This window comes from Ruegeria sp. BF6 (assembly GCF_056538665.1).
Genome location: NZ_JBQFTN010000010.1, coordinates 57,672 through 114,579 on the forward strand (window position 1 = coordinate 57,672; position 56,908 = coordinate 114,579).

Consider the following 56,908-nt stretch of genomic DNA (forward strand, 5'->3'; position numbering starts at 1 on the left):
GCATCCACCATCACCAGCGCCGGATCGGCGGCAGGCAAGCTGGTGCTTCTGATCAGATCAGCGGCGCGTTCGGCCAACATCAATGTCGGCACATTGAGGTCCCCGGCCGTGGCCTGTGGCATGACTGAGGCGTCCACAACGCGCAAACCCTCTATACCGTGTACGCGCATCGTGCCCGGATCAATGACGGATTGCGCGTCCCCGCCCATCCGGCAGGTGCCGCAGGGATGATAGGCGCTTTCGACCCTGTCTTTGATGAACTGATCAATCTGGTCATTGCTTGCGCAACCCGGTCCCGGAGCCAACTCCCGCCCGGCGAAAGGGGCCAGGGCGGGTTGCCGGAAAATCTCGCGCGTCAAGTGGACGCAAGCACGCATTTCCTGCCAGTCGTCTTCGTGGCTCATATAGTTGAAACGGACGCGCGGGGCGCCTAGCGGGTCAGATGCATGTAGCCGCACCCTACCCCGGCTTTTCGATCGTTTCGTGCCCACATGCACCTGATACCCGTGGCCCTTGGCCAGCGATTTCCCGTCATACGAAATGGCCAGCGGCAGGAAATGAAACTGAATGTCCGGGTAAAGGATACCGGCGCGGCTGCGGATGTGAGCCCCGGCCTCGAAATGGTTGGTGGCCCCCAAACCATCGCGGCGCAGCAGCCAGCGAAATCCGATCCGGGCTTTTGCCCAAGGGCTCATATACGGGTAGAGCGATACCGGCTGCGTGCATTCCTGCTGCACGTACAACTCCAGATGATCCATCAGGTTGCCGCCGACGCCGGGTAAGTCATGGACAACAGCGATGCCAGCTTGTTGCAGCGTGCCTCCCGGCCCAATGCCCGAGCGCTGCAGGATCGCCGGCGACATGATCGAGCCTGCCGACAGGATCACCTCAGATCCCCGTGCCTGAACAAGCTTTCCCTTGTGGTCATATTCGACGCCGACCGCCTTGCGCCCTTCTGTCAGAATGCGCGTTGTGTGGGCATGGGTCACGACCCGAACGTTGCCCCGCGCCATGGCCGGACGCAGATAAGCGGTGGCGGCACTGCAACGCTCACCGCCGCCCACGTTCATTTCCATCGGACCGAAGCCTTCATGCTGGATGTCATTCATGTTGGCGCTGCGAGCATATCCGGCCTGAACGCCCGCCTCGATGAACGCCTGATAGAGAGGGTTGGTTTCCGACCCCCGGGTCACCTTGATTGGACCACATTGCCCCCGATATGCACTCAGGTCCGAAGCACTTTCCAGTCGCTTGAAATAAGGCAACACATTAGCCCAGTTCCATCCCGTGGCACCGTGATCCGCCCAAAGCTCATAATCCATCGGATTGCCGCGTACGTAGCACATGCCATTGATCGAGCTTGATCCCCCCAGCCCCTTGCCGCGCGGCAAGTTCATGACACGCCCGTCCAGATGCGGCTCGGGTTCGGTCACGAACCCCCAGTTAAAGCGTTTGGTGTTCATCGGGATCGACAGGGCCGATGGCATCCGCACGATCATGGCGTTATCGCTACCTCCGGCCTCGATCACCAGAATACGCTTGCCTGTATCCTCACCCAGCCGGTTCGCCAGCACACAGCCTGCGGACCCTGCGCCAACGATGATATAGTCGTAACGCTCCATCCGGTTCAGCGGATCATCGCCATGAATTTGACAACGGTTTCGGGCTGTTTCCACGTACCCGTGAACCCCTTGGGCAGCAGGAACGCTTGGCCGGGCCCGAACCTGTCAGAGCTGCCATCAGGGTAAATCAACTCGACCGTTCCTGAGATCATGTACATGAACTCGTCATAGGCATAGTCAACAATCTCATCCGTGTAAGGCTCACACCTCCAGGTCCCAACGCGCACCTCATCCGAGGCGCGATCGATCACTAGGTTTTCCCACTCCTGCGGAGAGGCCACCTCGGGCGAGCTCATGACCATCTGGCGAGGGTCAGCCATCAGGGCATGTGTCCCGGCATCGGTCAGGTTGATGGCGCGGATCATTTGGACCTCCGGAATTGTGTTTCGGAACGGCTAGCATTGATTGAACAGTGGTTCAACGAAATATTGAACAGCGGTACAATGATGTCTCTGGCCTTCGGCTCATGCCCCGTCTACTACTGCCTGAAGTCAGGAGATCTCAGCCCGTGTCCCGTTTGTCAGACATTGAAACACGCAAACTTCAGATAATTGAAGCCACCATGGACGTTCTGAATGATCAGGGGTTTTGTGCGCTGAAGATCAGGGATGTGGCGCGTCAGGCGGGTGTTTCTGCCGGGCTGGTCTGCCACTATTACGACACCAAACAGGGGCTGCTGCTGGCGGCGATCCGCCATGCGGTGACGTCCTATGGGGAGCAACTGGACCTGATCGCGGAACAGGACATCTCTCCGCGGAACAAGGTGCTGGCGCTGGTGCGCATGGCGCTGGCGCCCGAGCAATCGAACAAACGGCTGTCGTCGGTGTGGCTGACGCTCTATTGCCTAGCCGGGTCGGACGCGGAGTATCATCAGGAACTGCTGCGCTATCAGCAGCAAAACCTTGTCGTTGTTCGCGCGGCAATCGCGCCGCTTTATTCCGGTGAAGTGGCCGGGCACATTGCGCGCATGATCGTCGCTCTAATTGACGGAGTATGGCTGCAACACGCAACTCGCGTCGAGCCCGTCGACCTGAAAGCGGCCCAGAATCTGGTGGCCACCCTAACAGAGCAGGCGCTGTCAGCGCACCGCTCAGACGGACCTTAGACTGCCCGCGCGACGCGATCGAAGAACCGGGATCGGGAGTTACCCGCTAACCGAGGACAACCTCGTCGCGCCAACCGCGTGTGTGTCACTTTCGGCAAGGCTTTTCCAAGCGTCATATTGCGACAGAAACACCCGGCCGTTCAGAACTTCGGGAAAATGTGTGCGATTCAGCCTGTCCATGACCGGCCCCTTGACCTCGGACAGATGCAGACCAACCCCCATATCAGTCAGCCGGTGGTTTATCGCCTCAAGGCTTTCGAGGGCTGAGAAATCGACCTCGTTCACCGCCGAAAACATCAGCACCACGTTTCGAACCGTGCTGCCTTCGGTCACGCGGCTTTGGATCAATGTCTCCAGAAAACGCGCATTCACGAAATACAGGCTTTCGTCAACCCGCAGCGTCACCAGCGAAGGCACCGTCTCGACCTCATGGCGCAGAATGTTCCGGAAATGCTGGGTTCCGGGGACAAGGCCCACCTCGGCCACATGCGGGCGTGACGTCTTGTAGAGGTGCAACAGAACCGAGATCGCCACACCGGACGCCACCCCAACCTCGACCCCCAACCCCAGAGTCAGCAGAATGGTCACGGTCACAGCGATAAAATCGGCGCGGGAGTAGCCCCAAGTCTTCTTCAGAATGGACAGGTCCACAAGGCTGAGCACTGCGACGATAATAGTCGCAGCCAGCGTGGCCTTGGGCAGGTAGAAGACCAAAGGCGTCAGCGCGACCGCGGCAATGGCCAGACCAATGGCGGTAAAAGCACCCGCCGCTGGCGTTTCCGCCCCGGCGTCGAAATTGACGACCGAGCGGGCAAACCCGCCGGTTACCGGATATCCTCCGGTAAAGGCGGCACCCAGATTTGCGGCCCCAAGACCGATCAATTCCTGGTCCGGATTGATGCGCTGGCGTTTCTTGGCGGCCAGAGTTTGCGCGACCGAGACGCTTTCGACAAAACCAATGATCGAAATCAGGATTGCGGGAACTGCAAGCGCGCTGATCAGGTCCGGGGAAAACCCCGGCAGGGTCAGGGGTGGCAGGCTTTGGGGGACGCTCCCGACGATCTGCACGCCCTTGGCAGCCAGGTCGAGTTGCCAGACGGCAACGGTTGTGGCGACCACCGCTGCGACAGGTCCGGCTTTGGTCAGAATATCGGCTAGCACCGGCGGCACACCCAGCCGGTTCAGAAACGGTCTAAGGTTTTTTCTGACCCAAAACAGAAATCCGGTCGCCAAAGTTCCGATTGCCAAAGTCACCCAGTTGACCTCGGGTAGATGGTCAAAGATCGAACCCAGCATTTCCGGCAGCGTGTGCCCATGTGCGCTGACCCCCAGTATATGCTTGACCTGACTGATCGCGATCAGAATGCCCGATGCGGTAATGAATCCGGCAATCACCGGATGGCTGAGGAAATTGGCCAGAAACCCAAGGCGCAGTACGCCCATGAGTACAAGAAAGCCGCCAGACAAAAAGGCAAGCGTCAGCGCCGCAACCGCATAACCCGCCGTGCCCTGTTCGGCCACCTGCCCGATGGCTGTCGCCGTCAAAAGTGAAACCACCGCCACGGGCCCAACGGCCAGCGCCCGACTTGTGCCAAAAATCGAATACAGAACGATGGGCACGATCGATGCGTAAATCCCCGCCTCGGGAGGCAACCCCGCCAGCAAGGCATAGGCCAGCGATTGCGGGATCAGCATGATCGTCACGATCAATGCCGCAATAAGGTCGTTCGAAAAGGCACCGCGCGTATAGGTTCGGCCCCAGTCCAGAACAGGAACATAGTGGCGGAGGTGTTCGATCATCAAGTCTTTCCGGCATTCTGAGCGGGCAGTGCTGCCGACACCGCCCGCATGTTGCTGCGCTCAAAAACGCAGGCAGTTTCAATTCCTACTCTGGAGAGACCTTCAGCTTCTCGGGCCGCGCCAACCATTCCTTGCCGCGCAGCATGGCCTTCCAGTAAATCGGTGGCAGCAGGCTTTCCTTCAGGAACCATGCCATGCGGCTTGGCTGGGTGCCGTCGATCAGGAAACGCGGAAAACTTGGTTTTAGCGCGCCGCCATAGCCAAATTCGGCCAGAACGATCTTGCCGCGCTCGACCGTCAGCGGGCAGGAACCATACCCGTCATATTGCGCCACGGCCGAACGCCCCGCGATGTCGGCCACGATGTTGCCCGCCACAGTTGGCGCCTGTTTGCGGGCCGCGGCGGCGGTTTTTGCATTGGGCGCATTCATCACGTCACCAAGCGACCAGATATTGTCGTAGGTTTTGTGGCGCAGTGTCGATTGATCCACGTCGACCCAGCCCGCCGCGTCCGCCAGCGGCGAGACACGCACGAAATCGGGTGCAGTCTGGGGCGGGCACACATGGATCATGTCAAACTCGACCTCGACTGTATCCGGGTTACAATCCGGTTTGATCACTTCGAAAACCGCCCTTTTGGCAGGCCCGTCGATCGAAACCAGATTGTGGAAGAAGTTCAGCGTGGCACCGTATTTCTCGACGTAACGTTCCAGCGCCGGAACATAATCCTTGACCCCGAACAGCACGCCGCCCGCGTTCATGAACTGGATGTCGATATCCTTCAGTGCGCCGCTACGAAACCAGGCGTCCCCCGAGAGGTACATGGCCTTCTGCGGCGCCCCGGCGCATTTGATCGGCATCGGTGGCTGTGTAAACAGCGCCCGGCCCTCCTTCATCTCCTGCACCAGTTGCCAGGTGTAGGGCGCAAGGTCATAGCGGTAGTTCGACGTCACCCCATTGCGGCCCAGGGTCTCTTCCAGCCCCTCGACCTTGCCCCAATCCAGTTTCAGACCGGGGCACACGACAAGGCGGTCGTATTTCACCACCCGGCACCCATCCAGAACGACGGCGTTGTTCTGCGGCTCGAACGCCGCGACCGCAGCCTTGATCCAGTGTACACCCTTCGGGATCAGGCTACCCATGGTTTTCGCCGTTGTCTGGGCGTCAAAGATGCCGCCGCCCACCATGGTCCAGCCGGGCTGATAGTAGTGGATGTCAGCGGGGTCGATCACCGCAATGTCCAGATCGGGTTGACGCGACTTCAGGCTGGCAGCGACCGAAATGCCACCTGCACCCGCACCGACAATCACCACCTGGAAATGCGCATCGCCTGTATCCGTCGGCGTTTTGCCACCATTGGCAATACGGCGGGCCACGCCGTTCATGTCATAGCCGGCCGCCTTGGTGGCCAACAGGATCTCGGACATCGGCCGTTTCTTCGCCTCATGAAACGACCACAGCGTGGCCGAGCGCGTGCCGGTCCGGCAATAGGCCAGCACCGGGCGCTGGACGTCCTCCAACGCCTCACCAAACGCCGAAACGTCCTGATCTTTCACCATGCCGGACTGCACCGGGACATAGCGCGCCTCGATCCCCGCAGCCTCGGCTGCGGCGGCAATTTCCTTGAAAGAGGGCTGATCTGCGCCTTCGCCATCCGGCCGGTTGCAGATGATCGCGCGGTACCCTTGTGCCGCAATGGTCTGGACGTCATCAACCGTGATCTGCGGGCTGACCGTGAACTTGGGCGAAATGATACGAAGTTCCATGGCTCTCCTCCCTTTTGCGGCTTACAGGCCGTTGACCGGCACTTTTAGCATCGGGTTGCCGTCAGCGTCGGTCGGCACCTCTCCGGCACGCATGTTGACCTGCAGGGATGGGATGATGAGGTTGGGCATGGCAAGCATGGCGTCCCGTTCGGTGCGGAATCTGACGAATTCCTCCTTCGTCTTGCCGCCGCCAACGTGGATGTTGTGAGCCTTTTCCTCAGCCACGCTGGTTTCCCAGGCGATATCGCGCCCGTTCGGTCCGTAATCGTGGCACATGAACAGCCGGGTCTGGTCAGGCAGGGCCAGAACCTTCTGGATCGAGTCATACAGAACGCCTGCATCCCCGCCCGGAAAATCGGCTCGGGCCGAGCCACCATCGGGCATGAACAAGGTGTCGCCGACAAAGGCCGCGTCGCCCATCACATGTACCATACAGGCCGGGGTGTGACCGGGCGTATACATGGCAAAGGCCTGCATAGTGCCGATCATGTAAGTGTCGCCATCCTCGAACAGCGCATCGAATTGCGACCCGTCGCGCTGAAACTCGGTGCCTTCGTTGAAGACCTTTCCGAACGTATCCTGCACTACGGTGATCTTCGATCCGACCCCGATTTTACCGCCCAGTTTTTCCTGAATATACGGCGCGGCGGAAAGATGATCGGCGTGGACATGGGTTTCGATGATCCACTCCAGCTTCAGTCCTTTTTCCGTTATCACCCGGATCAGCTCATCCGCATGATCAAAGGTGATGCGGCCCGCCGCGTAATCGATATCCATAACGCTGTCGACGATGGCACAGGCGTTCGAACCCGGGTCCTTGACGATATAGCTGATGGTATTCGTGGCCTCGTCGAAGAACGCGAAAACGTCTGGTTTTACGGCCATGTTTACGGGATAGGTCGTCATGTGTTGTCTCCTCCGGGTCGTATTCAGGGTATGGCAACCGTTCCGGTCAGCCGCAGTCGCTGCAGGTTTTCAGGCCGATGATGCGATAGAGCGGGCAGTTCCCCACAAAGGCCGTTAGCATGAAAACCGCTGCGACGATCAACGCCAGCCAGATCAGCGCGCCGGTACCAAGCATGGTTGTTCCAAAGGCTGCATAGGCCAGGGCTGCGGCAATCACGATGCGCAGGGCGCGGTCAATTTTTCCCATATTTGTGGTCATGTCTCACTCCATCGAGAATCGATGGACATTCAATCGCACAGACGGAAGCGGAGCTTTGGTGACTTGATCACCAAAGCCGTGAGATTTCGCAATTCAGAAGGGTTCAGGTGGCACTGGCCGCTTTCACCATATGCTCCAAGCCTTCTCGTTCGGTCAGGCGGACCTCGCCACGGGCCTGCTCGACCCAGCCGCGGCGCTGGAATTCGGACAAGGTGCGCGAGACAACCTCGCGCGCGGTTCCAAGTTCAGTTCCCAGAATGGCGTGGGTTGCGTGCACCACGTTGTCTTCATCCGCAAGCTCCAGCAATCGCGCGGCCAGACGTACATCCATGCGCTGAAAAACGATGTCGTCGATCAATGTGAACAGATCGGTGATCCGCCGGGAATAGGCGGTGAAAACAAACTCGCGGAAAACCGTTGATTTTGCGACCAATCCGTCAAAGGTATTTCGCGGGATGGCCACGGCAGTGATGTCCGTTTCAGCAATCCCGTCGGCCGAATAATCCTCGAACGCCAGCATGCAGGCGGTGGTCAAAACACAGCTTTCACCGGCATGAACCCGGTACAAAAAGACCTCTCGGCCGGTATCCGATTTCTGCTGCACCCGTACGGTGCCGTCCAGCAACAGCAAAAGGTTGTCCGCCGTCTGGCCGGGCGCAAAGACCTGAGTGCCCGCCGGCAGGGAAACGACCTGACTGCCTGCGACAAGCTCTGCCCGAATGTCTTCAGGCAAGCGGCTCAGGCCTTTGAATTTGTCGATCCACGCGTGATCCATGTCTTCCTGCTCATCTATGGTGGCTTGGGACGTTCCACAATAAAACGCATTCGTTAAGGTGAAAGCGTATCCGCTGCCCAATGTAAACCATTCAGGCAAATCCCCGATGGATGGAAAATGTGATTGTATTGTGCCGATAGCACAGATTCAGGGTGGCCGGTAAAACCGCAATTTGGCGCAGCCCTGATTTCGTTCGCGACCATGAATTCTCGTGTTTTTTTCGGGTTCGGGATGCCCTTGGACACTCTTTGAGCGAAACCGAGTGCTGTAATCGAGCGTCCCCGAGCAGAAAACCAAGGATTTCGTCAAACCAGACCAAACCTGATCGCCAAAAGCACCGCCTAAACGCCAGCCGGATTTAGCGGATTTTGTGCCCCTGGCCCACATCTGTGCCCGAATTCACCCGATGTTCGGATTCAAATCGTTTGAGTCCGCCTCTGTCATACTAGTTGGGGCTGAAGTTGCACGCGAGGTCCGAAAGGGTCAGTTTGGATTTGGGTATTGTTCATTCATACAGTTCACGAAGCTAGCCACCTGAAATCAGTAAATATCAGCCAGTTTCCATGCTTCACGGAAGTTTGCGACAAGATTCATGCAAGTCACTCAAGTCTTTCGAGAAACTTGGCAACGACCTCCTCCCACAGGCTCGGCACGTATAGTGCCCAATGTCCGTCTCCGTAGCCCGGAAGCTTGACCAAATGGAGCTGGCTATCGGCACCAAGCGCCTCCATTTCCGCCAGGTTCGCACTGAAGTGTTCAACGCTGTAATGCGAGTCTTGCTCACCATAGACCGATAGGACCGGACCGCCGAATGATCTAATCCGCCTGAACAAGGTTGGGTTGATCGACGGATCACCATGTATTTCGTTCACCCAGCCCCCAACAAAGTTGATCACACCCGCAAAATCCTGCGGGGCTTGTCCGGCTTGCATGATCGCTACCACACCCCCGCGCGACATGCCCGCCAGCAAGGTTTTGCTTGCGTCTACGTCCGGCCTTTGGCGCAGCGCCAACAATGCAGCGTTTGCGTCGGCCAGTGCCCGTTCGGCCCCCGGTAGGGACAGGGCAGAATCTCGGGAATACCCCAGCGATCTGTCCTCGGCGAAGCCTTCATCGTACAATCCATCGGAACCGCCCCGGCCGCGTCTTTGCGGGTACGCAACCAACCAGCCATCCGCATTCAGAACATCCGCAAACCAGTCGTATGACCAGACCCGCCCGAAGTCATTCGGGTTTGTGCCCCGACCGGTTGACCCGTGATGGACAATCGCAAGTGGGAACGGCCCCTCTCCTTCCGGGCGATAAACCACAACAGCGAGCCGGATGTTGCTGCCGTCTTCAACCAACCCTGTCTGCAGGAATTCAAGCTCACCAATCGAAAACCAGTCACCCGCCGGAGAGGCCAACAGTGCTGGCAGGTTTTGGCGCTCGAGGATTGCGAAACCCTTGTCGTCCGCGAATACACCGCGCAAACGCCCCGAAGCCGAAAGCCAATACCGTGCGGGAAAACCGTCATCGGCAAAGATCAGTGTATCACCTTCGATCCTTGCTTTGCGCCGGAACCACCGACCGCGGTTATTCAGGTCATTTCCCACCGCATAAATGACGTCCGCACGGCCGTCATGTCCAAGGTTCTCAACGATAAATATGTGGTTCTTTCGATTGTCAAACTTCCCGACCCACGTCCCCGAGAACGGCAAATCCACCCGCTCGAAAGAAACCGCATCGTCGGGCAGTGGAACATCGCCCACGAACATGGATTCCTGCGCGCCAGACATTTCGGTGAGCAAGATTGAAACGAAGATAAATCGCCCAAAAAAATACAGCATGTCTAAATCCTACGCCGCGCAGTATGGCCGATCCAGAGCTGGTTTCAAAACGCGGCTTCACCAGCAAGCACCGCAGTGGATTGGCTGTCGTTAATATGGTTTAACTTGATCGGATCAAGTTGTTTCAGTACGCAGCAAAGCCCGTGTTCCACCTGAAACAGGTCTGCGCAATGATCACAGCGGCGGGGTGCTGGACTAATTCAGTGTTGCGGCCAGGTCGTCGGCTACGCCGTTCGCGTCGGTCCACTTTGCCCCGCGCACGGCCGAGGAGGCGGTGCTGGAAGGGTTGCGGGCCGGATTTGCAATCTAGCTGGAAACGATGTGTCCACCAGATCACCGACGCTGTGCTGGACCTGATGCATTAGGGATATGAAAAAGGACATAGATCTGCGATCCTCCTGCTGACCCAGTCAGACATGGCCCGTATCCGATCGTAAACCCGATCTGCGGGATTGATGATATTCGACATTTCTACCGGGATGGATTGATGCGCTTTGCAAGAATACTCCTTCTGGTCATTGGGGCCTTGGCCGCAAATGTTGTTGCGACCCGACCGGCTGACGCGTGTTCGGTGTGCATAACGATGCCCGAAGCATCCCTTGCTGATCACTTGCTTTCTGCTGATGCCATCGTGTTGGCCGAACCAGGAGCGGACAACCCGTTTATGTTTGTTCCAAAAGAATTGCTTAAAGGAACGGCACAGGACCTCGCAATATTGCCCGAGATTCCCTTTCTGATTGACAGCGCAACACGGGCCGCCTTTCGGGCCGACCCGCAAAAAGCTGTTCTTTTGACATATGGCGCCACGGACAAAGATGATGCGGGGCGCAGCCTGTCCCGAAAATGGCGCCGAATCTTCATGATTACACCGGAGAGAACACGGTTTCTGAAAGCGCTGGTCTCCGCAGAAAAGGGCTGGCAGCCGGACAATGTCGGCACTGCCGAACGTATCGATTTTTTTGCCACGTATGTCTCTCACGAAGACAGGGTATTGCGGGATACCGCGTTGATTGAAATCGATCGCGCTCCGTATGAGCTTGTTCGATCGTTGCGAATAAAAGTTCCCAAAGATCAACTGCTGCAAGAGTTGCGCGATATCAATCGAGTCGGTTTTGTCCCAGTTTCCATTCGCCTTTTGGGCTTGCAAACAGACGACGCCCTGGCTGTCGCGATTGTTCGGTCACGTTACCCCCGTGCCTTGCGCACAGGCAGCAGCTATTTGTACGAATGGACACTGGCGGGGATAGAAGTGGATGGGTCGAAGGCGGTAGACGCCGCCGACGATGCGCTTGGTACCGGGAACCGGAATCTGGAATATCGGCGCGCTCTTGTTCGTGCTTTGGCGGATGGCGGCACCGCGTCACCAATGCTCCAAGAGCAGATCATCCAGATTTTCTCGCGAGTATTGAAAGACCAAAGCGAGTTGGCGCTGGATATCGTGATTGCTTCGCGTGATTGGGGTGAGACGCGATTGGACGATCAATTCAAAGCGTTATTGGAACAGGAAGACACCGATCCGATAACGCGGTTCGTTATCCAAACCAAGCTCGCGCCACGAGAGTGAATTCGCACCTCAAACTTCACCGACGGCTTGTCGGGACTGAAACTGGCATCAGCAATCGGACAAGTGTAACGGGTTGCCATACACCCAGAACCTTCTGCCCAAGCGGTTTAAGTTTGGCGCCGTGTCTGCCAACCAACCAGACTTAAGCAACCAAACAAGATCGCGGCGACGCAGACTATAGACGGGCCCGCAGGTGTATCGAACACATAAGCAGCCCTCAGCCCCGCAACAGCGGAAAACGCACCGATCACGGCGGCAATCAAAGCCATGGTTTCCGGGGACTTTGCAAGGCTGCGCGCCGCAGCAGCCGGTATGATCAACATCGCCGCGATCAGCAATACTCCCACCACCTTGATCGCCACGGCCACAGTTACAGCCAGAGAAAGCGTCAGGATCAACTGCTCGCGCTTGGGGTCAAAGCCGCTGGCATAGGCCAGTTCTTCGTTCAATGTCGCGGTCAGCAGTTGAGACCACCGCCACGCAATCAGCGCTACGACAAGCGCAGCACCTCCCCAGATCACCACAAGGTCAGAGCGAGAAACCGCAAGAATATCGCCGAAGAGATATGCCATCAGGTCAATGCGAACGCCCGACAGGAACGAAACCGCCACAAGGCCAAAAGCCAGTGCGGAATGGGCTAAGACCCCCAATAGCGTGTCCATCGCATAGCCACGACCGGCCAACAGGGTGACGGTTAGCGCCATGACCATTGCAACAGCCAGTGCCCCGGTGAAGACCGACAATTGAAAGGTCAGCGAAAGGGCGACACCAAGGATTGCTGCGTGGGCTGTTGCGTCTCCGAAATACGCCATCCGGCGCCAGACGACGAAACACCCAAGGGGGGCCGCGGCAAGGGCAACGCCAACACCCGCAAGTGTCGCGCGAGTCATAAAATCATCAAGCATTATTCCGCAGCTTCCTGAGAGTGGTCACAGTTGTCGTGATCGTGGTCATGATCATGCCGATAAAGGGCCAGCGCACCGCCGGTACCGGTTCCGAACAGCGCGCGGTATTCCGGGGCCGAGGCGACAACGGCGGGCGATCCTTCGCAGCACACGTGTCCGTTCAGACATATCACCCGATCCGAGGCACTCATGACCACATGCAATTCGTGGCTGATCATTAGAATGGCACAGCTGGTTTCGCGCCGTACATCTTCGATCTGGCGATAAAACGCAGCTGAACCCGGCTGGTCGAGCCCTTGGGTCGCTTCGTCCAAAAGCAGGATATCCGGCCGATTGATCAGAGCACGGGCCAGCAAAACCCTCTGAAACTGCCCGCCAGATAATTGTGACATCTGGCGCTGCAAAAGATCAGGCACACCAGCCGACTCAAGCGCCTCGGCGCAGCTTTTGCGTGAAACACGGTGGGTCAGACCCATGAAACGTTCAACAGAAATCGGCAGGGTCGGATCAATATGCAGTTTTTGCGGAACATATCCGATCTTCAGACCGGGCTTGCGGGAAACGTTCCCCACGGATGGCTTGGTTGCACCAATGATAGCCCGCAAAAGGCTGGTCTTGCCAGAGCCATTTGGTCCGACAATGGTTACGATCTCTCCCGGTTCAATTGCCAAGTCCACGTGGTGTAGAACGGTGTTTGCGCCATAGCGCACGCTGAGGTTCTCAACGGTAATAAGGGTCATTTCTACGCCTTTTCGGTGCAGTCTGGGCAGAGTCCTTCAGCTTCTACAACCGTTCGTTCAATCTCGAAACCCGCTGCACGCGCTGCCGCACCCAAGACGCCCTTGGACGGGGTCGACTGAGCCTCGGCCACGGCATCGCATTTTCTGCAGATCATGAAGGCCGGAGAATGGGCTGCGCCTGGATTTGAGCAGGCGACAAACGCGTTCAAACGCTCGATCTTGTGCACAAACCCGTTTTGAACAAGAAAGTCGAGGGCCCGGTAAGCCACCGGAGGCTGAGATCCAAATCCTGCGTCGCGCAATCGGTCAAGGATGGAATAGGCCCCAAGCGCCCTATGCTCTTGCAGCAACATCTCCAGAACCTTGCGTCGCACCGGGGTCAGACGAAGCCCTTCCTGTTTGCAGTGGGCTTCCGCCGTGGCCAGCGCGGTCTCAACGCAATGCTCGTGATCATGTTCCTGGAACCCGACCGGGGCCGTCTTGTCGACTGGCAGGGGTTGCGCGTCACTTGTCATGTTATTCCATATCATGTATGCGGCTCGTAACGTTATAAAATCACACAGAGGGTCTGATGTCCAGAAAGCTTCTCCCAGTATCGATCTCGGCTGCACTTGTGGGTGGCACGGCCATAGCGGATGTTCCGAACGTGGCAGTCGATATCGCGCCACTCCATTCGCTGGTGACCCGTGTCATGGATGGTGTTGGAACACCTGACCTGATCATCCAGCCGGGTGCGTCGCCCCACGAATACAACCTGCGCCCCTCGGAAGCCACCGCACTGCAAGAGGCAGACCTGGTGTTCTGGATCGGTGAAGACCTGACACCTTGGCTGGAAGACGCAGTCGGGACTCTCGCCGATGGCGCCACAGTCACATCGTTGCTTGACTCGGACGGCACAGTTCGACTGGATTTCCGCGAAAACGTCTTGTTCGAGGCACATGATCATGACGACCACGGCGACAAGCATGCCGAAGACGGTGAGCATGCGCACGAAGATGAACATGATCACAACGACGACGATCATGATGACGAGCACGCGCATGAAGATGAACATGATCACAATGACCACGCCAAGCACAACGATCATGACCACGAGGACCATGATCACGCAGATCATGCTGACCACGATGGTCACAACGATCACGCACATGGCGACCATGACCCCCATGCCTGGTTATCTCCGGCAAACGCCGAATCCTGGTTGAACGTAATTGCGGCGCAACTATCGGCTGCTGATCCGGACAACGCGGGTGCATATTTTGCAAATGCCGCGGCCGCACGCGAAGAAATGGCGGCACTGTCTGTCGAAGTGGTAGAGACGCTGGAGCCGGTCCGTGGCGGCAGCTTCATCGTGTTCCATGACGCCTACCAGTATTTCGAAGATGCATTCAACTTCCCGGCCTCGGGCGCGATTTCCCTCAGCGACGCATCCGACCCAAGCCCGGCGCGTATCGCCGAAATTCAGGACCGTATCCGCAAAGAGGGTATCGACTGCGTCATGACCGAACCTCAGTTCAACCCCGGGATCGTTGCAACCGTTCTGTCTGGCACCGAAGCCAACACCGGGGTAATGGACCCACTTGGTTCTGATCTTGAGCCCGGTGCGGAACTCTATCCGCAAGTTATCCGCAATATGGCCAATACACTGGCCGAGTGCCTCTAAACCGAATCCCGGCTGAAGTTGGGATTTCGGCCGGGCCAACCACCTCCTACTGCACGCGACGAACCGTATGCCATACTCCAACCGACCGCGCCCCTGCATCATTTCCCAAGGCGCTTTAGGTTTCGTCTCTACCAGCATGTTTTAGCCTGCGTTGTGATCGTGCATTGGACAGCTTGTGTTGTTTTTCCATTTTGTTATGATATCACATTCCGAAAACAGGAGAGAATGGTGATTTCCCAGGACGCACAAGACGTAGACCTTACGAAAGACAGACGGCTACCCGTCACTGTTCTGACAGGCTTTCTGGGTGCCGGGAAAACAACGCTCTTGAACGCGGTACTATCAGAGTCATCTTCCGAGAAAATCGCGGTCATTGTGAATGAATTCGGCGAGGCCGGGCTGGACCATGATTTGATCGAAACCACTGAGGATGAGGTCATCCTGATGCAATCCGGCTGTCTGTGCTGTTCCATTCGGGGGGATCTGGCCGGAACCATCGCAGATTTAATCGATCGGCGGGACGACGGGCTACTTCAGTTTGAACGAATTGTAATCGAAACGACGGGTCTTGCTGACCCCGGCCCCATCCTGCAGACGCTATTGATTGAACCCGAACTGGGGCGCACAACCCGCATGGATGGCTTGGTGACCATCGTCGATGCAGCCAATGGACCCGAGACTCTGGATGCGCAGTTCGAAGCGGTCTCACAGGTCGCGATGGCCGATCTGATCCTGCTCAGCAAAACCGATCTTGTTTCCAAGACGGCGGCGGATACCTTTTCCAAGCGATTGAATACGCTCAACCCCACTGCCCGGGTTGAGTGCCCTATCGCTGGCCAATTCGATCCAAAAAAACTATGGGGGCTGAGCGGCTTGCGCAAGGGTGTAGCTCAGGAAGACGCAATCCTGTGGACGACGCCGAACGCCGACCCCAAGGCAGACTCATTTGCTAACCTGTCCGGGCTGTCCAAGCCCAAGCCGGTGGCGTTTGCACCGACGCCTCATGATATCCGGATCAGTTCCGCCTCGATCATTCTGGATGCGCCAATCAAGGACTCTGTTTTTGACTACTGGCTGGACACCCTGATTGCGCTGAAAGGCCCTGACATTCTGCGCGTGAAAGGCATTGTCTTCCTAGAAGGCATCGAGGTGCCATTCGTGTTTCACGGCGTGCAGAACATCTTCGACCCGCCCATTCCGCTGAACAACTGGATCGGGGATGACCGCCGCTCGCGCATCGTGGTTATTGCCCGTGATCTCAGCCATCCCGAACTGCAGCGTAGCCTCGACATGTTGCGCGCCCATCAATCCAACACCGCAACGCAGGAAAACTTCTGAGCCATGACTGATACCCGTCTTCCCGTCACCGTCCTGTCCGGCTTCCTCGGGGCCGGAAAAACCACGCTGCTGAACCGTGTGCTGAACAACCGCGAAGGCCGGCGCGTTGCCGTGATTGTCAACGACATGTCCGAAGTGAATATCGACGCTGACCTGGTGCGCGCCGAAACCGTGCTGAGCCGCACCGATGAAACGCTGGTCGAGATGTCGAACGGCTGCATCTGCTGCACCCTGCGCGATGACCTGCTGAATGAAGTACGTCGGCTGGCGGCTGAAGGCCGGTTCGACTACCTGCTGATCGAGTCCACGGGCATCTCGGAACCCCTGCCCGTTGCTGCAACCTTTGATTTCCGGGACGAGGATGGCAACAGCCTCTCGGATGTCGCCCGCCTTGACACCATGGTTACGGTCGTTGATGCCGTGAACCTGCTCAAGGACTTCTCCAGCCATGATTTCCTGCATGACCGAGGCGAAACAATGGGCGAAGGCGATGAGCGCACTCTGGTGCACCTACTGACGGATCAGATCGAATTTGCAGACGTGGTCATTCTCAACAAGATTGACGATGCCGGGGCGGAACGAACCGATGCCGCGCGCAAGATTATCCGCAGCCTGAACGCGGACGCCGTTATCTTGGAAACAAACCATTCCGACGTCGACAGCGACGCCATTCTGGACACCGGCTTGTTCGATTTCGAAGCGGCTCATCAGCACCCAATGTGGGCCAAAGAGCTCTACGGTTTCGACGACCATGTTCCAGAAACCGAGGAATACGGTGTTTCGTCCTTTGTCTACCGCGCACGACAGCCGTTTGAGCCCGAGAAAATTCTGGCCATGCTCAACGGCGAATTGCCCGGTGTGATCCGTGCAAAGGGCCATTTCTGGATTGCGACGCGGCCTGAATGGGTGGCTGAGTTCTCCCTCGCGGGCGCCCTGTCGAGCGTTCAACCGATCGGCACCTGGTGGGCGTCCGTGCCGGATAGCCGGTGGCCCGACCACCCATCGGTGCTGGACTACATCAAACAGCATTGGAGCCAGCCATGGGGCGACCGGCGGCAAGAGATCGTCTTCATCGGCGCGGGTATCAATTGGCCGGTGCTGAAGTCCCGGCTCGATTCCTGTTTGCTGTCCAAGAACGATGCACCCGGACCGGACGCCCTTCCAATGGATCTGCCCGACCCGTTCCCGCTCTGGCGCCGGGTGGAGGATGCCGCGTGAACTTTGTCCGAACAGAATTGAAAGATGTGGCGGTGGGTGTCGGTGTTGCAGACACCCCTGAAGGATTGGCAGAAATCGAAATGCCGAGATGCGCCGCGACAATCTGGCGGCGTCAGCCTGATACCGAGTTTCAGGTATGGATCGACGCGCTCGACCCATCACAACTTCCCAGCGCACGGCTCATCCTGCGTCCGGAGGCAATATCAAGTGCCGTGCAACATCTGTGCGACATTGCGGGTATGCAAGACACGACTGAACGCAGCTGGTTCGAAAACGATATCTCTGATTTGGCTGCCCGTTTTGCCAAGATAATGCGCGCGCCTTTTTTGCGCCTGCGTCTGGACGCGATCACCACCAACGCCTGCCGGAAGTTCCACATTGACGCAATCTATGCCCGCCTGATCTGCACCTAGCGGGGCACCGGCACACAATACGGAATTTCGACAGATGGCGCAGACCCAATGCGGGTTTTCACTGTCCCGACCGGCGCGCCGATGATCATGCGCGGTACTCTCTGGCCGCAGGATCCACCCGTCGGTCTGGTGCATCGCTCACCACCGATCGCGGGTACGAGTGAAACGCGCCTTATTCTTGTGCTGGATCCAATTTTTGACATCGACGAGGCCGAATGATGGGCCGCAATCTTGGTAAGACAAACCTCAGGAAACGGCGCCGCCGAGAGGACCCAATGCGCGAATTCGACCGCCTTCCCCCAGTTTTACGCGCGTGGGTGGCGCAAGCCGCCCTGCCCTGGCGTCCACGCTCAGTTCTTCGGGCCTACAACAATGCGCTGGCTCGGACGGGTGACCAAAGACACGCGCTGGAGGAGTTGAGACGCCTTGAGTCTGTGCAGTTAGCGAAAGACACGGTAACAACTGCGGTCATGTGATCACCACCGGATGAGTATGGGGCCTGTCGCCAGTTTACCCTCAGGCGGATCGGGCAAATGGTGCGGCGATGGTCAGTATGTGCTTGATGAATCCTGCGGTTTCCTACCGCGCCAAAGTGATCTTGGCCTTGCCCGGGTGATACATTTATCAATACCGGCAGGTATGCGGCCATTGTCATTGCCACCACAGGGGCACGGATCGTCGATGCCTGCAGGAGCTTTTTGCCCAATGTGTCGTTGCAAATGATTAGCACCCTGGACTTGATGGGCGCCAAACAAATTTGCTGAAATTACCTCTGACGTGACTCCTTTGAATTGACCAATCCAAAGCGGATGTCGTGTCGGAAAGACTGCGGAAACGGTATCATTCTGTTCGCATCTTCATCCCATAGCCGCCACCGCAGGCATTCCAAAGAGTCTTTCACACCAATAGCCGCGCTGTTCCAATCTTCGGCTATCGCTGCGTTACATTCCTTCAGGCGATAGCACGGGATCTTTGCATTGTAGTGATGCAGATCGTGAAACCCAAAATTCAAGAGTACAAAGTCAACAAGAACTCCCAGACGAAGAGAACTTGCGCCATTCAACGCCGCGGCCTGAGCGTTTTTTTCGCCTGTATCCCGCCAATAGGTTTCTTCGAAATTGTGACCAACATAGACGACAAAAATCCCAAAGCTGCCCGCAAAGACGCTCCCAAGGATCAGGGCAAAAAACGCCCACCACCCCAGAAACGTGATCACCAGAAACCAGAACCCAAACATTGCGATATTCTGAAGCAAAACATCCCGAACACTGACTTTCAGCGTATTTCTGGGCCAGCGATACTGCACAAAGTAGATCAGCAGTGGCCCCAGAAGGAACAATGTGATCGGATGCCTGTAGATGCGATAGAACAGTTTTCTGGAAACGGGCGCGGACTCATATTCGCGCAGTGTCATTACAAAAACCTCGTGGACATCCCGGTGTTCCAGATCACCAAGGTGCAGGTGGTGTAGATTGTGATTGTACCTCAGAACACTGTGCGCAATTCCCGAAAAAATAGACAGACCGTTGCCGAGAAGGTCGTTCAGCTTTCGATCCGAGAAATAGCTGTAATGCCCACAATCATGCTGGATTGAGTAAAGCCGCAGAATCCCTGCGCCGAAGAGAAGCGCGCCGCCAATCAGTGCCAACCAGGATCCAGCAAAGACGGCGGGGACACCCAACCCAAGCGCGACGATAATCACACTGATCGCCAAAGCTTTGCAGGCCGACCGATCGTCTGCTCGTGCAAACTCGCGCGGAACTTTGATCGAGTTCATACTTAGTCGCTGGACAAAATCTGCTAATTTGAAAGCACTGTGCCATCAACAACCTGACCTTAGCAAGGGTTGGGCCGCCTATCGATTGCCTGGTAACACAACCTGACTTGGTACGATGATCGCGCGGACAGGACCTGATGTCACTGGGATACGCGGGAAAACTCCAGAAACATGTAAGGTTGAATGTTCTCAAAAGGCCCAAGGCGAAACGCTTGCGTTAGACCAAGTGCCTTAGCTGCGCGCCCAACCCTGTTGAACACTCCGATGTGTTTTTGAAACACAGGATCGGTGTTGAACCGGTCAATCATCCGGTCCGTTATCTCGTGCCGCACACGTAAATTCAGCTGGGACGCGGCCAGATACCGCTTGATTTCGGACAGTCGGACAAAGTTCAGACTGTTCCACAGACCATGTACCCCATAGGTGTCTTCAACCCAGTCAATTCGCCGCCGGAACAGTCGCCCGGTGGTCACCTTTGAGCCGACAATGGGGATGTTGAAATGCGGCTCGTAGGGGAACCCATAGTTGGGACACAGCACGACGCATCGCCCTTTGGGCTTCAGAAGTCGCGGCAATGTACCCAGAAAGTGCCTCCAGTCCGGAAGATGCTCCAGCACATTGACCAGATAGACCAGATCATACGCGTGTGAGGCGTTATAATCCTCGTAGGTCGAGCGATATATCTTGGCCCCCAACCCCTGGGCATGTTGCAGCACACCTTCCATCGCCTCAAAACCTTCGGCAAAAGGTTCGATTCCTTCCAGGCTGACATTTGGGTGCCTTTGCGCCAATAACGTCAGCAGTATTCCGGCACCGCAACCGACTTCTAGCGCACGCGCGCCCTGCGGCAGAGCTGAAATCTCAGGGTCGAGGTTTTGGAAATGAAACCGGGCGGCGCTAAGCCAGATGTCTTTCAGCGGAAAATCAAACCTTGCGAAATCATCCAGAACCTCGTCGATCAAAAAAGGCCTTTCTCGGCGGTTCAACGAATGCATACTGATCCCGACATGGTAAGTTTCGGAAATTGATAGAACAATGTGTTGGAGTGGGCCAGCTTCTTATACGATCGCCGCCGTGGGGGTCGTCGCCACAGTAAAAGCAATACGTCAGGGCGACAGCGCTTTGCTCTGGACTCCGCTGGTGTATTTTACTGCGATCGAGGTGCTACAGGGGTACTCCTATTCGGTGGAAGGCCAATGTGCCCTGCCCCAGAACCAGGTTGCAACATTGCTGGCTTATTTGCACATAGCGTTTCAGCCATTGTTTACCTGTATCCTGGCGCTTTATTTCATCCCCAGCGACGTACGCCGGATAGTCATGCCGGTTGTTCTGGGCATAGGTGCACTGACCGGGGCGTATCTGCTGATACAAATCTACCCCTTCGAATGGGCCGGCGCGTGCAGACCTGGTCGGCTTTTGTGCAGCGACCATCTGTGCGTGAAGAAGGAAAGCTGGCATATCGGCTGGCATTTACCGCTGAATGACCTGGGTGAACGTCTGCCTGCCACGATACTCGGGCGGCAATATGATTTGAATTTCCCGGTTTACTTCACCGTGATGTTCATACTTCCGGCCCTGTTGGGCGCGTGGAAAGTAGCAGGCTTTCAGCTGTTGATCGGACCGACGCTAGCCTGGGCAACAGCATCCAGCCCAACGGAAATGCCCGCCATTTGGTGTCTGTTCTCACTTGGAATTGTAATGATAATTGTCTTCACGCCGCTACGGGAATTCCTGTTCGTGAAATCGTGGCCGATATGGGATGTGCTGCGCAGGGTGAACGGTAGATATAAAAGAACACTCTAGAAACCGAACAACCCGTTCACCCGCGCATCACCATTTCTTCCCTCATCATGCTTGCGACCTGAATGGGTTCTTCGCCGAACATTCAGACCCCCTTGAGCTTTTGAGAGTCGAAAACACAAACTGACGCGGCGCTATGCCGTGTCTTCCTCAACCAGTTGATAAAGAACCCACTCTTCCGACAGCCCCTTCAGTGGCCTTGACCCCATTTTGGTGAAATCCAGACCAGACCCAAGAACCAGATCACGTACGGTGCTGGAAACCCAGACATGCCCGCCCGGCGTGAGGCTCAGGACACGGGCCGTAATTGCAATCGCGATCCCCGTCACGTCGTTAACTGTTCGCAAGCATTCTCCAGCGTGAATCCCGGTGCGGATCTTGAGGCCGGATTTACTTGCCGCAGCCTGAAACGCCCGGGCACAGGCAATCGCAGCGCTGGGTCGTGGGAATGCCGCCAGCAACCCATCCCCCATCAGTTTGATAAGCGAGCCATCGTGCTGGGCAACAGTCCGGATCGCGGCCGCATCAAGGCAGTCCATGATGTCCCGCCATTTTGCATCACCAAGGCGTGCGATAATTTCGGTCGAGTTCACTACGTCTGTCATCATGATCGTGATCAGAAGACTGTCGTTTTCACTGTCACCAGAGCAAAGCGAGATGTTTTCTTCAAAGGTCTGGTCGATCAGGTTGCCTTGGTCAGACGGGGTCTTGCCGGGCTGGGTCGGAAATCTTTTTACGACCGACTGATCGTCTCGGTTCATATCCACGACACCCAAAGAACCAAGGTTCTTCCAGGGGCTTAACGGCTCGGGCATCTCGGGGTAGTCAACAGGCTCAATAATTGAAAACGAAGTGTTCAGCATTTGTGCACCACAAAATAAAGTATTTGCACCGCAGGCTACTTGCATATTGTCAACAAGCCGCGACGCAAATGTTAATGAAGTGTTAACAGCGGCTGGTTTAGCGCACGCTAGGCTTGTGCCTCACCGGATACATATTCCAAAAAGAGGTTAGAGCACTGCGGGCCGCGACACCCATCCATGTGAAATCGCGTATCGAAACATAGTGTTGAGGACTGAACCTTGAAAAAGCTGAATGTATTGTTGGTAGAAGATGATCCGTCATTGCTCGCTTTGACGTCTGCGCTTCTCAAGCCTCATTTCAGCGTCCTTCAGGCGTCCAATGTCGCGGATGCCCGCGCGATCCTCGCCTCGAAATCCGTGGATATTGCGCTGCTTGATCTGGGGCTGCCGGACGAAGACGGCTTGGTGCTGGCGCGTTCGATGCGGGCGAAATCGGCGCTGCCGCCCATCATTTTTGTCTCCTCCAGAGACAGCGCCAGTGACAAGATCAGCGGGCTGGACATCGGGGGCGACGATTACCTCACCAAGCCTTTTGATCCTGATGAGCTTTTGTCGCGCATCAACGCGGTTCTTCGCCGGACGAACGCCCATGCGTCGGCTCCTCGCCGGGAAACCCGGGTGCGCCTTGGCGAAGTGGAAATTGACCTCGACACCCGACAAGTATGGAACGAACAGCTGGAAACGACCCCGTTCACCCGCGCTGAATTTGATGTGCTGATGGCTATTGTCAATGCAAACGGTCGCGTGTTGTCCCGCGCGGTCCTACTGGACGCTGTTGCTCTGTCGCCGGATCATGATGCCGGTGAGCGCACAATCGACGCATTGGTGGCGAAAATTCGGAAAAAGCTGTCGAGCGGGCGTGATGGACCCAAAATCATCTCAACTGTCCATGGTGTCGGCTATCGGCTGGGGCTGGTGCGAAGTTGATCCCGCGCGCCTACATATATGACGAGCCTATCAACGCGCTTACCCAGAACTTCGTTGATAAGACTGTCGAGGGCAAATACCGCGAGTGGTATTTCGAATCCACGCGCGGTCAATTCAGGACGGCCTTGTTGTTCGGGGCGTCTTTCTATGTCGTTTTCGCCTTTCTGGAGGTCTTTGTCCTACATACGCGCGCATTCTCTGGACAGGATCTGGCGGTCTGGGGCGCCAGGCTTTTCATCATCTCTTTCATCTTTGGGCTTTTCTTTTTCTCCCACAAACTTCCCGCGCGCACATTACCCGTCATAATTTCAACGGGATGGTCTTTGATGTACCTCGTTATCTGGGCTGCCTTTGCGTTTTCGGGCGACCATGAATCGAAAGATTTCCTGTATCGCTTTGCGCTGATCAGCTTGGCCGGCACTGTTTTCCTGCCTTTTGTGTTTTCCCATTCGGCAGCGCTGCAGCTTCTGCTTTTTGTCCCGGTATCCTATTATCTGGTGTTTGATAATTCCGGCGCCAGCAATGGCATCGACACCTGGATCGGTCCTTCCTTTGTTCTTTGCTCAGTGGTTCTGATCGGCCTGTATGCAAAGTTTTTTTCGGAAAGGACGTTACGGGCAAACTTTGTTCAAAGCGTCTATCTTGAAAAAGCGCGCAACGACGCGGAGAAAGCGAATGAAGCAAAATCGCAGTTTCTCGCAACCGCAAGCCACGAGCTGCGCACACCGCTGAACGGCATCGTCGGGAATATCCGGCTGATCAAACTGATGCCGCAAGACCGCGCATCGCTGGATCAGAGACTGGATGAAATCGAACGCTCCAGCCTTGCGATGAGAAACCTCATCGATGACGTTCTGAACATCGCAAGGCTGGAAGAAAAAGCCGAAGACCTCGAATATCAAACTTTCAACCTGTCTGAAATCCTTCAGGATCTGGAGGCCGTACTTCGCCCCCTGGCCCGTTCCAAAAACCTGCAACTGATCATCCCTCAGTTCGACGATGGCGTTTATCTTAGCGGAAATAGTGGTCACCTGAGACACATCTTGCTGAACCTGCTTGGAAATGCGGTGAAATTCACCCAAGAGGGTTCGGTGACCTTGTCGTTTGAGCAATCAAAACAGTCCGTGGCCTTCACCGTCAGCGACACCGGGATCGGTGTGCCCGAGGATCAGGTTGCCAGTATTTTTGAACCGTTCACGCAAGCGTCAAACATTGATTCCCGCAAAATTGGGGGAACCGGGCTGGGGCTTTCGATCGTGCGCGGACTTGTGTCCTCACTGGAAGGGCAGGTCACCGTGAAAAGCAGCCTCGGCGAAGGAACAGTTTTCCGGGTGGAAGTGCCGTTTCAGGCCGCACCAGCCCCGTCGCCTCAATCCGAGGCAGCGGGGATGGCCGTTACGGTGGGTTCACAGCAGAACGTGCTGATTGTCGAGGACGACCCCACCAGTATGGAAATCCTCAAGAGTCTGCTGGAGCGAGACGGACATGAAGTCACTGCAGCGGCAAATGGCCGTGACGCGAAAGAGGTGTTCAGACCAGACAAGGTTGATTGCATCCTGACAGATATCCGTCTTCCAGATACGACAGGCGTTCAATTGGCGCGCGACCTTAAAGGAATTGCAAAGGTCAAGCGGCCCGACAAGACGATCGCGACCATAGCAGTCACTGCAAACGTAATGCCCGAAGATCTTGATGAATATACGGCAGCAGGCTTCGACGCGGTCGTCTCCAAGCCGTTGGATGAACGTGTTCTGTACGGCGCGATCCGGACGTCGATCGAGAAACACCCCTCGGACGCGCCATACGTGTCCTCTCAGTCAGAAGTCACCAAGGCGCGCCTCAGCAAGTTCTTGAGCGGTGAAGAAATGGAGCAAGTCTTTCTGGCGTTCAGTGAGTCATTGGAAGAGTGCCACTCGCAACTCGAGAAAGCGCAGAAACAGGGTGATCGGGATCGGATTGAGTTTCTGGTTCACCGAGTTTACGGCAGTGTGTCGAGCTTTGGTGAAACTGAACTTGCGAACATGGCAAAATCTGTCGAGACGCTTTTGCAAAGCGGAACTGAAAACTATGGCGTCGAGTTGAAGGAACTGATCGATTCATGTGGGGCCGTGCTAAAGAGCCTTAAAAAGCGAACAGCTTGACTGTTGCGCACAGACAGCCAACCTTCTTCCGTTCGGGCATAGAGCCCCGCCCTACATCAGTTTTGCGAAGCATCGCTTGAACGCGTCCAGACCGACGAACAGGGGTCGGGTCAGCGTCACGGTGGTTCTACAGGGCCTTCACCAAAACTGTCGTCAAAGGAGACGCTCCGCAAGCCCGATAAATGGGGAGCACAACGAACCCAACAAGAAAAATCAGGCTTTAGGCCGGAGATTCGGATGCTCCATACTAAAGCGTTAAAAAATATTCGACTCCTTCCCAGGCATACAATCCTGACAATCCTCGCAATAATTACCATGATTTCAGGTCATTTTGAGCTTTCGAATGCACCTTTGGACCCATGAAAGCGACCAAACACAAAGCCATCAGTTGATCTCAGTTCATTCGTCTCTGAAATTTTGAAATATTGAAAAAGGGGCAAGCCCTGTCAGGTTGCGCTTGCAATCAGGCCTTTCTCAGGACGGAAAACCCCAATGGCACAAGACCTCGTTGCGCAACTGGATGACAAGTTGCGCGCAAAGCGTGAATCCTTCGACAAACTTCCCATAATCGACGTAGCTCCGCTGCTGGACGGCAGCGACAAACTGAAAGTGGCAAAGGAAATTCGCTGGGCACTGTCGAACACCGGCTTCATGTATGTAAAGAACCACGGCGTCGCGCAGGATTTCGTCGATCAGGTCTTCGACGTCACCCGCCGTTTCTTCAATCTGCCGATGAAAGACAAGATGAAGCTGCATGTCAGCAACTCTGACGTGGCGCTGCGCGGCTATATCGAACCCTATGGAGAAAACACCGATCCGACCAAGACCAAAGACCTGAAAGAGTGTTTTGATATCGGGCCCGAGTGTGAAGCTTTGGAGGGCCCGTTTTTCGGACCCAATCAATGGACGGACCGGCTGCCCGAATTTCAGGACTTGGTTTACAGCTATCACCAGAAAATGGTCACACTGTCCAAACAGCTACTGGGTGGCGTCGCGCTGAGTTTGTGCCTGCCTGAAACCCACTTCGAAAACCTGATGAAAAGCCCGATCAGTATTCAGCGTCTGCTGCACTACCCACCGCAAAACGGCATGATAGATGAAAAGATCATCGGCATCGGCGCGCATACCGATTATGGCAACTTGACCATTCTGGCGCAGGATGATGTTGGCGGTCTTCAGGTGATGAACCGCGAAGGCAATTGGGTCGAAGGGTCTCCGATCTCCGGGACCTTCGTGATCAATATCGGAGACCTGATCCAGCGTCTGACCAATGATGTCTATCTGGCCAACATGCACCGCGTCATCAACACCTCGGGTCGTGAACGTTATTCGATCCCATTCTTCATTGATGCCGACTATGAAGCGGTGTTCACGCCCCTGGACTCGTGCATCTCTGAGGACAACCCGCGCCGCTATGAAAGCGTCACGTGCGGAGCACATAAGTTCGGACGTTTCGCGGCCAGCTACGCCCATCTGAAAGAAGCTGTTTAAGCAGATGGCCGGAATAGGCGGGGTTCAGAAGCTTAAATAATTACCCGATGTTCCGGCCTTCACCTTATTTCAGTTCCTGCGACATAATCGACCGCGAATCTGGCAAACCACAGAATTCCGATATTTCATTAATCGCCTCAGACCAGATTTCTGCTCAAAATGAAAGCGCTGCACTCATCCGTCAGTTCCTGGAACCGGGGTTTCTCCTTAACGTACAAATAGACCTGCCGTTTGTCGGGAAGGTCCGGCAGGGCGCGAAAAGCGGTGGTTTCGGGAATAAAACGCGCGACAGTCTGGGGGAGCACGGTCACCCACTTCCCGGTTCTGACCATGGTAATAAGCGAATGCGTGTTGTGAATGGTGACATCGGCATCCGTGATCGCATCGACAAATTTCGGCGTCTGGATAAGATCACACAGGGCATTCCGAACAAACGCAGCCGCCATCACATCATCCAGGGTCGGCGGCGTAGCGCTAGTGATAAGCGGATGGTCAGACGCGCAAACTAGCCCGAATTGATCCTCGAACAGGGGAATGGCCTTGATCCCTTTCAACGGATGAAAGCCCGAAGCAATTCCGATGTCTGCCTTGCCGTCCACAAGCGAATCCAGCACCTGTTGCGTATCCGTATCGCGCAATTCGACCCTCAGCCCGGGAAAGCGGTGGGTCATATGTTCAAGCACCGAAGGAAAGACCAACGCGGCGACCGATGGAACCGACACGATGCGCATCAGGCCGTGGGTGGCATCCGCAGCCGCCTCGATCGACTGCACCGTCTGATCAAACTGGCGAACCTGCTTCAAGGACAATTCGAACACCTGCTCTCCCAGTGCGGACAGATGGGTCTTTCGTTCTCCTTCAAACAGCTTTTTGCCCAAATGGCTCTCGAGTTGCTTTAGTGTCATCGACACGGCCGATTGAGTGCGACCCAGACGGTCTGCCGCCTCGGTCAGGTTGCCCGTTTGCGCAACAGTACAAAAGCAGCGCAGCATTTCGATCTTGATGGCCATACTTCAAGTTTCCTGAATTTTCATTCAATTGTTTGAGTTTGACTGATGTGGATTGCGGAGTCCATTCTCGGCCCGACCAATTATGACGTGGGGCCTGTTGTGACTAAACTGAACCTGATCGCCGGCGAGTGGCTGGCCGGCGAAAGCGAGATCGAAAACCGCAATCCTTCTGATCTGAGCGACCTGATCGGTCATTTCGCCCAGGCCAGTGCGGATCAGCTTGAGGCGACGTTGGATCAGGCCCGTGTCGCGCAGGCAGAGTGGGCCGCCTATGGACTCGAGCGCAAACAGACGGTGCTGATGAACATAGGCACCGAACTGATGACCCGCGCCGAGGAGCTTGGCACCCTGCTTAGCCGGGAAGAGGGTAAACCTCTTGCAGAAGGCAAAGGCGAAGTTTACCGCGCCGGGCAGTTCTTCACCTACTATGCTGCCGAGTGTTTGCGCCAAATCGGCGAGAACGCGGATTCAGTGCGCCCGGATATCGAAATCGACGTGCGCCGCGAGGCGGTCGGTGTTGTTGCCGTCATCAGCCCATGGAATTTTCCCACAGCCACAGCATCGTGGAAAATCGCTCCGGCGCTGTGCTACGGCAATGCGGTGGTCTGGAAACCCGCCAACATCACGCCGGCGTCGGCCGTCGCCCTGACCGAGATCATCAGCCGTCAGGACATCCCCAAGGGTCTGTTCAGCCTTGTCATGGGATCGGGTCGGTCGATCGGACAGCGGCTGGTCGAAAGCCCCAAGGTCAATGCCATCTCGTTCACCGGGTCCGTCCCGGTTGGCAAGGGCATTGCTGCGGCTGCCATTCAGAACGTGACCAAGGTGCAGATGGAAATGGGATCGAAAAATGCGCTGGCTGTCATGGACGATGCCGATCTCGACCTTGCTGTCTCTCTGGCGTTGGGGGGTGCGTTCGGGGGGACCGGTCAGAAATGTACCGCGTCATCACGGCTGGTGGTTCATGCCGCCGTGCACGATGCCTTTGTCGAAAAACTGGTGGCCGGTGCGCAGGCGATGAAAGTCGGCCACGCGCTGGCAGAGGGCACCCAGATGGGTCCGGTGGTCAGCGCACAGCAGCTGGCTGAAAACCTGGCTTATGTCGATCTCGGCAAGTCCGAAGGGGCCGAACTGGCCTGCGGCGGCCAGCGATTGGAGATGCCTCAGGATGGCTATTACATGAGCCCAGGTGTGTTCCTGAACACCACCAATGACATGCGCATCAACCGCGAAGAGATGTTCGCACCGCTGACCTCGGTCATCAAGGTCGGCAGCTATGACGAGGCTCTGGCCACCGTCAACGACACCAATTTCGGCCTGACCTCAGGCATCGTCACTCAGAACCTGGCCCGCGCCACGCATTTCCGCCGCAACGCGCGCACCGGTGTCGTGACCGTGAACCTTCCCACCGCAGGTACTGATTATCACGTGCCCTTTGGCGGACGCGGCGACAGCTCATACGGCCCGCGTGAACAGGGTAAGGCCGCAGCCGAGTTCTACACGACGGTCAAAACCGCTTATATCAGCGCTGGAAAGCCGATTTGATGCGGATCGACGGGCTGCAATACACCAATTGGTCCGAGAAGATCTTTCGGCAATTGCGCGAAGGCGGCGTGGACGCAATCCACGTCACCATCGCCTATCATGAGAATTTCCGCGAAACCGTCCTGAACTTTGAAAAATGGAACCGATGGTTCGAGCAATACCCCGATCTGATCATGAAAGGGTTGTGGGCCAGCGACATAGACAAGGCTCGGGAAGCCGGGCGTACGGCCGTGTTCTTTGGCTTCCAGAACCCGTCTCCCATCGAGGACGATATCGGGTTGGTCGAAATCGTGCACACTCTGGGCGCACGGTTCATGCAACTGACCTACAACAACCAGTCCCTGCTGGCCACGGGCTGTTATGAGGCCGAAGATACCGGCATCACCCGCATGGGCCGTCAGGTCATCAGAGAAATGAACCGGGTCGGGCTTGTGGTGGACATGAGCCACTCGGCCGACCGGTCCACTATTGAAGCCGCCGAGCTTTCCGAGCGTCCGATCGCCATCACCCACGCAAACCCGCACGAATGGTCGCCCGCCCTGCGCAACAAGCGTGACGATGTGATCCGGGCGGTGACGGAAAACGGTGGGATGTTGGGATTTTCGGTCTACCCTCATCACCTGAAAGACAAGTCGGACTGCACATTGGACAGCTTTTGCGAGATGATCGCCCGCACAGCGGATAAATACGGCGCAGAGCACCTCGGGATCGGCACGGATTTGTGTCAGGATCAGCCCGACAGCGTGGTCGAATGGATGCGGGTTGGGCGTTGGTCTAAACAGATCGACTATGGCGAAGGCTCGGCAAGTAATCCGGGCTTCCCTGCGATGCCAGCCTGGTTTCGGGACAACCGCGACTTTGGAAATATCGAACAAGGGTTGCGCGCGACCGGCCTGAACGATGACGAAGTGGTCGGGATAATGGGAGGAAACTGGTACAGGTTCTTTGCCGAGAACTTCGTTGCCCGGGGGTAGCCGAATGGAAACACAGGCGCAAATTCACATTGACCGACGTGACCCCGCCACCGTCATGCGGTTGTCGCGACTGGGATCGCTACACCAGTGTCGGCTGAGCTTCATGCGGCAGCTGACCCGCCGCATGGCGCGGGAGAACTGGTCGTTTTCACGCCCCGTTTTCGCCCTTGATGCCAATGGCGTCGGGACGGCAGTCTACACCGCCCAAGGTCCGGAAAGAGCGTATTCGTTGGTTGCCTTCGCCCATGACCTGCCGTCCGAGAAACGCTCGGACCGTGTGATCGCCGACGCCTGGGACGCTACCTTCGCTTTGTTTGATGGCATCCCGACCGAGGCCGATATTGAGCGTCTTTCGAAAAACGTCCCCCTGCAGGAAGCCGGGCGCGTAAATGAAACCGAGCTGTCCTTATCTCGCGCCAACCGCTCGGTCCGGCTTTGGGAGCATGTCGTTGATGCTCTGGCCGCAGGGCGGCAGCCGGATGTGCAGCAAATCTACCAGGTCGGCTATCTGATGCGAACGACGGCCGTTTATGGCTCGGGCAAGTTTGGGGCGGCGGATCGCGAGAACATCGCCAACCGCTCGGAAACCAGCGCACCTTTTCAGGCCGAAATGCTGTCAGTATTTCTGACCCGGGCCTTCGTACGGGATCTGGTACAACACATGGCCAATGCCAAAGGCGGCAACCAAGCCGCAAAACTGGACCCGGACATCTCGCATTGGTTGGGCATCGGCAATTCCACCGGCCTTGGCATGGCACCGTACATTGTCAATCACCCCATCCTGTTCAACAACTGGGTCATGGCACGGGAAGAGGCAATTGCGCGCGTCCGATCCGTGGAATCCGCGACTGCGGACGAGATCGATCACTTTCGTCAAATATTCGAACGCAGCCAGCTTTCGATTACGTGGTGGCGGTCTGACCATCCCATACAAATCGAAAAACTGGCGGCGTTGAAGACCGACCTCCAGGCGATCTCGGATTATCTTGACCAGGACGGTTTGACCAGCGGCCACCCCTGGAACCGGTTGGTGATCTGGTCTCAAACCGCGCTCAGCGCAGAAGGACAGGAGTATCTCGCCTCGCTGATCCTTGAGCCCTACGCAGATCTTGTGGACGGCTTGGCCTCGTGCATGGCTGACGGTAATGCCGAGGCATTTGTGATCAATGGGGCTATGCCGATCAGCGAAGTACGTGACTTGATTCGAGGCGCGTTTGGTTGGGCGCTGGATCTGGATTGGGCATCCCGTGAAAACTGCGCCCGCGCTTGGTACGTGTCCGAAGAAAAGCTGGAGCCTCGCATGGGTGAACGGTTCGAGGAACCCATCGAGGACTACGAACAGCCACTGGCCCCGGCCCGGGACGCAGCGGCGGCCCATGCGGAGTTGATCGAATGGGACGGCGCCGTGCCAGTTGCAGAGTTCCTGCTGCGTCATCCTGAACATCGCCACACCGTCCGGCGAGCCCAGATGACCCGCACCGCGCCCTATGGCGAAATCCGGGACAACACGATCGGCGCATCGGTTGTGCCTCTCGACATGTTGCGGGCAAAGCTGTCGTTCTTCGGGGCTACTCATTTCGATCCGCGTTCGGATCGCTGGGTTCGCATTTGCATGTATGCCGGTGCACCCTACCCCGAAGAACTGACCATCGAAAACGCCGATCTTTGGGTCTATCCAGAGGTGCCAGCATGAGTTTCTCACTGAACGAGATGGAGGCAACGGCCAAACGCGCAACCCGCGGGGCGGGCTATTCCTGGGGACAGGCCGAAGAGGCGTCAAAAGCAGCACGTTGGCTGTGTGCGCAAGGTCTGGATGGCGCCGGGGCTCTTGCCCGGTTGTTGTCGCTCGGGCTGGCTTCGGACCTTGCCGCGCACCGCCCCCAACAGGTTGATGGCCTGTGGCAAGGCGACAGTGACCTGTGTCCGTTGTCGGCGGGGCCTCTCTTGTCCGACAGCGCTTATCTGCTGAAGGCCGCCCCGGTTGAGATGCGGGACGTTGTTGCACCGGAGATACTGCTGCCCTTTGCCGCCAATGCGGCGCGTGTTCTGAAATGCTGGGTAAGCGTCGAAATCGACGGCACACTTGCAGTCACAGACGGAGATCACCTTGCCGTCCACGATGTTTTGCCCACCGCAGCCCGACGGGTCACCGTTTCACCAGGTGTTGCACCTGAGCTTCTGCGCAAACGGCAAACGCGCGCGCAACCCGCGCTGGATGATTGGGATGCTCTGAACCGAATTGCCCACCGCACATACGCCCCCGCAACCGAAGAATCCCGCCTGCTGGGCGCAGGGGCCGGGCTTTCTGACAACGACTGAAGAGAAATCCAAGTGACCGACACCCGAACCCTAACCCTCGCCGAAATAGAAGATCTTTCCTTCCGCGCGCTGGTCGCGGCTGGCACATCCGAGGCCAATGCCCGCCCGCTGGCGCAAGCAACCGCCGCGACCGAGGCGGACGGCGTCGCAAGTCACGGTCTGGCATATATCCCGATCTATTGTGAGCATGTGCAGTGCGGCAAGGTCGATGGGCTGGCAAAGCCTGTACTGTCGCACCCCCGACCGGGCGTTTTGACCGTTGATGCGGCAACCGGCTTTGCCCATTCCGCCATTGATCTGGGGTTTGACGCTCTGATCGACGCCGCGCGGGAACAAGGCGTTGCGGTTCTGGCCATCAAGAACAGCTACAACTGCGGTGTTCTGGGCTATCACACCTACAGGCTTGCACAGGCCGGACTGGTCGCGCTGGGGTTTACCAACGCGCCGGCCTCGATTGCCCCGTCTGGTGGCTCGAAACCTGTCGTGGGCACCAATCCGTTTTCTGTTGCTGTCCCGGGGACCGACGGGCAACCAGCGTTGCTGATCGACCAGAGCGCCAGCACGATTGCCAAAAGCGAGGTCATGAAACATGCGCGCGAAGGCAAGCCGATCCCGGTTGGCTGGGCACTGGACGCCGAAGGCAACCCGACCACCGATCCCGAGGTTGGCCTCAAGGGATCAATGGCACCATCGGGCGGATACAAAGGCGTTGGCGTCGCGCTGATGGTCGAGGTATTGGCTGCGGCTTTGACCGGAGCCACCTTGGGTATCAATGCCTCGCCGTTTTCAGGAACTGCAGGTGGCCCGCCGAAAACCGGCCAGTTCTTCATAGCGATAGATCCGGGCGCAACAGCAGGAGGATCGTTCGAGACAGGTGTCGCCGGTCTGGTCGAGTCCATCCGGTCTCAGGACGGGGCGCATCTGCCCGGTGACGGTCGCGGGGCTAAACGTCTGGCAGCCCAAAAAGAGGGTGTCGCAGTGAACACGGCAACTCTGTCCAGGATTGAGGCACTTTTGCGCTAGGTGATCGGCACAGTGGCGTTTTCATCTGCCACTTTTCGAGCGCACATGGACCGCGAGAACTTAAGGAACCATGGACCTACCACCAATTGTTCATCCCTTGGCGGCTGAAGCCCACTTGTCCGATTGATGCAGGATCAGAGACCCAAGCCCAGAAAATGCGATCAGCGCGAGGCCAAACAACGAATAGGCATCCGGCCAATCTCCGAAAACGAGAATTCCAAGCACCGTTGCAGAGACCAATTGGCTGTAGACCAATGGCGCGATGAGACTGGCCTCGGCGGATTTGTTTGCGATCACCAACAGGTAATTGCCCGCGGCAGAACCAATTGCGCTTAACAGGACCAACGCAGCGACCGAGAGGTCGGGCGTGTGAAACGTCGCTGTCAGGCCGAGCGGCGTCAATAGCACCGAACCGATCAGAAGTTGGGACATCAGCAGGAACCGGGGCCGGTAGGCACCTGCAAGTGTTCGCGTCATCACCAGATAGGCCCCATAAAATCCACCAGCCGCAAGCGCGAAGATCATACCGGAAGATACGCCAAAGCCCGGCTTCACAACCAGCATTACCCCTGCGAATCCAATTGCCAGCAGAATAGTGCGGCGGCGCGATTGCTTTTCCCCCAGAAACAGGATGGCGAGAACATAGGAAACCACCGGCCCGATGAAAAATGCACCAAAGACATTAGCAATCGGTTCGGTTCGTAACGCCGTCAGGATGCAGCATATTCCGCCGGTGATAAAACACGCCCGCAACAGAACACGCCAGTCTCGGAAACTTGGGAAGTCCTTTGCCGAGAGCCCACTGAATGGCGACAACAGAATTGCGCCCAGGGCAAAGCGCGACCAAGCAACGATGACCGGATCGACACCGCTGCTGGTCAGAAGCTTTCCCGCGGTGTCACCGATCACGACAAAGGTCACCGCGGTGAAGACAAGCAAGGCAAGTTTAACAAGAATTGGCGATGTCATAGTTGATGCGCCTCTGAATACCACGAGAGTTGCTTTGCCACGCCTCGCGCAAAGGCAATGTCCGCCCGCTCGACTACCACCTTCTGATCGATACCTCGGCTAAACCCGGCCGAGATACGCGTGTCGAATGTACGTCGTGCTTCGGCCACCTGTTTCTGGTTCGTCATTTTGCCTCCCTTCTTCTTGCTCATCGCAGTCGACGATCTTGGTGTCCAGGTCGTGAAGACAATCCTTCAAAGTCGAGATTCGGTCTTGCACCGTATCTCGATGGGTTTCCAGCATTGCCTGACGCGGCGGACCGGTGTGATCCCCCTCGACGCGTACAACAGCGAGCTGACGCTTGAAGAGTTCACGAGTTTTCATTGCAGAGAGTTTTCCGCCAAGACGCTTTTTTACCAGTTAGAGCACGCTCAAAGTCCAATCGACGAAAGGAGTTTTCTAGTGCCAAAAACTCGATCCGGTCATGACCTTGCAACAGACCTCGGATAGAGTGTTGAAAAAACGGAGCTTTACCTTGTCTTTCAGCATTGACGTGGCACCATTCGCAGCCAGCAGAAACTCGGACCCTCCACGGCGGCTTGGCCAGCGATACAACACCGAAGAATTCCTTCCCGAGGCCGGCAATACCGTTGTCTGTCATCTTGATTTCGATGACCCGGCTCACAAGGCAGTACTGGACGCCCGCAAAAGAGTGATGGCGTTGCCAGAAGCCGAGTGCTTTCTTTTCACGCCTGTCGAAAGCTTGCACATGACCGTATTCGAAGGGGTTGTAGAAACCCGCCGCACACCCGACACATGGCCCCGTGATCTAGACCGGGATGCATCTGTAAGCAGCATTACCGACGCCATGGCCGATCGCCTCGCCGGTTTTACAGCACCCCCGGATTTTGATGTGCGTGTGGCAGGCTTAAGCCCCACGGGCCTTGCACTCAAAGGTGCCACAGATGAAGACGAGGCGAAGATGCGGGCCTGGCGCGAGGCACTGACCGAACCATTCGCGTATCGTCACGAGAACCACGACGCTTACCGACACCACATGACCTTTGCCTACCCAATCAAGTGGCTGCCGGATTCTGTGCTGCCCATCTGGGAAACTGAACTTAGTGCAATCCTTGCAGATCTTGCAGATGCCGCGCCTGTCATTCCACTCACGGCCCCTGCCTTTTGTCAGTTTGCTGACATGACGCGGTTCGAAGAAATCCAAGTGTTGAATACCTGAGCAGCCAATTCAACGGCACGCGCATAAAAAGCGGTCGGTTTGGGCCGCCAACGTATGCACCTGATTCCTGCGTCTTGCGTCATTCAGCTGTCCACACAGCCAGATGCGCGGGCGCAGGAAATTCCACCGATCCGACCTGGCCAGCAAATTGTCCGAGCCGTTTTTCCGCTTCCGCGACCAATGCCTCGTATCCGGCATCGTCGATGAACTCAGCCAATGTCCACCCGCGGACATCCATCCGAACCCATTCGCGGATTGATGCAAATCGCGCGGCGCCGGTTATGGTGGTCACGGTAGCGTCCTGCAATCCCCCTTCGCCAAGAACATTGGCAAAAGACTGCTTGCGACCAAGGACAAAAGGTGCTCGCAGCGCATTTGCGGCGGTGGCACCGAACATCTCGTCTATCAGCTCGATCATGCGGGCATATCCGAGTGAGTTTTCGGCTTTATCCCAGACGGATACCGCAATCCTTCCACCGGGCCGCAACACGCGCCGCATTTCCTCAAGGGCTCGGCGTCTGTCGTCAAAGAACATCAGCCCGAACTGGCAGAGAACGACATCAAATGAACGGCTCGAAAACGGCAGAGCCTCGGCACGGCCCTCGATCCAGTCGACTTCTGGGGCACGCCTGCGCGCCACGTCAAGCATATCCGGATTTCGGTCCAGACCAACGACGCGGCCTGCCGGACCAACCCGAGCGACGGCGTCACGTGTTGTGGCACCGGTACCGCAGGCAACATCCAGAACGGCATTTTCCGGTGTGATTATGGCACGTTCACATAAGCGCCCTGCCCATTCGCCAAACAGTGCCGGAACAAAGAACTCATCGTAAATCTCAGCTGCGGTTTTTGATACCTGACCCGCAGATGCAGCATCTTTTATCATGATCCACCCGCATCTTTTTTGCATTCTGGCCAATAGTGACACGCTGTGGTTCCAAGGATATAGTCCAAAATCTGTAGTAACGGGACAGGTGGCGCGGGATGAAATCCTATGGCCAATTCTGCCCGGTCGCCAAGGCGGCTGAGCTCTTTTGCGAGCGCTGGAATGCTCTGATCATCCGTGATCTTGCGGCTGGCCCCCGCAGGTATTCCGAATTGAAGCGCGGCGTGCCGTTGATGTCGCCGTCCCTTTTGTCTTCACGGTTGAAATGGCTCATCGAAGAGGGGGTCGTTGCGCGCCAGGAAAATGGCGAAAAGCGCCCGGGCTATGCGCTGACCGACGCTGGACGTGAGTTTATTCCCCTGGTCGAGGCTCTTGGTATCTGGGGGCAACGATGGACAAGGCGCCAACTCAAAGAACATGAGATCGACCTGGGATTGCTTGTTTGGAGCCTTGAAAGCACAACCGACGCCAACGCATTCGGCACGAAACGCTGCCTCATTCGGCTGGAACTGACCGATCAAACGAAAGCTAAACGGTATTGGTGGTTTCTGAACAGGAATGGGCGGTGTGAGCTTTGCGTCGAGGACCCTGGTGGCGGCGTCAACTTATACTTGGCCTGTACACTTCCGGACGCCATCTACATCGTTAGGGGAGATATCACCCCATCCAAGGCAACAGAAACCCAGAGGCTGGAAATTCTTGGTGATGGTTGGGCAAAGCAGGCTTTCATAAAATGGCTTAATCTCAGCCCGCTGACGACCATCAAGTCATGCCGTCAGACTGATTGTTGAGGCTCCAAGCTGTCGTTGTCGGAAATGCAGCAACCTCTCCTACGGTTCACGGCACACTGGGCTACAGACAGAAAAACACGCCGACTAGAATGACGCTCGGCGGGTAAGTAGAGTCGTCAGTCCATTTGCAAATACACATGTGCGCTACAAGCACCAAAACCCAACGCCAGCGGAACACCAAGAGAGGCTGCCAAATGGCTTGTCGCCTCCGCAAATTCAGCTGGAAAGGTTGGGGGCGCGTCAGAAGCTTGGTGGCCATGCTACCCGGAACAAGAGGGTGAATCTTGATCGTACAACCCGCGTCCCCACCAGTGTCATGGAAAACAAGTAGCGCTGGCTTGCTGTAACCGGGAGTACAGTTTTCGCACAGGTGTCAGGCGTATTCCAGAAGAAGCTGCCAAGCCCATACACAACAGGTTTGCCGTCAACCCATTCCAACAGTTGGGCTGAATGGGTCCCGTGGCCCGCAATCACCCTGGCCCCGGCTTAGATGAGTTCATGGGCAAGTTCATGCGCGCCTGCGGTTACATTGGCCTGTGATACCGCCGCACTTTCAATTGCAACATGAACCAATCTCCGCAGTTCGGATGCCGGAGGGACAATCTTTGCGCAAATCTGTCTTGGCACGCCCGGTTCCCGGGTATAACAGGACGCATCCCGGTCGCAGCCTACCCGGGTAACAAAACAAGGGTTCAAAACATGAAGACGATCGTAATCTGCTCAGGCGGACTGGATTCGGTGTCGCTGGCACATATGGTTGCACGCGACCACCAGCTGGCGGGCTTGATTTCCTTTGACTATGGCCAGCGTCATCGCAAAGAGCTGGACTATGCCGCACTCTGCGCACAGCGGCTGGGTGTGTCTCATGGCATCATCGACTTGCGCTCGGTCGGGGCAGTTCTGACCGGGTCGGCGCTGACCGACGATGTGGACGTGCCCGACGGGCATTATGCCGAGGACAGTATGCGCGTGACCGTGGTGCCCAACCGCAACGCTATCATGCTGACCGTGGCCTTTGGGGCCGCCGCAGCACGCGGGGCCGATGCAGTGGCAACAGCGGTGCATGGCGGAGATCACTTTATCTATCCCGACTGCCGCCCAACCTTCACGCAAGCCTTCGAGACGATGCAGAAACACGCGCTGGACGGCTATGCCGACGTGTTGCTGTTCACCCCGTTTGTCCATCGAAGCAAGGCCGACATCGTGACCGAGGGCGCGCGTGTGGACACACCCTTTGCGCAGACATGGTCCTGCTACAAGGGCGGCGAACATCACTGCGGGCGCTGCGGCACCTGCGTTGAACGGCGTGAGGCATTCCATCTGGCCGGTGTTGCAGATCCGACCACCTATGAAGATCCCGATTTCTGGGTCGCAGCAATGGCGCAGAAGGAAACCGCCTAATGTACCGGATCACCAAAGAGTTCCACTTCTCCGCCTCGCACCAGTTGACCCATTTGCCCGATGATCACCAATGCGCGCGGATGCATGGGCACAACTATATTGTCGAGGTCGAACTGGCCGCGCCCGAACTGAACGCCGACGGGTTCGTGCGCGACTATGGCGAGTTGAATCCGCTCAAGACCTATATCGACGAGACCTTCGATCATCGCCACCTGAACGACGTGATGAACATACTGACCACGGCCGAGAACATGGCGCGTCATTTCTATGACTGGTGCGCCGCGCGCTGGCCGGAAACCGCCGCCGTGCGGGTCAGCGAAACGCCAAAGACCTGGGCCGAGTACCGCCCATGACCCGCCTGCGCATTGCCGAGATTTTCGGCCCCACGATCCAGGGCGAAGGTGCACTGATCGGAGAGCCTACCGTTTTCGTGCGCACCGGTGGTTGTGACTATCGCTGTAGCTGGTGCGACAGCCTGCACGCGGTCGATAGAGACTATCGCCATAATTGGGCGGCGATGGACACGGATGCAGTCTGGGAGCGGGTACGCGCCTTGTCGGGCGGGCGGCCCCTGACCGTCTCGCTGTCCGGGGGAAACCCGGCCATTCAGGACTTTGGCCCGCTGATCGCGCGGGGCCAAACCGAAGGATATCGGTTTGCCTGCGAAACCCAGGGCTCGATTGCAAAGCCGTGGTTTGGGGACTTGAACACTCTCGTCCTCAGCCCGAAACCGCCCTCAAGCGGCGAAACCGTGGACTGGGTCGCGTTCGATGCCTGTCTAGACACCGCGCAAGATGGTCCGAAGGTGGTGATGAAAATCGTGATCTTCGACGAGGCTGATTATGATTGGGCCCATGCCGTGGCCGACCGCTATCCGGCGCTGCCTCTTTATCTGCAACCGGGCAACTCGGAAGTCGAGCCCGACCTGCCCGTCGATCCGCAAACCCTGTCGGACCGGTTGCTGTGGCTGGTGGAAAAGGTGACCGCCGATGGCTGGTTCGCCCCACGGGTTCTGCCGCAACTGCACGTCCTGCTATGGGGCAACAAACGCGGGGTCTGACCCTGAAAGGAGCACATGATGGAAACCATTTACAGCGACCTGACCCAGTTGGGCGGGAAAACCGAACTGCCCGCATCGCCCGAGCTGGCAAAGCTTGAGCGAGTGCAGAACCCGCAAGCCGATATCGACTATTGCGTGCGCTTCACCGCGCCCGAGTTCACCTCGCTCTGCCCGATGACCGGGCAGCCGGATTTTGCCCATCTGGTGATCGACTATGTGCCGGACGATTGGCTGGTTGAATCGAAATCCCTGAAACTGTTTTTGGGATCGTTTCGCAACCACGGCGCGTTTCACGAGGATTGCACCGTGTCCATAGCTCGCCGTCTGGTCGAATTCCTGAAACCGCGGTGGCTGCGGATCGGCGGGTACTGGTATCCGCGCGGCGGCATTCCCATCGATGTCTTTTGGCAAACCGGAGCCACACCCGATCACGTCTGGATTCCCGATCAGGGCGTACCACCCTATCGCGGTCGCGGCTAGACAATCACAATAACTACAGAGCGGAACCGCGCCAAAGGTGTATCACCGCGCGGCTCTGTTGCGAACGCATTTCCCGCAGGATTTACCGCTGTCCGACCATCTGACACCCCTTCTCCGGACTTTGATTTGACTTTGAGCCAAGTGCTGTTTGAATGCACGGCATGGCGTCGCGCAGTATCGAGATATTGCCGCGAAACGACAAAGCCACCCGGCTTTGCGGAAAGGGGCGGAGAACATGTGCCAGATTTTTGCCAGGCAGGACCCGGAACGGTACGCAAGTAAGACCCGCAGTTTAAGGTTGAACAGTCAAAGCACCAGCATCCGGCTGGAGAACGCCTTTTGGACAGTCATTGGTGACATCTCGAAAGGCGAAGGGACGAACACGCCAATTTTCATTTCCAAACTGCATTCCGTGGTTCTGGAGCTACAGGGAGAGCCCGAGAACTTTACCTCGCTTCTGCGCTGTGCCCGTCTCAAGTTTCTAGAAATGCAGAGCGCGGACAACGCTACAGACATCGCTGCCGAGTAGCGCCTGCTGACAAAGGTCATGATCGACAGGTAGTAAGTCAATACTACCCCAACCCGGCCATCGCCCCTGTAACCTGTCATAAAACACATGACGGGAGAAACGGCTTGGCCAAGAACATTCATTCCATGATCCGCGTTCTGGATGAAGCGCGATCCATCGGGTTTTACAGGAACGGCTTCGGCATGCACGTTGCCGACCGGCTTGATTTTCCAGACTTCACCCTCGTGTATCTCAGCAATGACGAAAGCGATTTCGAACTTGAACTGACGATCAACAAGGATCGGAGGGAACCTTATGACATTGGCGACGGCTATGGCCATCTGGCCGTGTCCGTTGATGATCTGGTTTCCGAACACGCCCGGTTCGAGGCCGAAGGCCTGCAACTCCGCAAGATCGTTGAATTCGCCCCGGCAGGTGAACTTATCGCGCGCTTCTTCTTCGTCGCAGATCCGGACGGATACCAGATCGAGGTTCTCGAACGCAGCGGGCGTTTCAAGTGACAAGAACAATGGGAGGAGAAACAGAAATGCACGACTTGGACCTGAAGGGACTCACACGGCGTCAGCTATTGTCCCGCGCAACGGCGACGGGGCATCCTTTGTTATCGGCGCAGACTTTCTTGCCTCAAGCACCGCGGCCTGGGCGACCCAGACCCAAGTCTTGAAGCCGGAGACCTTTGCAACCCTCGTCCAGATGGCCCGGGACATCTATTCGCACGACAAGGTCGGCGACGAGTTTTATGTCATTGCGGTCAAAGGCTATGACACGACCGAAGCAGCCGAAGGCATCGAGGCCGGTATTGCCGCGCTGGATGCGGCGGCTCAGGGAAAGGGATATGCCAGCTATCTGGATGTCGGCTGGGAACGCGATCGGATCGACATTCTGCGAAGGATCGAGAACGGCCCGTTCTTTCAGCAAATCCGGGGCGGGCTTGTTACCGGGCTTTATAACCAGAAAGCGGTCTGACCGATCATTAGTTACGAGGGCTCTTCATTCGAATTCGGCGGATAAATCAACCGCGGCTTCGACGACATAAACTGGCTATAAGCGGAGGTAGGCACCATGACGGCACCTTTTGACCGAACCGACGAAAGCGTTGTTGTCGTAATTGGAACCGGCGCCGGTGGCGGCGTTCTGGCAAACGAACTGGCGCAGAAAGGGATTAGCGTCGTAGCTTTGGAAGCAGGCGGCCGATACCTGCCGGATGACTACATCAACGACGAATGGGAAAGCTATGGTCAGCTCGCGTGGTTGGACGCCTGCACCACGTCCGGGGACTGGCGGGTGGCCAAGGACTTCTCGGGCTTGCCAGCCTGGATCGTAAAAGCTGTTGGCGGCACGACGACCCACTGGGCGGGCGCATCGCTGCGGTTCCAGGATCACGAATGGAAGGCGGCAACCACCTATGGCGACGTTCAGGGTGCAAGCCTACTGGACTGGCCCATTGATGCTGCGGAAATGGAGCCCTGGTACATCAAGGCCGAGGACAAGCTGGGCGTGACAAGGACCGGCGATCGCCCTGGGCTGCCCGGCAACAACAACTAAAAAGTGTTCGAGGCGGGCGCCAAGGCACTGGGTTACGAGCAGGTTCACACGGGTCGCATGGCAATAAACTCAGACGAAAACCGCGATCGTCAGATGTGCCAGCAGACAGGTTTCTGCTTCCAGGGGTGCAAGTGGGGTGCCAAATGGTCGGCGGCCTATACCGACATCCCTGAGGGCGAAGCCACGGGCAATCTGGAAGTCCGAGAGAAGGCGCATGTTGCCCGCATTCTGCATGACGAAACCGGAAAAGTCACCGGCGTCGAGTATTTTGACGCCGACGGGAACCTTCAGATGCAAATGGCGCGGGTTGTCTGCGTGGCGGGCAATTCATTCGAAAGCCCTCGATTGCTGCTGAATTCCGCGTCGTCCATGTTTCCGGACGGATTGGCCAACAGCTCTGGTCAGGTCGGGCGCAACTATATGCGGCACATGACGGGGTCCGTCTACGCAGTTTTCGACAAGCCCGTAGGGATGTGGCGCGGTACAACCATGGCTGGCATCATTCAGGATGAATCGCGACACGACCCGAGCCGCGGGTTTGTCGGAGGTTACGAACTTGAAACCCTGTCACTCGGCCTTCCGTTCATGGCAGCGTTCCTTGATCCCGGTGCGTGGGGGCGTGAATTCACCACCGCACTGGACGGGTATGAAAACATGGCCGGTATGTGGATTGTCGGCGAAGACATGCCACAGGAGACAAACCGTGTGACGCTGAACATGGAGGTGAAGGATCAATACGGGTTGCCGGTCGCGAATGTGCATTTTGACGATCACCAAAATGACATCGCCATGCGCAACCACGCCTACAAACAAGGTCAGGCCGTTTACGAGGCCGCGGGTGCGACCCGGACATTCCCCACGCCGCCATATCCGTCTACCCACAACCTGGGCACCAACCGTATGTCCGATAACCCACGCGATGGTGTCGTCAACAAGTGGGGCCAAACCCATGACATCCCGAACCTGTTCATCTCGGACGGTTCGCAGTTCACAACGGGCGCGGCGGAAAATCCGACATTGACCATTGTGGCACTGGCAATCCGCCAGGCCGACCATTTGGCCAATGCAATGAATGCAGGCGACCTTTAGGGTCGAGGCATGTGAAACCCGTATGGCCTGTCGTGCAGTAGATTGGCCATACGGCATGTATCATAGCCAAGTTTATCCGCCGCAAATCAACTCCAAACGGATGCAGGAAACACCGAGAGACCGGGTCAAAACCAGCAACTGACTGAGTCACACATCTCCTTTTAGTTGTGTCTTTTTGTCACAAGATGATACTTGGCCTCAGACCAGCACGAACTGATATTGACGATACGGAACAGTATATTAGACATGACCCAATAGTTTGAGTTTTGGGATATTGGTTTTTATGGACGGCACTTCGTCTTCGCTGGGTACACACCTTATAGCAGATTTCTTCGACTCGAGCGCACTTTACGATCCCGTTCCCGCCGAAGACGCTCTGACACGCGCGGCGATTGCCGCCAAAGCGCGTGTTCTAGGGGTGAATACCCATGATTTCGGGCGACGGGCAGGGTTCACCGGGGTCGCGTTGCTGGCCGAGTCGCATATCTCGGTCCACACCTGGCCCGAACATGGATATGCCGCCATCGATATTTTCATGTGTGGCGACGCAAGACCGCAACTCAGCCTGGACGTTCTGAAATCCTATTTCCGCCCGCAACGCGTGAATGTGCAGTCCATTCGTCGAGGCCTGATTGGCCACGCGACGCATCGGCTTGTGGCGGTGGGCCACTGAAAGGCGAATGGAAGAGCTGCGCAGATGCCCGGTTACGATAGGCCTCATACTAAGCGCGATTGCGGGTTATGCGTTGCTGGGTCCGGTCCGGTATTCAGCGCCTATCGTGAGTTTTTCCGATCATCTGCTGTTCATGTTTCGACACGGCGATCTGAGTCACCTGACGCTCAATTGTCTTCTCATCCTTGTCGGCGGGAGCTTTACCGAACCCATCCTGGGCAGGATTCGAACACTGGGTCTGGTCGCCCTGTTCGCCCTCGCCGGAACAACGGTAGAGATGCTGTTGGTCGGGCCGGGGTTTATCGGCCTGTCCGGTGTTGCATACGGTCTGGTTTCCTATGGCTTGATTGTCGTCAGCCGATCGGAACGGCGCGGCTGGACGCTGGCCCTGATCTGTATCGTTCTCGGGGCCGAGTGGCTGTTCCTGCATTCTCAGATCGCTGTTTTCACCCATATCGCAAGCGCCTTGATCGGCGGAGGATTGGCCATGTTTAACGCCCTTTTCGGCTCGAGTGGGCCCAAGCTCAAACCCATGGAGTGGCGACACGTGTCTTCCGCCATCCAGATCATCGCTCAGACCGATGAGGATGACGCGGCCGAGGCTGAAAGCACGTTCGTGGACGGCGGGACGGACAACATGTTCGTCCTTCAGGAAAAGGGCAACGTGGTTGGGCTGATCGGCTACAGCCTGGACGAAGACGTGCCAGACGTCGCATGGCTGTCCTGGACCTATCTGGATCAGGCCCACACCGGAAAGGGGTTGGGTGCCCTGATGCTGAACGATCTGCTGGGAAAGCTGGCGCAACTGCAGGTACGCAAGATATTCATCGAAACCAGCGACTATGAAGAGTTCGGCAAAAAACTCTATGCCGCTGCACATAAACTCTATGAAGAGTTCGGCGCCTCCATCGAATTGACCGTGCACGGATATCATGGCCCGAACGAAGCCAAGATCGTCTACGGGCTGGATAATCCCGAAGCACCCGAGGCACCGTGCGCGGATCCCTCTGCGAATACCGGCTTATCGATCTTTGAGATTCACAAGGCACCCGAAACTGACGACGTGGCGGGCCTGCGTTGGCGCGAAACCAACGCCGGGCTGAGCGGGCTGGATCAACAGCTTTCGCTGGCACGCAGTCAGAAATACCGCATGGCCGTTCTGGCCGTTCCATCTGACCTCTCCGACGTCAACGCGGCGGATCTGCAGGCGCAGGGCCTGACAAAATGCGGTGAGCTCAAAGAGTTCTACGGCAAAGACCTGCATCAGGTCTGGTGGAGCCGCGATCTTGGAACAACCCAAAAGACAGACTGAAGTTCATAGGAGTATTCAATGTTTGGTAAACTGAAAACGATCGTCATAATTGGCGTTCTGGGCTTTGCGGCCTATTCATATTTCCTGGCACCGAAATCGGAACAGACTGCTGATCTCGGGCAGGTTCTGGACCGCACCGAATTCACCATCATCCAATACCAAGAGTATTTGGACGCCAACAGCATCGCCGAAGCCTCTGACGAGCAGGTAGATGAATTCACCGGCTATCTGACGCAGGTGATGAACTCGGAGCCGCGGTTTTACGACAAACCGCTGGGTCTGGAAATTCTGTCCGACGCCAAGTTCTCGGGCTACGCCGATCCAAATGCCAACGGCATTCGTGATACGGGTGAAGGTGAGGTTTTCACCATCGAGATCGACGAGGCGAATAACCGCCTGATCGCTACCGACACGACCGGTCAATCCGCTGGCCTGCGGTTTTCGGGCGCAGGATTCCTGGCGGGCGCGCTGATCGGCAACCTGATCAGCCGTCAGCGTTCGGCCGGCATCAGCGCCTCCAGTTTCAACAACCGCACCGTTACCCCGCGCACCAGCTACTCGGCCCCGCGCAGCGCCCGCTCCGGCGGTCTGCGCGCAGGTAAGTAAGAACTGCGCAAACACAACACCCATCAAGGCCCGGCGCATCAATCACGCCGGGCTTTCCAGTTTCTCGGATTTTTGTATGACCGACACTATGACACTACGCTACACGGATCTGCCCCGCCGGCAGGCAATGGTGCTGCTTGGCGCAATCCTGGTTGTTGCCCTGTGTGGCATTGTCTACGAACTGATCATCGGGACGGTGTCCAGCTACCTGCTGGGCAATTCGGTCTATCAATTCTCGCTGACTATCGGGTTTTTCATGTTCGCCATGGGCGTCGGGTCTTACGTGTCCCGGTTTTTCCACGGCAACCTGATCCAGACATTCATCTGGGTTGAGCTGATCCTGGCGCTGATCGGTGGTCTGTGCAGCGTGTCGCTGTTCATGCTCTTTCCATATGCACCTTGGTTCTACACGGTCGGCATGTTCACCTTTATCTCGGCCATCGGATTTCTGGTCGGGCTGGAGATTCCCCTGCTGATGCGGGTTTTGTCAGAGAGCAGCACTGCGCGGGAGTCCATCGCCGATGTGCTATCGCTGGACTATATCGGTGCGCTTGGCGGGTCGGTTCTGTTCCCCATTCTGCTGCTGCCGTCCCTTGGGCTGATCTCATCTTCGTTCGCCATTGGCCTGACCAACGCCATGGTTGCCGTCCTGAGCGTTCTGTGTCTGCGCGACCAGCTGGACGCGCCCAAACGGATGCTGGCCTGCGCAATTGGCACCATTGTTCTGCTGTTCGTACTGACCTTGCTGGCCGGGCGTATCACCGCATTTGCGCAAGACCACCTGTATTTTGACCGCATCGTCTGGCGCAAACAGTCGCAATACCAGTCACTTGTTGTCACCAACACCTGGCAAAAGAACGACGTTCGCCTTTTTATCGACGGCCATCTGCAATTCGCCGAAGCGGATGAGTATCGGTATCACGAAGCGCTGGTTCATCCCGTCCTGTCCTGGGGCGAAAAAAACCCCAAATCCGTCTTGTTGCTGGGCGGGGGTGACGGGCTCGCAGTGCGCGAGATCCTGAAATACCCAAGCGTGACGCGCATCGATCTGGTCGACCTTGATCCCGCGATGACCGATCTGGGGCGTAATCTGGCCCCCATCGCCCGTCTGAACGAAAACAGCATGGATGCGTCGTCACTGAACATCCACAACACCGACGCGTTCAACTATGTCAAATCCACGGATCAGACCTATGATCGGATCATCATCGATTTCCCCGATCCCCATAACGAGGCTCTGTCGAAACTCTACTCGGTCGAGTTTTATGCCATGGTTCAGAGCATTCTGACAGCGGACGGTGTGCTGGTCACGCAAAGCAGCTCGCCCTTCTTTTCGCCCCATACCTACTGGACCGTTTCAGAAACCTTGTCCGAGATTTTTCCGAAGGTCGTGAACTATCAGATGTCGATCCCCTCTTTCGGAATCTGGGGATACAATCTTGCTACCAATGATCCAGCATCAACGCTGGGTGACCTGCCCGATACCCTTAAGTTCATTACTCCTGAAGTATTCGCGGCCGCCCAGGTGTTTTCCGATGATCTTCGGCCCAAGCGTGAACTTGCCGTCAACTCGATTTTTGACCCCGGCATCTACCACGAATATTCGCGCGATGTATCCGGCTATTGAGGTACACTGGCAATTGAGTACTTCGGGCACCGTATTCTACGGTTAACAACGTAGAACAGAGTTTAGCCCAGTTTCCGCGATCAGCGTATTCGGCGCTGATTGCTTGCGATGCGCCCTATACATCACCCATCTGGCCAATTGCCCGCAACCCGGCTTCGGCACACAGGATGGGTTTTGTCCCAAGAGTTAAACTGGACGGCAGTGTTTCCGCCAATGTTGATTAACCGGCTAACTTATTAAACTGCTGAAATGGACAGAGCCTGGGGGTGAGTTGACCTTTGCGGATTCTGTTGACCAGTTCGATCCCTGCCAATTTAGACGCCGCAGCCTTGTTCCGACGCTTGGACAGCATGAAACCAAGCGTCTTTCCGGCTTTGTCAACGGCCCGCTACGGGTATTTCCCTTGATCTCAGTTTGGTTCGGTTTCGATCACAGGTCGAAGATCAACTCAATCATTCTGTTTTACACCCTTTGCCCCTCCAGGTTGAAAACAAAGAATCTGGAAGCTGCGATCCTGCTCCAACCGGATGAGGTTTTGCGCTTTCCAATCACGTGTAGTTCAGCGCGGATTGTGTCTCCGACAAAAACCGGTTGTTCGAAGCGCCAGTTCCACCCAGGCGAAGTCAGGTCGCGCCTTGAACTGAGACTACAATCCATCAATCCCTGACGAGATCAAAGGCCCATGCGCCACGCGCCATGCCTCCCAGCAGGGTCAAGACCGCAACACACCCTACCCCATAGGCAGATGCAAGTAGCAGGTTACGAAGGGTTATCACCTTCTGTTCGATGTATTTCATGATGAATGACATGATGCCCTCCCTTTTCTATCAGCACACGGGATGAAAGGCGTTCGGGTTTCCCTCGGATATTTACGGACCCGGTTGAATATCACCATCGCTGCAATCGCCGACTACTACCTGACTCACCGGGTTACCGGATCCTACTTTTTCCAACGCGACATAATGGATGAACAGGTGTTGAATGAGCGCCTGGACTTTAACGACGAAAGCATCATCAGGATTGTTCGCAAGGGTTAGTCACGTCCCAAACTGCGGCCCGGGATGCTTTTCAACACCACCCCCGGCGAATTTTCGCCGATCTCTCTGGCTATCTCGCACCGCCTGCGACCCCGTAAAAAAGCGCAACACCGCCAAGTCACGAACATTTCGCAGAATTTCAAAGATGCGCAGAATTTGGGTGTGACCCGGGCCGTGAATTCAACCCAAGGGCATTACAAGGAAGAGACTTTGTGGTAGAATTGCCGCCTGTGGATTCTAGCAATAACGGGTCATCGGCTCGACTAGTCAATTTCTGGACGTCGGGACTACCAAAAATGATTCATATCCGTACATTTGGCGGTTTATCAATTTATAACGGGCCGCGCTTGGTCTGTAAGAATTTAGGCCCAATTACGCGCGAGTTGTTCAGCTATCTGGCGGTCCATTCGGATGCGTCCCAGCGCCGCGAGCGTATCGCCGAAATCTTCTGGCCAGAGAAAACGCGCTCACGGTCCCGAGCATCACTCAATACTGCGTTGTGGCGGATCAACAGTTCGCTGAAATCTTCCAACATAGACGATCAGGTCTCCATCGTTCGGGCCAGCGAAGCAGCGGTGGTTATGAACATGGGGTCTGAGGTAGCTCTGGATTGTGCAAACCTTGCACGACAGGTCGAAATCTGCACGATTGCGGCTGCAAAAGGACCGCTTGTGCGTGAGATGCGAAACGAGTTGCAGTGCGCGCTAACCCAGTATTGCGACGGGTTTATGGAAGGTGCGGCAAGTGACTGGGTCATGCGGGAACGGGAGCGGTACCGCTGTCTCTTTGAACGGGGCATGACCATTCTCATGCGGGACAACGCATTATCGGGGCGTCTGGACGAGGCACTGGCTTGTGGATCGATCATTTTGGAAAGCGACGCTCTGAAAGAAACTACGCAACGCGCCGTCATGTGGCTTTATGTGATGAACGGTCAGCGCGGCAAGGCGATTGAGCAATACCTGACACTCAGGCGCAGACTGCGCGAAGAAATAGACGTGGACCCGATGGCGGAAACGACCATGCTCTATCGCTACATCCTCGGCAAAGACAGATCGACTGGACCAGACTTCTGCAGGAACGCACGCTCGACTACCGCCGCGTCCAGTATCAATCAGCGGCTGCGAGAAGTAGGCGCGCAGCGCAACGCAGTTCTCGGCACCATTCTTGAACCCGATCTCGGTGAGCTTTGAACCGATAGGGTTATCGAACCGAACGCTTCCTATCCATCCGTTATCAGAAGCTTGTGAAGCAGCGTTTTCGCTGGCGGAGATCACATAGACCAAAACTCAGCGTTTGAGAGTTGTGTGATGGCTGTGTGAGAGTCAGGCAAGAGCTGGCAAACAGCAACGTGGCCCACGTTGGATTATCGAATAATCCGGTCGTTATAGCGTCGCGCTATCATGGGTGGAATTTCATCCGGAAGCGGAGCGTTCGACGTCATGCGACAGATCCGACCCCCCAACGACGAGATTGATCGTGGCCGTTTATCGGCCCGCTTTCGATCGGCTTCGCGCGGTATGCCTCCCCTGTCAAACCGCAATGTCAAAACTCCCATCAAACTTGATTTCCCCAATCGTAAGGAAGCTCAGCCATGCCCGCAGTCCTGACGTATCCCGGCGTCTATATCGAGGAAATTCCCAGCGGTGTCCGCACAATTGCAGGAGTGGCCACGTCGATAACCGCCTTTCTTGGGCGAGCGTCGAAAGGGCCCATCGATACGCCATTTATCATTAACAATTTCGGCGACTTTGAGCGCAATTTCGGCGGCTTGGGCATCGCTTACCCGATGAGTTACGCCGTGCGCGATTTCTTTGCCAATGGCGGCGGTCAAGCCATCATAGTCCGGGCCTACACTACCGCTGCCGGGGGTGGCTCCGATACTGCTCAGATCGACGCCAATGGATTAACACTTGCAGCTGCAAGCCCCGGCGCCTGGGCGAACAATCTGCGGGTGCGGATCGACCACGACGTGCCGACACAGGCCTCCCCGCACCCGCTGCCATGGGTGGATGCCGAAGGCCTGACCAGCGCTGATCTGTTCAATCTGACGGTGCGCGACACGGTCACGGGTGCGCAGGAGGTTTTTGTGAACCTGACGGTTGCCGAGAGCCAGCGTCGCGTCGACCGTGTTCTTGCCGCACAATCGGCGCTCATCCGGGCACCCAGCCCGCTTGCCGGAGCAATCCCGACGGCGGATGACCCCATCGTGGACCCCGCTACCGTCTGGACAGACGACTCATTATCCAGCCCGGTTTCGACAGATGGCGAGGACAGCGCGTTTCTGACATCGACAACCGATTTCACCGGAAGCCGGGCCGGGAAAACCCGGCTCTACGCTTTGGAAGACGCGGACCTGTTCAATATCCTCTGCATACCGCCCGATACGCGTGGCGGGGATACACCGCAGCCTGTCTACGATGAGGCATTGAATTACTGCGTCGAGCGGCGCGCCATGATGATCGTCGATTCCCCTGCGGCCTGGACCAGCGCGTCGGCGGCATCTGGCGGGCTGGCGGCGCTGAATCTCACCGGGGTTCGGGCCCGCAATGCAGCGCTTTATTTTCCCCGTGTAGTCATGTCCGATCCGTTAAGACAGGGTCAGCAGGACACCTTTGCCGCCTGCGGTATCATCGCAGGGGTCTGGTCGCGCACCGATGTCTCTCGTGGTGTGTGGAAAGCCCCCGCCGGTGTCGACGCAGCAACGCGCGGGGTCCAGCGTCTCTCGGTCAAGCTCACCGACGACGAAAACGGGCAGATCAATCCGCTGGGTATCAACTCGCTCCGTGCATTCCCGATTACCGGGCGGGTAGTCTGGGGCGCCCGCACGTTGCGCGGCGCCGATCAACTGGGCGACGAATACAAATATGTTCCGATACGGCGACTTGCACTGTTCATCGAAGAGAGCCTTTACCGTGGCACACAATGGGTCGTCTTTGAACCCAACGACGAACCGCTTTGGGCTCAGATACGTCTGAACGTCGGCGCCTTCATGCGTAACCTGTTTCGGCAGGGCGCTTTCCAGGGCAGTTCACCCCGCGACGCATATTTCGTCAAGGTCGACAGCGAGACCACCACGCAAAACGACATCAATCTCGGCATTGTAAACATCGTCGTGGGCTTTGCGCCTCTGCGTCCGGCTGAATTCGTCGTCCTTAAGATCCAGCAAATGGCCGGCGATATCGAAACCTGATCCGGCAGAAAGGAAATTGCAGGGCAATGGCACAGTTTTCCGTCAATACCGAACGTTTCGACCCCTACAAGAATTTCAAGTTCCGCGTGAAATGGGACGGTCGATATGTTGCAGGCGTCAGCAAGATCAGCGCGCTTGGCAGAACCACCGAGGTCGTCGAACACCGTGAAGGCGGTGATCCGTCTACCGTGCGAAAATCACCGGGCCAGACTAAGTTCGAGGCCATCACTCTGGAACGTGGGGTGACCCACGATACCGAGTTCGAGAAATGGGCGAACAAAGTCTGGAACCTGGGCTCGGGGCTGGGCGCCGAAGTGTCGCTCAGAGATTTTCGCAAGGACATCATCATCGAGCTCTACAACGAAGCCGGGCAGCTTGCGATCAGCTACAACGTGTTGCGCTGCTGGCCTTCGGAATATCAGTCCCTACCCGAGCTTGATGCAACGGCCAACGCAGTCGCGATCCAGACCCTGAAACTGGAAAACGAAGGGTGGGAACGTGATCAGGCCGTAACAGAGCCGACCGAAGAAAGCTTCACAGACCCTGAGGACTAATGCGCAATGTTGCCGCTGACGCCCCGTAAGATTTTGCAGATTTGGGAGGATGGACAAACCGCCGCCCCTTACGCGCGCGCTATGCTGTTACTCGAAGCCGCCGAACCAGACCTGACCCGGCAGGATTTAACCCGGCTGCCCATTGGTGAACGCGACGCCCGGCTTCTGCGGCTTCGGCAGGCGGTATTTGGCAACGCGCTGAGCAGCCTTGCAGACTGCCCCGGATGCGGCGAGCAGCTGGAACTGAGCTTCACGGTTGATGACGTGGCATTACCGCCCCCCGAAACCAGCGGCCCCTGGACGTTTGAGGACGGTGCTTTGGCGGTCAAGTTTAAACTACCAGACACTCATGACCTTGAATCTCTGATACCGGGCGTCGATCCGAGCAAGGCGCTGCTGGCGGCTTGCGTTCGCGACGTGACGGTTGACGGTGCCCGCGCTTCGATTGACGCGCTTGATCACGGGCAGCGGGTTGCACTGATCGAGGCAATCGGCGGGGCAGACCCCCGCGCAGACATGAAAGCCGGGATGATTTGCCCCCACTGTGCGCACCAATGGTCGGCGCAGTTCGACATCCTCGCGTTTTTCTGGGAAGAAATAGGGGCATGGGTACGCCGTTTTCTGTGCGAAGTTCACGTACTGGCCCGGGCCTATGGCTGGTTTGAGAGCGATATCCTCGAGCTCAGCCCCTGGCGACGAAAGCAATATCTGGCGCTGGCAAGATCATGAGTGATTTCCTCGCCTCCCTTGCGGCTCGCAATCTGGGTCCGCCATCCGAAACACCAGCAGCAGAAGGTGGCAGCGTTCGTCCACGCCCGGCGGCGGCCTTTGAGGCCGAAGGCGCCGGTGTTCCGCCGGAACCTTTGGATCAGCACGAGGACATAGCCACCCCGGTTCGGACCGAGAATCTGGTTGTCTCTCCAACCCCGGTCGCACCCGAACGGCCCGCCCAGCCAGAGCGGACATATGCCAATATCGCCGATCGCTCAGACCTCCCGGAGGCAACCCCGATATCGCCGACGGTCGCACCGGATCCACCTGCCGAGCCGCAGATAGTTGCCCCTGAAACGCCGATAGTGCAGCATCCAGAACCGCGCCCGGACACAGAAAAACCCATCCTGCAGCCCAAGGCCACGGAAGCCCCCCTGTCCGCCGTCGCAACAACACCTGAGGCAACGCAAAGCACAGCGGCCGAAAACACCGAAGTTACATCGAAACTCAAACCTGCGACACCGGAGCCGCCAAAGCCTCCTGAACATGATCGCGCTGCGCCGCAAATCGCAACCGAGCCTGCGCCGATGAAACTTTCGAAGCCGGTTCGACGCGTGGATGCACCGCTCGAACGGATCGTCAGGCAGATGGTTCTTACCCCGAGGCGTGAAACGCGAAACACGGACGAACTCGAAGCCCGGTCGAAACACAACGTTTACCCCGACCGGAATTCGAAAAGCGATCTGTCCGAAGAACCTATTGAACCTGTGCCAAAGTCAACTCAGCCGATCCCTGAGCCAGAAGGCGATGCACGAGACATTGCACCGCTTCGCCCGCGCAGGGTTGTCGAAAACCGGACATCGCCGCTGGCGCCCGTGCCGGATCTTCGTGCGCCGCTCGAGCCAAAAGCCGCTGAAACAACGATCCGGATCAGTATCGGGCGTATTGAGGTCAAGACCGGAGTACCGGAACAGCCAGCCACCGACACCCGACCAAAACGCCCGGCGCCCAAGCTGATGAGTCTCGATGAATATCTTGAAACCCGCAGTTCAGGAGGCGGATCATGAGTACGCCCCTTGCCATTGCTGCAACAACGCTGACTCTGCGCAATCTTCTCAACCCTGTTGCAACAGCGGACTACAGTGCAATGCCGATAGATGCGCGACCGCTCAACCAAATCGACATCACAACGCAACCGCCCGATCAGGTCCGGCCTGATGCCACCCGCAACCGCATCAATCTTTTTCTCTACCACACGGAATACAACGCGGCCTGGCGCAATACCGATCTGCCACGTCAGGGTCGTCCGGGCGAGAGGCTCCCGCCGGTGCTGCCGCTAAACCTGTACTATCTGCTCACGATCTATGCCGAGAATGACAATGAGCTGATCGCACAGGTTCTGCTCGGCAATGCCATGCGTATCCTGCACGATCACCCGGTGCTGGGACGGGCCGAAATCGAATCCGCCCTGGAGGATGCCGAACTGGACGAGCAAATCGAGCGTGTCCGCGTGACCGCGTTGACCTATACGCCTGACGAGTTGACAACAATTTGGTCGGGGTTCCAGTCGGAATTTCGACTATCTGCCGGGTACAAGGTTGGCGTTTTGCTGATCGAAAGCGCCCTTCAGCCTTCGGCCGCGCTCCCTGTTCTGCGTCGCGGCGATGCGGATCGTGGTCCGGCCGTTGTCTCAGGTGGTGCACCCAGCCTAAGCCGGATCGACGCCTTTCTGAACCCCGCTTTGCCGACACCACCAGTATTGGCAAAACCGTCCGCAGAACTGGGCGATGTGATCGTGGTCAGGGGCAGCAATTTTTCCGGCGCCACGATGACGGCACGGCTTACCGGCGACAACGGCGTTACTCATAGTCGGCCTCTGATGCCCGAACGCGAAGACAGCACGGTGCGGGTTTCACTGCCTCAAATTACCGAAACCGAAGTATCGCGGGATTGGCCCGCAGGGTTCTATCGGCTCGAGTTTGAGGTCACGCATTCCGATGCGCCCTCGTGGACGACCAACCGCCTGACTTTTGCGCTTGCCCCGCAAGTCAGCAGTCTGGTGCCGGCCAGTCAGCCTGAAGCTGCCCAACCTTTCGCGCTGACAATCACCTGCACGCCTCAACTGCAATCGGACCAGCGTGTTGTGGTTCTTCTGGGCGACCGCGCGCTGACCCCTTCTCCCGGGTCCATCGTGACACCGGCCGATCCGGACGCACCCAGTTCCGTAACCGTGACTGTCGACAATCTGACACCGGGCGACCACGTGGCCCGGCTGCGGGTCGACGGGATTGACAGCCTGCCGGTTGATCCGCTGGCCGTACCACCCGCGTTTGATGCCGCTCAGATATTGACGATAGCGCCATGAGCAACACCGCCGACAAAACCGCCACAAGGCCAACTGCCGTCGCCCCGACGACCGAAGACTGGCATTTGGCTAACGACGCTTATCTGTCCGCCGCAATTGCTCATCTGCGGCTGCTGCTGACGGCCTTTGCGGCAAAACAGCATAAGGTCGCCGAAGCGCCGCGCGGCAGCAACCGTTGGACTGCCATTTTCGGCGACCGCTCCGAGACCGCCCCAAAACCGCCGCCAGCGCCAAGCCAAAGCGATATCGATCGCGCCGCGAGCACCCGCGCCAAGGCCGAAGCGGACATCAATGGCGAGCCTGCCCTGCACCTGTTGGGCGATCGGTTCGATCTGACCGAGTTCGAGCGTGAAATCCTTTTGTTATGCGCAGCTGTCGAGCTCGACACCCGAATGGCCGGGCTTTGTGCAGCAGCGCAAGGAGATGCGGCGCGCGATTACCCGACTTTTGCTTTGGCTTTAGCGTTGTTTGACGATCCCGCCTGGGACGTCCTGTCTCCGCTCCGACCACTGCGCTATTGGCGGTTGCTGGAAATCTCGCAATCCGACAACAGACCATTGACGATCAGCCCGTTGCGCGCCGACGAGAAAGTAACCAATTTCCTCAAGGGCCTGACATACCTCGACGATCGTTTGTCGCCCCTGCTGCTGCCGTTTGATGATATAACGCGCGGGGCCTTACCAGCGTCGCAGGAAGTCGCTGTGACAAGGGCCGTTAATCTGATGCGCCAGAATGGCGAAGGCCGCCCATCCTCGGTTCAACTTGTTGGTTCCGATCCCGCCAGTCAGCAAATGGTCGCGCAGCGCGCGGCGCACGCGCAGGGGCTGACACCCTGCAGAATGCCCGCAGGGCTTCTGCCGCGCAAACCCGATGAGCTGGAACGGCTTGCCCGGCTCTGGCATCGCGAAAGCCTTCTGATGCCGATTTCGCTCTATCTGGACACCCATGTCGATAGCGGTGAGTCCCCACCGTCAAACCCACCGATTGCACAGTTCATTTCGCGCAGTGGGGGCGTTCTGGCGATCGGGGTTCGCGAAGGCAAAGGTGACCTCGGCCCGATGGTCGAAGTCGAGCGTCCCACCGCAACGG

The 56,908-nt window shown here is 57.0% G+C and carries 54 protein-coding genes and 3 pseudogenes (2 of these 57 only partly in view); 37 read left to right on the forward strand and 20 right to left on the reverse strand.

Annotated elements, in window-relative coordinates:
- Both betA and ACR0IM_RS17810 read right to left on the reverse strand, forming a co-directional pair.
- Positions 1-1,622: the 5' portion of a choline dehydrogenase gene (gene betA, locus ACR0IM_RS17805; protein WP_480682768.1), read on the reverse strand. 115 nt of this gene lie to the left of the window's left edge; only the first 1,622 of its 1,737 coding nucleotides appear in the window; it begins with the start codon at positions 1,620-1,622; its stop codon lies beyond the left edge, outside the window.
- Positions 1,623-1,627: 5 nt separating this feature from the next.
- Positions 1,628-1,987 (reverse strand): cupin domain-containing protein, encoded by a 360-nt coding sequence (locus ACR0IM_RS17810; protein ID WP_480594921.1) that lies wholly within the window; start codon positions 1,985-1,987, stop codon positions 1,628-1,630.
- A 143-nt stretch (positions 1,988-2,130) separates the two neighbouring features.
- Between ACR0IM_RS17810 and ACR0IM_RS17815 the strand changes: the two genes are divergently transcribed.
- Positions 2,131-2,727: a TetR family transcriptional regulator C-terminal domain-containing protein gene (locus ACR0IM_RS17815; RefSeq protein WP_480682724.1), complete on the forward strand. Its 597-nt coding sequence runs from the start codon at positions 2,131-2,133 to the stop codon at positions 2,725-2,727.
- A gap of 39 nt (positions 2,728-2,766) precedes the next feature.
- Here ACR0IM_RS17815 and ACR0IM_RS17820 read toward each other — a convergent pair whose 3' ends face one another.
- The 6 genes from ACR0IM_RS17820 to ACR0IM_RS17845 form a co-directional block, all read right to left on the reverse strand.
- Positions 2,767-4,527 (reverse strand): SulP family inorganic anion transporter, encoded by a 1,761-nt coding sequence (locus ACR0IM_RS17820; RefSeq protein WP_480682725.1) that lies wholly within the window; start codon positions 4,525-4,527, stop codon positions 2,767-2,769.
- An 85-nt stretch (positions 4,528-4,612) separates the two neighbouring features.
- Positions 4,613-6,292, reverse strand: a complete 1,680-nt coding sequence (locus ACR0IM_RS17825) for a bifunctional protein tyrosine phosphatase family protein/NAD(P)/FAD-dependent oxidoreductase (protein WP_480682726.1) — start codon at positions 6,290-6,292, stop codon at positions 4,613-4,615.
- A 21-nt stretch (positions 6,293-6,313) separates the two neighbouring features.
- A complete protein-coding gene (locus ACR0IM_RS17830) occupies positions 6,314-7,198 on the reverse strand; it encodes an MBL fold metallo-hydrolase (RefSeq protein WP_480682727.1) in 885 nt (294 codons plus the stop codon).
- Between the two features lie 46 nt (positions 7,199-7,244).
- Positions 7,245-7,457 carry a YgaP family membrane protein gene (locus ACR0IM_RS17835; RefSeq protein ID WP_480682728.1) on the reverse strand — a complete coding sequence of 71 codons (213 nt, stop codon included), beginning with the start codon at positions 7,455-7,457 and terminating at the stop codon, positions 7,245-7,247.
- A gap of 103 nt (positions 7,458-7,560) precedes the next feature.
- Complete coding sequence (locus ACR0IM_RS17840) at positions 7,561-8,232, reverse strand: Crp/Fnr family transcriptional regulator (protein ID WP_480642641.1); 672 nt, start codon at positions 8,230-8,232, stop codon at positions 7,561-7,563.
- A gap of 599 nt (positions 8,233-8,831) precedes the next feature.
- The gene (locus ACR0IM_RS17845; RefSeq protein ID WP_480682729.1) at positions 8,832-10,061 is read right to left on the reverse strand and encodes an alpha/beta hydrolase family protein; all 1,230 of its coding nucleotides are present in this window, start codon (positions 10,059-10,061) and stop codon (positions 8,832-8,834) included.
- A gap of 583 nt (positions 10,062-10,644) precedes the next feature.
- Between ACR0IM_RS17845 and ACR0IM_RS17850 the strand changes: the two genes are divergently transcribed.
- A complete protein-coding gene (locus ACR0IM_RS17850; RefSeq protein ID WP_480642639.1) occupies positions 10,645-11,625 on the forward strand; it encodes a hypothetical protein in 981 nt (326 codons plus the stop codon).
- A gap of 107 nt (positions 11,626-11,732) precedes the next feature.
- Here the strand turns inward: ACR0IM_RS17850 and ACR0IM_RS17855 are convergent, their stop codons facing one another.
- The 3 genes from ACR0IM_RS17855 to ACR0IM_RS17865 are packed head-to-tail and all read right to left on the reverse strand — an operon-like array spanning position 11,733 to position 13,800.
- Complete coding sequence (locus tag ACR0IM_RS17855) at positions 11,733-12,530, reverse strand: iron chelate uptake ABC transporter family permease subunit (RefSeq protein ID WP_480682730.1); 798 nt, start codon at positions 12,528-12,530, stop codon at positions 11,733-11,735.
- Positions 12,530-13,270 carry a metal ABC transporter ATP-binding protein gene (locus tag ACR0IM_RS17860; RefSeq protein ID WP_480682731.1) on the reverse strand — a complete coding sequence of 247 codons (741 nt, stop codon included), beginning with the start codon at positions 13,268-13,270 and terminating at the stop codon, positions 12,530-12,532. Before ACR0IM_RS17860 ends, ACR0IM_RS17855 begins: the two co-directional genes overlap by 1 nt.
- A gap of 2 nt (positions 13,271-13,272) precedes the next feature.
- Entirely contained in the window at positions 13,273-13,800 is a 528-nt protein-coding gene (locus ACR0IM_RS17865) for a transcriptional repressor (RefSeq protein ID WP_480682732.1), read from the reverse strand.
- A 41-nt stretch (positions 13,801-13,841) separates the two neighbouring features.
- Between ACR0IM_RS17865 and ACR0IM_RS17870 the strand changes: the two genes are divergently transcribed.
- The 5 genes and pseudogenes from ACR0IM_RS17870 (at position 13,842) to ACR0IM_RS17890 (ending at position 18,378) form a co-directional block, all read left to right on the forward strand.
- Positions 13,842-14,933: a zinc ABC transporter substrate-binding protein gene (locus ACR0IM_RS17870; protein ID WP_480682733.1), complete on the forward strand. Its 1,092-nt coding sequence runs from the start codon at positions 13,842-13,844 to the stop codon at positions 14,931-14,933.
- A gap of 225 nt (positions 14,934-15,158) precedes the next feature.
- A complete protein-coding gene (locus ACR0IM_RS17875) occupies positions 15,159-16,271 on the forward strand; it encodes a CobW family GTP-binding protein (RefSeq protein ID WP_480682734.1) in 1,113 nt (370 codons plus the stop codon).
- A gap of 3 nt (positions 16,272-16,274) precedes the next feature.
- Entirely contained in the window at positions 16,275-17,489 is a 1,215-nt protein-coding gene (locus tag ACR0IM_RS17880) for a GTP-binding protein (RefSeq protein WP_480642633.1), read from the forward strand.
- Positions 17,490-17,521: 32 nt separating this feature from the next.
- Positions 17,522-18,121, forward strand: a pseudogene (locus ACR0IM_RS17885) (DUF1826 domain-containing protein).
- Positions 18,121-18,378, forward strand: coding sequence for a DUF6525 family protein (locus ACR0IM_RS17890; RefSeq protein ID WP_480656767.1), 258 nt, complete (start codon positions 18,121-18,123; stop codon positions 18,376-18,378). The pseudogene ACR0IM_RS17885 and the gene ACR0IM_RS17890 overlap by 1 nt, the downstream one beginning before the upstream one ends.
- A gap of 290 nt (positions 18,379-18,668) precedes the next feature.
- Here ACR0IM_RS17890 and ACR0IM_RS17895 read toward each other — a convergent pair whose 3' ends face one another.
- Complete coding sequence (locus ACR0IM_RS17895; RefSeq protein ID WP_480682735.1) at positions 18,669-19,679, reverse strand: fatty acid desaturase; 1,011 nt, start codon at positions 19,677-19,679, stop codon at positions 18,669-18,671.
- 140 nt (positions 19,680-19,819) lie between these two features.
- The gene (locus ACR0IM_RS17900) at positions 19,820-20,641 is read right to left on the reverse strand and encodes a class I SAM-dependent methyltransferase (protein WP_480642628.1); all 822 of its coding nucleotides are present in this window, start codon (positions 20,639-20,641) and stop codon (positions 19,820-19,822) included.
- Positions 20,642-20,753: 112 nt separating this feature from the next.
- Here ACR0IM_RS17900 and ACR0IM_RS17905 point away from each other — a divergent pair, with 112 nt between their 5' ends.
- On the forward strand, positions 20,754-21,482 hold the full coding sequence (locus ACR0IM_RS17905; protein ID WP_480642626.1) for a DUF5765 domain-containing protein: 729 nt from the start codon (positions 20,754-20,756) through the stop codon (positions 21,480-21,482).
- Between the two features lie 131 nt (positions 21,483-21,613).
- Here ACR0IM_RS17905 and ACR0IM_RS17910 read toward each other — a convergent pair whose 3' ends face one another.
- A complete protein-coding gene (locus ACR0IM_RS17910; protein WP_480642625.1) occupies positions 21,614-22,342 on the reverse strand; it encodes an adenylate/guanylate cyclase domain-containing protein in 729 nt (242 codons plus the stop codon).
- 219 nt (positions 22,343-22,561) lie between these two features.
- Between ACR0IM_RS17910 and ACR0IM_RS17915 the strand changes: the two genes are divergently transcribed.
- From ACR0IM_RS17915 to ACR0IM_RS17925, 3 genes are all read left to right on the forward strand, one after another.
- Positions 22,562-23,269, forward strand: a complete 708-nt coding sequence (locus ACR0IM_RS17915; protein ID WP_480594968.1) for a response regulator transcription factor — start codon at positions 22,562-22,564, stop codon at positions 23,267-23,269.
- Between the two features lie 326 nt (positions 23,270-23,595).
- Positions 23,596-25,410, forward strand: a complete 1,815-nt coding sequence (locus tag ACR0IM_RS17920) for an ATP-binding protein (protein ID WP_480682736.1) — start codon at positions 23,596-23,598, stop codon at positions 25,408-25,410.
- Positions 25,411-25,902: 492 nt separating this feature from the next.
- Positions 25,903-26,901: an isopenicillin N synthase family dioxygenase gene (locus tag ACR0IM_RS17925; protein ID WP_480642620.1), complete on the forward strand. Its 999-nt coding sequence runs from the start codon at positions 25,903-25,905 to the stop codon at positions 26,899-26,901.
- Positions 26,902-27,038: 137 nt separating this feature from the next.
- Here the strand turns inward: ACR0IM_RS17925 and ACR0IM_RS17930 are convergent, their stop codons facing one another.
- Complete coding sequence (locus tag ACR0IM_RS17930; RefSeq protein ID WP_480642619.1) at positions 27,039-27,911, reverse strand: LysR family transcriptional regulator; 873 nt, start codon at positions 27,909-27,911, stop codon at positions 27,039-27,041.
- Between the two features lie 45 nt (positions 27,912-27,956).
- On the opposite strand from ACR0IM_RS17930, the gene ACR0IM_RS17935 reads away from it, so the two are divergent.
- Genes ACR0IM_RS17935 through ACR0IM_RS17955 form a run of 5 tightly spaced genes read left to right on the forward strand, consistent with a single transcriptional unit; the run spans position 27,957 to position 33,772 of the window.
- On the forward strand, positions 27,957-29,456 hold the full coding sequence (locus ACR0IM_RS17935) for an aldehyde dehydrogenase family protein (protein WP_480682737.1): 1,500 nt from the start codon (positions 27,957-27,959) through the stop codon (positions 29,454-29,456).
- Positions 29,456-30,430: a membrane dipeptidase gene (locus ACR0IM_RS17940; protein ID WP_480642690.1), complete on the forward strand. Its 975-nt coding sequence runs from the start codon at positions 29,456-29,458 to the stop codon at positions 30,428-30,430. The genes ACR0IM_RS17935 and ACR0IM_RS17940 overlap by 1 nt, the downstream gene beginning before the upstream one ends.
- Positions 30,431-30,434: 4 nt before the next feature.
- Positions 30,435-32,123 (forward strand): hypothetical protein, encoded by a 1,689-nt coding sequence (locus tag ACR0IM_RS17945; protein ID WP_480682738.1) that lies wholly within the window; start codon positions 30,435-30,437, stop codon positions 32,121-32,123.
- Complete coding sequence (locus tag ACR0IM_RS17950) at positions 32,120-32,749, forward strand: DUF3726 domain-containing protein (RefSeq protein ID WP_480682739.1); 630 nt, start codon at positions 32,120-32,122, stop codon at positions 32,747-32,749. Before ACR0IM_RS17945 ends, ACR0IM_RS17950 begins: the two co-directional genes overlap by 4 nt.
- A 12-nt stretch (positions 32,750-32,761) precedes the next feature.
- Positions 32,762-33,772 (forward strand): Ldh family oxidoreductase, encoded by a 1,011-nt coding sequence (locus ACR0IM_RS17955; protein WP_480682740.1) that lies wholly within the window; start codon positions 32,762-32,764, stop codon positions 33,770-33,772.
- 90 nt (positions 33,773-33,862) lie between these two features.
- Here the strand turns inward: ACR0IM_RS17955 and ACR0IM_RS17960 are convergent, their stop codons facing one another.
- Both ACR0IM_RS17960 and ACR0IM_RS17965 read right to left on the reverse strand, forming a co-directional pair.
- Positions 33,863-34,741 carry a DMT family transporter gene (locus ACR0IM_RS17960; RefSeq protein ID WP_480682741.1) on the reverse strand — a complete coding sequence of 293 codons (879 nt, stop codon included), beginning with the start codon at positions 34,739-34,741 and terminating at the stop codon, positions 33,863-33,865.
- Positions 34,738-34,908 carry a hypothetical protein gene (locus tag ACR0IM_RS17965; RefSeq protein WP_480595000.1) on the reverse strand — a complete coding sequence of 57 codons (171 nt, stop codon included), beginning with the start codon at positions 34,906-34,908 and terminating at the stop codon, positions 34,738-34,740. Before ACR0IM_RS17965 ends, ACR0IM_RS17960 begins: the two co-directional genes overlap by 4 nt.
- 347 nt (positions 34,909-35,255) lie before the next feature.
- On the opposite strand from ACR0IM_RS17965, the gene ACR0IM_RS17970 reads away from it, so the two are divergent.
- Entirely contained in the window at positions 35,256-35,960 is a 705-nt protein-coding gene (locus ACR0IM_RS17970) for a DUF1868 domain-containing protein (protein WP_480682742.1), read from the forward strand.
- Between the two features lie 79 nt (positions 35,961-36,039).
- On the opposite strand, the gene ACR0IM_RS17975 is transcribed toward ACR0IM_RS17970, so the two are convergent.
- Positions 36,040-36,846: a class I SAM-dependent methyltransferase gene (locus ACR0IM_RS17975; protein ID WP_480682743.1), complete on the reverse strand. Its 807-nt coding sequence runs from the start codon at positions 36,844-36,846 to the stop codon at positions 36,040-36,042.
- Between the two features lie 98 nt (positions 36,847-36,944).
- Here ACR0IM_RS17975 and ACR0IM_RS17980 point away from each other — a divergent pair, with 98 nt between their 5' ends.
- Positions 36,945-37,637, forward strand: coding sequence for a winged helix-turn-helix transcriptional regulator (locus ACR0IM_RS17980; RefSeq protein WP_480682744.1), 693 nt, complete (start codon positions 36,945-36,947; stop codon positions 37,635-37,637).
- 240 nt (positions 37,638-37,877) lie between these two features.
- Here ACR0IM_RS17980 and ACR0IM_RS17985 read toward each other — a convergent pair whose 3' ends face one another.
- Positions 37,878-38,111, reverse strand: coding sequence for a hypothetical protein (locus ACR0IM_RS17985; protein ID WP_480682745.1), 234 nt, complete (start codon positions 38,109-38,111; stop codon positions 37,878-37,880).
- Between the two features lie 225 nt (positions 38,112-38,336).
- Between ACR0IM_RS17985 and queC the strand changes: the two genes are divergently transcribed.
- The 12 genes and pseudogenes from queC to ACR0IM_RS18045 all read left to right on the forward strand — a co-directional run bounded on the left by queC (position 38,337) and on the right by ACR0IM_RS18045 (position 47,959).
- On the forward strand, positions 38,337-39,038 hold the full coding sequence (gene queC / locus ACR0IM_RS17990) for a 7-cyano-7-deazaguanine synthase QueC (protein ID WP_480682746.1): 702 nt from the start codon (positions 38,337-38,339) through the stop codon (positions 39,036-39,038).
- Complete coding sequence (queD, locus tag ACR0IM_RS17995; protein WP_480642607.1) at positions 39,038-39,391, forward strand: 6-carboxytetrahydropterin synthase QueD; 354 nt, start codon at positions 39,038-39,040, stop codon at positions 39,389-39,391. The genes queC and queD overlap by 1 nt, the downstream gene beginning before the upstream one ends.
- Positions 39,388-40,098, forward strand: a complete 711-nt coding sequence (gene queE / locus ACR0IM_RS18000) for a 7-carboxy-7-deazaguanine synthase QueE (RefSeq protein WP_480682747.1) — start codon at positions 39,388-39,390, stop codon at positions 40,096-40,098. Before queD ends, queE begins: the two co-directional genes overlap by 4 nt.
- Positions 40,099-40,113: 15 nt before the next feature.
- Positions 40,114-40,578, forward strand: coding sequence for a preQ(1) synthase (queF, locus tag ACR0IM_RS18005; protein ID WP_480682748.1), 465 nt, complete (start codon positions 40,114-40,116; stop codon positions 40,576-40,578).
- A 235-nt stretch (positions 40,579-40,813) separates the two neighbouring features.
- A complete protein-coding gene (locus ACR0IM_RS18010; protein WP_480682749.1) occupies positions 40,814-41,107 on the forward strand; it encodes a ribbon-helix-helix domain-containing protein in 294 nt (97 codons plus the stop codon).
- Between the two features lie 104 nt (positions 41,108-41,211).
- Positions 41,212-41,607 carry a VOC family protein gene (locus ACR0IM_RS18015; RefSeq protein ID WP_480595024.1) on the forward strand — a complete coding sequence of 132 codons (396 nt, stop codon included), beginning with the start codon at positions 41,212-41,214 and terminating at the stop codon, positions 41,605-41,607.
- Positions 41,608-41,633: 26 nt separating this feature from the next.
- Positions 41,634-42,118, forward strand: a pseudogene (locus ACR0IM_RS18020) (Twin-arginine translocation pathway signal).
- Positions 42,119-42,169: 51 nt separating this feature from the next.
- A pseudogene (locus ACR0IM_RS18025) lies at positions 42,170-43,741 on the forward strand (GMC family oxidoreductase).
- Positions 43,742-44,024: 283 nt separating this feature from the next.
- Complete coding sequence (speD, locus tag ACR0IM_RS18030) at positions 44,025-44,414, forward strand: adenosylmethionine decarboxylase (RefSeq protein ID WP_480682750.1); 390 nt, start codon at positions 44,025-44,027, stop codon at positions 44,412-44,414.
- 7 nt (positions 44,415-44,421) lie between these two features.
- Positions 44,422-45,726, forward strand: coding sequence for a rhomboid family intramembrane serine protease (locus tag ACR0IM_RS18035; RefSeq protein WP_480682751.1), 1,305 nt, complete (start codon positions 44,422-44,424; stop codon positions 45,724-45,726).
- A gap of 18 nt (positions 45,727-45,744) precedes the next feature.
- The gene (locus tag ACR0IM_RS18040) at positions 45,745-46,332 is read left to right on the forward strand and encodes a hypothetical protein (RefSeq protein WP_480595034.1); all 588 of its coding nucleotides are present in this window, start codon (positions 45,745-45,747) and stop codon (positions 46,330-46,332) included.
- Positions 46,333-46,408: 76 nt separating this feature from the next.
- The gene (locus ACR0IM_RS18045) at positions 46,409-47,959 is read left to right on the forward strand and encodes a polyamine aminopropyltransferase (RefSeq protein ID WP_480682752.1); all 1,551 of its coding nucleotides are present in this window, start codon (positions 46,409-46,411) and stop codon (positions 47,957-47,959) included.
- Positions 47,960-48,615: 656 nt separating this feature from the next.
- Here the strand turns inward: ACR0IM_RS18045 and ACR0IM_RS18050 are convergent.
- Positions 48,616-48,768: a hypothetical protein gene (locus tag ACR0IM_RS18050; RefSeq protein WP_480595044.1), complete on the reverse strand. Its 153-nt coding sequence runs from the start codon at positions 48,766-48,768 to the stop codon at positions 48,616-48,618.
- Positions 48,769-49,292: 524 nt separating this feature from the next.
- On the opposite strand from ACR0IM_RS18050, the gene ACR0IM_RS18055 reads away from it, so the two are divergent.
- The 7 genes from ACR0IM_RS18055 to ACR0IM_RS18085 form a co-directional block, all read left to right on the forward strand.
- Complete coding sequence (locus ACR0IM_RS18055; RefSeq protein ID WP_480682753.1) at positions 49,293-50,189, forward strand: AfsR/SARP family transcriptional regulator; 897 nt, start codon at positions 49,293-49,295, stop codon at positions 50,187-50,189.
- A gap of 401 nt (positions 50,190-50,590) precedes the next feature.
- Positions 50,591-52,189 (forward strand): phage tail sheath family protein, encoded by a 1,599-nt coding sequence (locus ACR0IM_RS18060; protein ID WP_480595054.1) that lies wholly within the window; start codon positions 50,591-50,593, stop codon positions 52,187-52,189.
- A gap of 26 nt (positions 52,190-52,215) precedes the next feature.
- Complete coding sequence (locus ACR0IM_RS18065; RefSeq protein WP_480595058.1) at positions 52,216-52,743, forward strand: phage tail protein; 528 nt, start codon at positions 52,216-52,218, stop codon at positions 52,741-52,743.
- 6 nt (positions 52,744-52,749) lie between these two features.
- Positions 52,750-53,472: a T4 family baseplate hub assembly chaperone gene (locus tag ACR0IM_RS18070; RefSeq protein ID WP_480682754.1), complete on the forward strand. Its 723-nt coding sequence runs from the start codon at positions 52,750-52,752 to the stop codon at positions 53,470-53,472.
- The gene (locus ACR0IM_RS18075; RefSeq protein ID WP_480682755.1) at positions 53,469-54,521 is read left to right on the forward strand and encodes a hypothetical protein; all 1,053 of its coding nucleotides are present in this window, start codon (positions 53,469-53,471) and stop codon (positions 54,519-54,521) included. Before ACR0IM_RS18070 ends, ACR0IM_RS18075 begins: the two co-directional genes overlap by 4 nt.
- On the forward strand, positions 54,518-55,819 hold the full coding sequence (locus ACR0IM_RS18080; RefSeq protein ID WP_480682756.1) for a Pvc16 family protein: 1,302 nt from the start codon (positions 54,518-54,520) through the stop codon (positions 55,817-55,819). Before ACR0IM_RS18075 ends, ACR0IM_RS18080 begins: the two co-directional genes overlap by 4 nt.
- Positions 55,816-56,908 carry the 5' portion of an ATP-binding protein gene (locus ACR0IM_RS18085; RefSeq protein ID WP_480682757.1) on the forward strand. It continues 1,016 nt past the right edge of the window, so only the first 1,093 of its 2,109 coding nucleotides appear in the window; it begins with the start codon at positions 55,816-55,818; the stop codon falls past the right edge of the window. The genes ACR0IM_RS18080 and ACR0IM_RS18085 overlap by 4 nt, the downstream gene beginning before the upstream one ends.

Excerpts from the sequence above, each read along its gene's own strand:
- ACR0IM_RS17810 (WP_480594921.1), bottom strand. The coding sequence starts at position 1,987 with ATGATCCGCGCCATCAACCTGACCGATGCCGGGACACATGCCCTGATG.
- ACR0IM_RS17820 (WP_480682725.1), bottom strand. The coding sequence starts at position 4,527 with ATGATCGAACACCTCCGCCACTATGTTCCTGTTCTGGACTGGGGCCGA.
- ACR0IM_RS17825 (WP_480682726.1), bottom strand. The coding sequence starts at position 6,292 with ATGGAACTTCGTATCATTTCGCCCAAGTTCACGGTCAGCCCGCAGATC.
- ACR0IM_RS17830 (WP_480682727.1), bottom strand. The coding sequence starts at position 7,198 with ATGACGACCTATCCCGTAAACATGGCCGTAAAACCAGACGTTTTCGCG.
- ACR0IM_RS17835 (WP_480682728.1), bottom strand. The coding sequence starts at position 7,457 with ATGACCACAAATATGGGAAAAATTGACCGCGCCCTGCGCATCGTGATT.
- ACR0IM_RS17840 (WP_480642641.1), bottom strand. The coding sequence starts at position 8,232 with ATGGATCACGCGTGGATCGACAAATTCAAAGGCCTGAGCCGCTTGCCT.
- ACR0IM_RS17845 (WP_480682729.1), bottom strand. The coding sequence starts at position 10,061 with ATGCTGTATTTTTTTGGGCGATTTATCTTCGTTTCAATCTTGCTCACC.
- ACR0IM_RS17850 (WP_480642639.1), top strand. The coding sequence starts at position 10,645 with ATGCCCGAAGCATCCCTTGCTGATCACTTGCTTTCTGCTGATGCCATC.
- ACR0IM_RS17855 (WP_480682730.1), bottom strand. The coding sequence starts at position 12,530 with ATGCTTGATGATTTTATGACTCGCGCGACACTTGCGGGTGTTGGCGTT.
- ACR0IM_RS17860 (WP_480682731.1), bottom strand. The coding sequence starts at position 13,270 with ATGACCCTTATTACCGTTGAGAACCTCAGCGTGCGCTATGGCGCAAAC.
- ACR0IM_RS17865 (WP_480682732.1), bottom strand. The coding sequence starts at position 13,800 with ATGATATGGAATAACATGACAAGTGACGCGCAACCCCTGCCAGTCGAC.
- ACR0IM_RS17870 (WP_480682733.1), top strand. The coding sequence starts at position 13,842 with ATGTCCAGAAAGCTTCTCCCAGTATCGATCTCGGCTGCACTTGTGGGT.
- ACR0IM_RS17875 (WP_480682734.1), top strand. The coding sequence starts at position 15,159 with ATGGTGATTTCCCAGGACGCACAAGACGTAGACCTTACGAAAGACAGA.
- ACR0IM_RS17880 (WP_480642633.1), top strand. The coding sequence starts at position 16,275 with ATGACTGATACCCGTCTTCCCGTCACCGTCCTGTCCGGCTTCCTCGGG.
- ACR0IM_RS17890 (WP_480656767.1), top strand. The coding sequence starts at position 18,121 with ATGGGCCGCAATCTTGGTAAGACAAACCTCAGGAAACGGCGCCGCCGA.
- ACR0IM_RS17895 (WP_480682735.1), bottom strand. The coding sequence starts at position 19,679 with ATGAACTCGATCAAAGTTCCGCGCGAGTTTGCACGAGCAGACGATCGG.
- ACR0IM_RS17910 (WP_480642625.1), bottom strand. The coding sequence starts at position 22,342 with ATGCTGAACACTTCGTTTTCAATTATTGAGCCTGTTGACTACCCCGAG.
- ACR0IM_RS17920 (WP_480682736.1), top strand. The coding sequence starts at position 23,596 with ATGTACCTCGTTATCTGGGCTGCCTTTGCGTTTTCGGGCGACCATGAA.
- ACR0IM_RS17925 (WP_480642620.1), top strand. The coding sequence starts at position 25,903 with ATGGCACAAGACCTCGTTGCGCAACTGGATGACAAGTTGCGCGCAAAG.
- ACR0IM_RS17930 (WP_480642619.1), bottom strand. The coding sequence starts at position 27,911 with ATGGCCATCAAGATCGAAATGCTGCGCTGCTTTTGTACTGTTGCGCAA.
- ACR0IM_RS17935 (WP_480682737.1), top strand. The coding sequence starts at position 27,957 with ATGTGGATTGCGGAGTCCATTCTCGGCCCGACCAATTATGACGTGGGG.
- ACR0IM_RS17940 (WP_480642690.1), top strand. The coding sequence starts at position 29,456 with ATGCGGATCGACGGGCTGCAATACACCAATTGGTCCGAGAAGATCTTT.
- ACR0IM_RS17945 (WP_480682738.1), top strand. The coding sequence starts at position 30,435 with ATGGAAACACAGGCGCAAATTCACATTGACCGACGTGACCCCGCCACC.
- ACR0IM_RS17950 (WP_480682739.1), top strand. The coding sequence starts at position 32,120 with ATGAGTTTCTCACTGAACGAGATGGAGGCAACGGCCAAACGCGCAACC.
- ACR0IM_RS17960 (WP_480682741.1), bottom strand. The coding sequence starts at position 34,741 with ATGACATCGCCAATTCTTGTTAAACTTGCCTTGCTTGTCTTCACCGCG.
- ACR0IM_RS17965 (WP_480595000.1), bottom strand. The coding sequence starts at position 34,908 with ATGACGAACCAGAAACAGGTGGCCGAAGCACGACGTACATTCGACACG.
- ACR0IM_RS17975 (WP_480682743.1), bottom strand. The coding sequence starts at position 36,846 with ATGATAAAAGATGCTGCATCTGCGGGTCAGGTATCAAAAACCGCAGCT.
- ACR0IM_RS17980 (WP_480682744.1), top strand. The coding sequence starts at position 36,945 with ATGAAATCCTATGGCCAATTCTGCCCGGTCGCCAAGGCGGCTGAGCTC.
- queC (WP_480682746.1), top strand. The coding sequence starts at position 38,337 with ATGAAGACGATCGTAATCTGCTCAGGCGGACTGGATTCGGTGTCGCTG.
- queD (WP_480642607.1), top strand. The coding sequence starts at position 39,038 with ATGTACCGGATCACCAAAGAGTTCCACTTCTCCGCCTCGCACCAGTTG.
- queE (WP_480682747.1), top strand. The coding sequence starts at position 39,388 with ATGACCCGCCTGCGCATTGCCGAGATTTTCGGCCCCACGATCCAGGGC.
- queF (WP_480682748.1), top strand. The coding sequence starts at position 40,114 with ATGATGGAAACCATTTACAGCGACCTGACCCAGTTGGGCGGGAAAACC.
- ACR0IM_RS18010 (WP_480682749.1), top strand. The coding sequence starts at position 40,814 with ATGTGCCAGATTTTTGCCAGGCAGGACCCGGAACGGTACGCAAGTAAG.
- speD (WP_480682750.1), top strand. The coding sequence starts at position 44,025 with ATGGACGGCACTTCGTCTTCGCTGGGTACACACCTTATAGCAGATTTC.
- ACR0IM_RS18035 (WP_480682751.1), top strand. The coding sequence starts at position 44,422 with ATGGAAGAGCTGCGCAGATGCCCGGTTACGATAGGCCTCATACTAAGC.
- ACR0IM_RS18040 (WP_480595034.1), top strand. The coding sequence starts at position 45,745 with ATGTTTGGTAAACTGAAAACGATCGTCATAATTGGCGTTCTGGGCTTT.
- ACR0IM_RS18045 (WP_480682752.1), top strand. The coding sequence starts at position 46,409 with ATGACCGACACTATGACACTACGCTACACGGATCTGCCCCGCCGGCAG.
- ACR0IM_RS18050 (WP_480595044.1), bottom strand. The coding sequence starts at position 48,768 with ATGTCATTCATCATGAAATACATCGAACAGAAGGTGATAACCCTTCGT.
- ACR0IM_RS18055 (WP_480682753.1), top strand. The coding sequence starts at position 49,293 with ATGATTCATATCCGTACATTTGGCGGTTTATCAATTTATAACGGGCCG.
- ACR0IM_RS18060 (WP_480595054.1), top strand. The coding sequence starts at position 50,591 with ATGCCCGCAGTCCTGACGTATCCCGGCGTCTATATCGAGGAAATTCCC.
- ACR0IM_RS18065 (WP_480595058.1), top strand. The coding sequence starts at position 52,216 with ATGGCACAGTTTTCCGTCAATACCGAACGTTTCGACCCCTACAAGAAT.
- ACR0IM_RS18070 (WP_480682754.1), top strand. The coding sequence starts at position 52,750 with ATGTTGCCGCTGACGCCCCGTAAGATTTTGCAGATTTGGGAGGATGGA.
- ACR0IM_RS18075 (WP_480682755.1), top strand. The coding sequence starts at position 53,469 with ATGAGTGATTTCCTCGCCTCCCTTGCGGCTCGCAATCTGGGTCCGCCA.
- ACR0IM_RS18080 (WP_480682756.1), top strand. The coding sequence starts at position 54,518 with ATGAGTACGCCCCTTGCCATTGCTGCAACAACGCTGACTCTGCGCAAT.